Genomic DNA, 57,671 nt, shown 5'->3' with positions numbered 1-57,671 from the left:
TAGCAAAATTTTTACAGGTGAAATTACCAACTGGAAAGAAGTTGGTGGTAAGGATTTAGCTGTTTCTATTATCAACCGTGCTGCAAGCTCAGGTTCTCGTGCTACCTTTGACAGTGTGATTATGGATGGAAAATCAGCAATACAAAGTCAAGAGCAAGATTCAAACGGTATGGTGAAGTCCATCGTTTCCCAAACACCTGGAGCTATCTCATACCTAGCTTTCGCCTATGTTGATGACTCGGTTGGGACTATCAAACTCAATGGTTATGAGCCAACCTCAGAAAATGTTACAACTAACAATTGGCCTTTGTGGTCTTATGAACACATGTATACCCTTGGTGAGCCAAATGAATTGGTTGCCGAATTCCTAAACTTTGTCCTTTCAGATGAAGCTCAAAATGGCATTGTAAAAGGAATGGGCTATATTTCTGTCAAGGAAATGAAGGTTGAAAAAGATGCTGCAGGTACTGTAACAGCGCTAGAAGGGAGCCAATAATGAATCAAGAAGAATTATCTAAAAAATTGCTCTCTCCTTCAAAAAACTCTCGTCTTGAGAAATTAGGGAAAAGTCTGACTTTTGCCTGCCTATCTTTGATTGTTATCATTGTGGCTATGATTTTAATCTTTGTAGCCCAAAAAGGTTTGTCGACCTTCTTTGTCAATGGTGTGAATATCTTTGATTTCCTCTTTGGTGCAACTTGGAATCCATCAGGTAAGCAATTTGGTGCTCTTCCAATGATTTTAGGTTCCTTTATTGTTACCATCCTATCAGCTTTGATTGCTACACCATTTGCCATTGGGGCAGCAGTCTTTATGACAGAAGTATCACCAAAAGGAGCTAAGATTTTACAACCAGCTATCGAGCTCCTAGTTGGGATTCCTTCAGTAGTTTATGGATTTATCGGTTTGCAGGTCGTGGTACCTTTTGTACGTACTGTCTTTGGTGGTACTGGTTTTGGTATTTTATCAGGAATTTTCGTTCTCTTTGTTATGATTTTGCCGACTGTAACCTTCATGACAACAGATAGCTTACGTGCGGTTCCTCGTCACTACCGTGAAGCAAGTTTAGCCATGGGAGCGACTCGTTGGCAAACCATCTGGCGTGTAACCTTGAAGGCTGCTCGTTCAGGTATTTTTACGGCAGTAGTCTTCGGAATGGCGCGTGCCTTTGGTGAAGCCCTTGCGATTCAGATGGTTGTCGGTAACTCAGCAGTTGTTCCAACTTCATTGACGACACCAGCAGCGACTCTGACATCTGTTTTGACCATGGGAATCGGAAATACCGTTATGGGAACTGTTGATAATAATGTTCTTTGGTCACTGGCCTTAGTATTGCTCTTGATGAGTTTGGCCTTTAACAGTGTCATTAAATTGATTACGAAAGAAAGAGGAAAGAAAAACTATGCACGCTAAGAAATTAGATAAACTTGCAACAGCTGTCCTCTATACCATCGCAGGAATCATCGTGACCATTCTAGCTTCCTTGATTCTTTATATCTTGGTTCGAGGCTTGCCGCATGTTTCTTGGTCATTCTTGACTGGAAAATCATCCTCTTATCAAGCAGGTGGTGGTATTGGAATTCAACTTTATAATTCCTTCTTCCTTTTGGTCATTACCTTATTCATCTCAGTGCCTCTATCAATGGGAGCTGGAATTTTCCTAGCAGAGTATGCTAAAAAAGGTCGGATTACAAATTTTGTCCGTACCTGTATTGAAATCTTGTCTTCTCTACCATCCGTTGTTGTAGGTCTCTTTGGTTACCTCATCTTTGTAGTCCAGTTTGAGTATGGATTTTCTATTATTTCAGGTGCCTTAGCTTTAACAGTCTTTAATCTTCCACAGATGACTCGTAACGTTGAAGACAGTTTGAAACACGTTCACCATACGCAACGTGAAGCTGGTTTGGCGCTGGGACTTTCTCGTTGGGAAACAGTCCTTCATGTCGTGATTCCTGAAGCTCTTCCTGGAATTGTAACGGGGATCGTGCTTGCATCAGGTCGTATCTTTGGTGAAGCTGCAGCCCTTATCTACACAGCAGGTCAATCTGCGCCAGCTCTTGACTGGTCTAACTGGAATGTTCTAAGTGTATCTAGTCCAATCTCAATCTTCCGTCAAGCAGAAACCTTGGCTGTTCATATCTGGAAAGTCAATAGTGAAGGAACTATTCCTGATGGAACTTTGGTTTCAGCAGGTTCTGCTGCGGTGCTCCTTATCTTTATCTTAATCTTTAACTTTGGAGCACGTAAACTCGGAAGCTATCTACATAAGAAATTAACCGCTGCCTAAAGGAGAAGCCATGTCAAAATATAATTGGGATGAAAGGCATATCATTACTTTTCCAGAAGAAAAAGTGGCCCTCTCTACTAAGGATTTACACGTTTACTACGGTAAAAATGAATCCATCAAGGGCGTGGATATGCAATTCGAAAAAAATAAAATTACGGCCTTGATTGGACCGTCAGGTTCTGGGAAATCAACCTACCTACGCAGTCTCAACCGTATGAATGATACCATTGATATTGCAAAAGTTACAGGACAAATTCTCTATCAGGGAATTGACGTTAATCGTCCTGAAATCAATGTTTATGAAATGCGTAAACACATCGGAATGGTGTTCCAACGTCCAAATCCATTTGCTAAATCAATCTACCGCAACATCACATTTGCACATGAACGTGCAGGTATTAAGGACAAGAAAATCCTTGATGAAATTGTAGAAACCTCACTTCGCCAGGCTGCCCTCTGGGATCAGGTCAAAGATGACCTCCATAAGTCAGCCTTGATGCTTTCAGGTGGTCAGCAGCAACGTCTCTGTATCGCACGTGCTATTTCTGTAAAACCAGACATCCTCTTGATGGATGAGCCGGCATCAGCCTTGGATCCGATTGCGACAGCTCAGCTTGAGGAGACCATGTTGGAGTTGAAGAAGGATTTTACCATCATTATCGTGACCCACAGTATGCAACAGGCTGCGCGTGCAAGTGACTACACTGGATTTTTCTACTTGGGAGATTTGATTGAGTACGATAAAACGTCAAACATTTTCCAAAATGCCAAGCTACAGTCTACCAATGACTATGTAACTGGACACTTTGGTTAGAAAGGAAACAGTATGACAGAACCGATTTTACAGGTCAAAGACCTATCTGTTTATTACAACAAAAAGAAGGCCTTGAATAGTGTTTCCTTATCTTTCCAACCCAAGGAAATTACCGCCCTTATCGGTCCCTCTGGATCTGGGAAATCAACCCTGCTCAAGGCTATTAACCGAATGGGTGACCTTAATCCTGAAGTGACAACAACTGGATCAGTGGTTTATAATGGACACAATATCTATAGCCCTCGTACTGATACCGTTGAGTTACGTAAGGAAATTGGAATGGTTTTCCAACAACCCAATCCATTTCCAATGTCCATCTATGAAAATGTCGTCTATGGTCTCCGCATTAATGGGGAGAAAGATAAGCAAGTCTTGGACGAAGCTGTAGAGAAAGCCTTACAGCGTGCTTCAATCTGGGATGAGGTCAAGGATCGCTTGCATGATTCAGCAATTGGTCTATCAGGTGGACAACAACAACGTGTTTGTGTAGCCCGTGTATTGGCGACTAGTCCAAAGATTATCCTCTTGGATGAGCCGACCTCAGCCTTAGATCCTATCTCGGCTGGAAAAATCGAAGAAACCCTATATAGTCTTAAGGACAAGTACACCATGCTATTGGTTACTCGTTCCATGCAGCAAGCATCTCGAATCTCTGATAAAACAGGCTTTTTCCTCAATGGAGATTTGATTGAATTTAACGATACCAAGGAAATGTTCCTCTATCCACAACATAAGGAAACAGAAGATTACATTTCAGGTAAATTTGGATAAGGAGAAAAAGATGTTACGATCTCAATTTGAAGAAGATTTAGAGAAATTGCACAACCAATTCTACGCTATGGGACAAGAAGTTCTTTCCCAAATCAATCGTACTGTACGAGCTTTTGTCACTCATGACCGTGACTTGGCTAAAGAAGTCATCGAGCAAGACGCAGAAGTTAATGAATACGAATTGAAACTTGAAAAGAAATCATTTGAAATTATTGCCCTTCAACAGCCGGTATCACAAGATTTACGTACAGTTCTAACAGTTCTAAAGGCTGTTTCAGACTTGGAACGTATGGGAGACCATGCTGTATCCATTGCTGAGGCAACCATTCGTATGAAGGGTGAACAACGCATCCCAGAAGTTGAAGAAGAAATCAAAAAGATGGGACGTGATGTTAAAGATTTCGTGGAAACAACCCTTGAACTTTACCTAAACGGATCAGTTGACAAGGCCTACGAAGTTGCAACCATGGATGAAAAAATTAACCATTACTTTGAAAATATTCGTGATTTGGCAACTGAAGAAATCAGAAAGAAACCAGATGCTATCGTCACAGGTCGCGATTACTTCCAAGTGATTTCATACTTGGAGCGCATCGGTGACTATGCAAAAAATATCTGTGAATGGGTTGTTTACTTTGAAACAGGTAAGATTGTCGAATTGTAAAATATTTAGAAGATAAAAATTATTGTGAAAGCTTACTTTTTAATATAGTAAGCTTTCATTGTATCGATAGTTTACTTTGTCAGAGGTGAATAATGAACTATATACAGAGTATAAGAAAAAAAGTTGGAAAAGATAAAATTATTTTAAATTTTACTTGTGGAATTTTAAGTCAATCAGGAAAAATATTATTACAAAAACGAGCAGACAAAGGAACTTGGGGTTTACCAGGTGGTGCTATTGAATTAGGTGAATCGGCTGTAGAAGCATTAGTGAGAGAGTTTTATGAAGAAACTGGAGTGAAAGTAACAGTGAAAAAACTCTTAAATGTTTATACAAAATATTCAGATAGTTATCCAAATGGTGATGAGGCACAAGTTATTACAATGTTGTATTTAGTTACATCTGAAACTTCGATCTCTACAAATGTTTTTACGAGTGACGAAACTTTAGAATTAGGGTTGTTTGATCACAGAGATATGCAAAATATCACAATTGTAAACCAGCAACATCAAGATATGATAAATGATTTTTTTGAAAATTGTTTCCCAATAGATAGATAAACCAATCATTGAATTTGTATTTTTTATAAATATATTTTATGTAAAATGCAAGAAAATGTTGACAATTATTTTCAATTAAGTTATAATTATACAAAATCGATAGAGAGGTTGTTTATTTATGAAATTAAAAAAATGGATATTTGTCTTATGTAGTTTTCTTGCAAGTTTCTTTTTAGTTGCTTGCCAATCATCTAGCTCAAGCTCACAGTCTGCAGTAGAGGCAATCAAACAAAAAGGTAAATTAGTTGTCGCAACTAGCCCAGACTATGTACCATTTGAATTTCAAGCACTTGTAGATGGTAAGAACCAAGTCGTAGGTGCTGATATTGATATGGCCCAAGCAATCGCTGATGAACTTGGAGTGAAATTGGAAGTTTCAAGCATGAGTTTTGATAACGTCTTGACCAGTCTTCAAACAGGAAAAGCAGACTTGGCTATTGCGGGAATCAGTGCAACTGAAGAAAGAAAAGAAGTCTTTGATTTCTCAATTCCTTACTATGAAAACAAGATTAGCTTCCTAATCAGAAAAACTGATCTTGAAAAATACAAAGATTTGGACTCTCTAGCAAGTGCAAATATTGCAGCTCAAAAAGGAACTGTCCCTGAATCTATGGTCAAAGAGCAACTTCCTAAAGCGCAGTTGACTTCATTGACAAATATGGGTGAAGCTGTTAATGAACTTCAATCAGGTAAGGTTGATGCTGTTCATATGGACGAGCCAGTAGCCCTCAGCTATGCAACAAAAAATGCTGACTTGGCTGTCGCAACAGTAAGCTTAACTATGAAAGAAGGCGAAGAAAATGCAGTTGCTATCAAGAAAGGCAACTCAGATTTGAAGGAAGTAGTTGATAAGGTTATTCAAAAACTGAAAGATGACGGTACTTATCAAACATATCTTGAAAAAGCTGCCAAGCTAACAGAAGTAGAGCAATAAAAAATAACAGAGGCTGGGACAAAAGTCCTAGCCTCTCAATTGTCATTGGATTATCAAGCAAGACGCAGTGGTTGAGTGGGCTCTACTACGCTGATTTCATCAGCTTTTACAGCCTTACTCAACTGTGCGGAGGTGGGACGATGAAATCGAATTCTAACGAATTACCGATTTCTGTCCCACTCTCTGTTTTTAAGTAATTTAATGTTGTTTCAAGACTTTCTAAAGGAACCTTAGCAAATTGATAGGGGCAAGTCTCAATGTAGGACGATTCGAAAAAGTCTAGATTTAAAGAGCTGTGTTTGAGGCTTGCAATCTTAGGATAGTTTCTGAGATCAAGCAAAAGTCCATCATGGAGAGGATAGTTTGGCAGGGAAAGGGGATAAGATTTTAATAGCTTATGAATGAAGCCTTGACTTTTCTCTTGCAGTGCCAATCTTGCTACTCTATTTTTTTCAAAGAGTTGACTATCAATGTAGAGTGATAAAGCCTTTTGCATAATAAGGTTGTTATCATAGTCCAGAATGTTTTTATAGGCCACAAAAGGACCTTTAATAGGATTTGGAAGTATGAGAGCAGTGATTCGAAGTGCAGGGAAAATACTTGTAGAAAAAGACTTGATGTAGATGACCAAATCATTTTGGTCCAAATAATGAAAGGTTTGTCCCATTTTAGGATCTAGATCTCCCAGATAATCATCTTCAACGATATAAATTTGATATTTGGCTGCTAAATCAAGGATAGCGCGTTTCTCCTCTTCAGAATATGAATGACCTAGCGGATAGTGGAATCGAGGAATGGTGTAGAAAAATTTAATGTTACCACTTTGAAAATGTTTCTCAAGTTCTTTCAGGTCAATGCCATCCACGCGACGTTCAATGGTTCGATAGGGGATATTTTGAGCCAGCAGAAGTTGGTTCATTCGGTGATAGGTTGGTTGTTCGACCAGTATTTCTTGGCCCTTACCTGGAAAGTCAATTTGAGAAAGAATAAACAGTGCTTGCTGGGTTCCAGTTGTCATGACTAATTGATCGGGTTTACTATAGATAGCTTGGTCAAACAGTAGTTTATGAACAGACTTTCGTAATTCTTCTAAACCCTCTTGGTGTTCATAGTAGTTGTAGAGATAATTTTCTCGACCGATCAAGCTTTCATTGACACAAAGACGAAAATCATCATAGGCAGCAGCATGTTCGTCATTGACCGAGATAACGAGGTCTTCGTGGCTAGCTTGTTGTTCTAAAACATAATAGCCACTTTGAGGTTTGGAGTAAATGTATTTCTCGTATCGGAGTTCCAAAAGTGCACGCTGCACAGTATCTTTACTGCAGTGGAAGTCTTGACTGAGTTTTCGGATAGAAGGTAGACGACTTCCTGTTTGAAGTTTTCCTGATTCAATCTCTTCTTTTAGATAGTGAACAACTTGTTCGTACTTACTTTCTTGCTTCATTCCAGACCTCTCTTGATTTTGTTACATTGTACCCTTTTTTTAGTTGTTTGGCAATGTTATACTCTTCGAAAATCTCTTCAAACCACGTCAACGTCGCCTTGCCGTATGTATGTATGTTACTGACTTCGTCAGTTCTATCCACAACCTCAAAGCAGTGCTTTGAGCTGACTACGTCAGTTCCATCTACAACCTCAAAACAGTGTTTTGAGCAACCTTCGGCTAGTTTCCTAGTTTGCTCTTTGATTTTCATTGAGTATTAAAAGGCAGTCTAGCATTCAATTCTAATCAGAATTGTGATATACTTAGTAAGTAAATTTTCAAAGAAGAGTGAGATGATAAAGGTGCAAGAACCAGTTAAATTATTCCAATATAATACTTTGGGAGCCTTGATGGCAGGACTTTACGGCGGGACCATGACAGTTGGTGAGTTACTTGAACATGGAGATTTAGGGCTAGGAACCTTGGACTCTATTGATGGGGAGTTAATTGTCTTAGATGGAAAGGCTTATCAAGCTAAGGGGTCAGGTGATAAACCTGAAATCGTGGAAGTTTCACCAGATGCACTGATTCCCTATGCAGCAGTTGTACCCCACCAGGCAGAAGTTATTTTCCGCCAGCGTTTTGAAATGACTGATAAGGAACTAGAAAAACGTATTGAGTCCTACTATGATGGAGAAAATCTTTTCCGTTCGATTAAGATTCATGGTGATTTTAAACACATGCATGTTCGCATGATTCCAAAATCGACAAGCGAAACAAAATTTGCTGAGGTTGCGACTCATCAGCCTGAATATAGTTGCGAAAATGTCTCTGGGACTATCGTTGGATTCTGGACACCTGAAATTTTCCATGGTGTCAGTGTCGCAGGCTATCATTTGCACTTTATTTCAGATGACCTAACCTTTGGTGGTCACGTCATGGACTTTGTCATCAAGGAAGGAATCGTAGAGGTTGGAGCAGTCGATCAGTTGGATCAACGTTTCCCTGTTCAGGATCGTCAGTACCTCTTTGCTAAGTTCAATGTTGATGAGATGAAAAAAGATATCGATCAGGCTGAATAAAAGGAGAAAAGTATGAAAAATCATGTAATAATTACTATGATAGCTTTAGTTGTATTTCTTATAGCAGCCATTTGGTATGCAAAAAAGAAATACAAGATTAACCTTTCGGTACTAGGTCTTGGGGCAGTGGCATTCTTTGTTTCTTCTCAAGTCTTGGAGAAAATCGTTCACCTTTTGGTGCTTCATCCACAAAAAGATGGAACCATTTCGCTCATGCAGGAGCATCCTTTTTTATATGTCCTTTATGGAATTGCTATGGCAGCTATCTTTGAAGAAACGGCTCGCCTTGTCTTCTTTAAATGGTTAGAGAAGAAGAGAAGCTTAGAAGATTCAGATGCCTTAGCTTATGGGTTGGGGCATGGAGGTTTGGAGTTGCTCTACCTCGGAATGGGAAGTTTGATTAGTCTTTTGATCCTCCTTTCATTATTAGAGTCTCCAAATCCCGATGTAGCAAATCTCCTTCCCAAAACTACACTTGAAGCAGTTCAGTCCCTATCTGTATGGCAAGTTTATTTACTAGGTGTTGAGCGTGTGCTTTCTCTGGTGATGCAAATCGGACTCTCTTTCTGGGTTTATCAAGCAGTCCGTCGAAAGAATTGGATTTACCTAGTAGCTGCTTATGGTTTGCACGCCTTATTCGATCTAGCTCCTAGTCTTTCACAGGTTGGTTGGATTTCAAATCCGCTTCTTGTTGAAGGATTGTTAGCAGTGGAAGTTGTTTTATTTGTATACTTTACAAAAACTATCTTGTATAAAAAACAATAAACTAAAAGAGGCCTAGCCTCTTTTTCATTTGTATCTATAAAAAAGCTTTTCAAATCGTCGAAAAAAATCGCTAAAAATGGTATAATGGAATGAATTTTATAAAAGGATAAGAAAGATGACTGTATTAGAAAAATTAAAAGAAACATTAGAAGGAATTGATATTCGATTCGATGAGCCATTGAAAACTTATACCTATACCAAAGTCGGAGGGAAGGCAGATTACTTAGCTTTTCCTCGTAATCATTATGAGATGGCCCGTGTGGTTAAGTTCGCTAATCAAGAAAATATCCCATGGATGGTTCTTGGAAATGCCAGTAATATTATCGTCCGTGAAGGTGGCGTTCGTGGTTTTGTCATCATGTGTGACAAATTGAATAATGTCACAGTTGATGGTTATACGATTGAGGCAGAAGCTGGAGCTAACTTGATTGAAACCACTCGTATAGCTCTGCGTCATAGTTTGACGGGTTTTGAGTTTGCTTGTGGAATTCCAGGAAGCGTCGGTGGTGCTGTCTTTATGAACGCTGGTGCCTATGGTGGTGAGATTGCTCATATCTTGCAATCGTGTCAGGTTTTAACAAAAGATGGTGAAATCGAGACTTTATCTGCCAAAGACTTAGCCTTTGGTTATCGTCATTCAGCCATTCAAGAATCTGGAGCAGTCGTCTTATCAGCTAAATTCGCACTATCTCCAGGAAATTATGAGACTATCAAACAAGAAATGGAACGCTTGACCCACCTTCGTGAACTCAAACAACCATTGGAATATCCTTCTTGTGGTTCTGTCTTTAAACGTCCGGTTGGGCATTTTGCAGGGCAATTGATTTCAGAAGCTGGTTTGAAGGGCTACCGTATCGGTGGTGTCGAAGTCTCAGAAAAGCATGCAGGCTTTATGATAAATGTAGCTGATGGAACTGCTAGAGATTATGAAGACTTAATTGAGTCTGTCATTGAAAAAGTTAAAGAACATTCAGGCGTTACCCTCGAGCGAGAAGTTCGTATCCTGGGAGAACACGAATAACATTATTTTTGCACATCATTCAAAGATTGGGATTTTATCGCTAGATGAGATTTAGGCCATTTCATGTCCTAAGCTTGTTTCTAGCATTTAAAAAGGTCCCAATCTGTTAATTTACGAAGAAAAAGGAATTTAGAGGAATTGAAAAAACCAATTATCGAATTCAGAAACGTTTCTAAAGTTTTTGAAGATAGCGACACCAAGGTTCTCAAGGATATTAACTTTGAGTTGGAAGAAGGAAAATTTTACACATTGCTAGGAGCGTCTGGTTCAGGGAAATCAACTATTCTTAATATCATCGCAGGTTTGCTGGATGCAACGACTGGTGATATTTTGTTGGATGGTGTGCGAATCAATGATATCCCGACCAATAAGCGTGATGTTCATACGGTCTTTCAGTCTTATGCCTTGTTCCCACATATGAATGTTTTTGAAAATGTTGCCTTTCCATTGCGTTTGCGTAAGGTCGATAAGAAAGAAATCGAACGACGTGTAGTAGAAGTACTTAAGATGGTACAGTTGGAAGGTTTTGAAAAACGTTCTATTCGTAAGCTTTCTGGAGGACAACGTCAGCGTGTAGCTATTGCTCGTGCGATTATCAACCAGCCACGTGTGGTACTCTTGGATGAGCCCTTGTCAGCCCTTGACTTGAAGTTGCGGACAGACATGCAGTACGAACTACGTGAACTGCAACAACGCTTGGGGATTACCTTTGTCTTTGTTACTCACGATCAGGAAGAAGCTCTGGCCATGAGTGACTGGATTTTTGTCATGAATGACGGTGAGATTGTTCAGTCTGGTACACCAGTTGATATCTATGATGAGCCCATTAACCACTTTGTTGCCACCTTTATCGGTGAATCAAATATCTTGCCAGGGACTATGATTGAGGACTACTTGGTCGAGTTCAATGGCAAACGATTTGAAGCGGTTGACGGTGGGATGAAGCCAAATGAACCAGTCGAAGTCGTCATTCGTCCAGAGGACTTGCGTATTACTCTGCCAGAAGAAGGAAAACTTCAAGTGAAGGTCGATACTCAGCTCTTCCGTGGAGTGCACTATGAGATTATCGCCTATGATGAACTTGGGAATGAATGGATGATTCACTCAACTCGTAAGGCCATCGTTGGTGAGGAAATTGGTCTGGACTTTGAACCAGAAGACATCCACATCATGCGTCTCAATGAAACAGAAGAAGAGTTCGATGCTCGTATCGAAGAATATGTAGAAATCGAAGAGCATGAAGCAGGTTTGATTAACGCTATTGAGGAGGAAAGAGATGAAGAAAACAACCTCTAAACTCTTTGTAGTGCCCTACATGCTTTGGATTGCACTCTTTGTATTGGCACCCTTGGTCTTGATTTTTGGACAATCATTTTTCAACATCGAAGGTCAGTTTAGTTTAGAAAACTATAAATCCTATTTTGCGTCGCAAAACTTAACCTATCTCAAAATGAGCTTCAATTCTGTTCTCTATGCAGGAATTGTAACTCTAGTGACGCTTCTTATCAGTTATCCAACAGCCCTCTTTTTGACTCGTCTCAAACACCGTCAACTCTGGCTCATGCTAATCATTTTACCAACCTGGATCAACCTTCTCCTTAAGGCTTATGCCTTTATCGGGATTTTTGGTCAAAATGGCTCTATTAACCAATTCCTAGAATTTATCGGAATTGGTTCTCAGCAGTTGCTATTTACAGATTTCTCATTTATCTTTGTAGCAAGCTACATCGAGCTTCCATTTATGATTTTGCCCATCTTCAATGTTTTGGATGATATGGATAACAATCTCATCAATGCCAGCTATGACCTTGGTGCAACCAAGTGGGAAACCTTCCGACATGTCATCTTCCCTCTGTCTATGAACGGGGTGCGAAGCGGAGTTCAATCTGTCTTTATCCCAAGTTTGAGTCTCTTCATGTTGACCCGTTTGATTGGGGGGAACCGAGTGATTACTTTGGGGACTGCCATCGAGCAGAACTTCTTGACCAACGACAACTACGGTATGGGTTCAACAATCGGTGTTGTTCTTATCCTGACTATGTTTATCACTATGTGGGTGACTAAGGAAAGGAGAGAACGATGAAAAAATTATCAAATCTTTACCTAGCCTTTGTCTTTATCGTCCTTTATTTGCCAATCTTTTATTTGATTGGATATGCCTTCAATGCCGGGGATGATATGAATAGCTTTACAGGCTTTAGTTTGTCTCACTTTGAAACCATGTTTGGTGATGGAAGGCTCATGCTTATCTTGGTTCAAACCTTTTTACTAGCTTTTCTATCAGCCTTGATTGCGACAGTGATTGGTACCTTTGGTGCTATCTACATCTATCAATCACGTAAAAAGTACCAAGAAGCCTTTCTATCTCTCAATAACATTTTGATGGTTGCGCCCGACGTTATGATTGGTGCCAGCTTCTTGATTCTCTTTACCCAACTCAAGTTTTCACTTGGTTTTCTGACAGTCTTGTCCAGTCATGTGGCCTTCTCGATTCCTATCGTAGTGCTCATGGTCTTGCCACGATTGAAAGAGATGAATGGAGATATGATTCATGCGGCTTATGACCTTGGTGCTAGTCAGTTCCAAATGTTCAAGGAAATCATGCTTCCTTACCTAACGCCGTCTATCATCGCAGGCTACTTTATGGCTTTCACTTATTCACTAGATGACTTTGCCGTGACCTTCTTTGTAACGGGGAATGGTTTTTCAACCCTCTCAGTCGAGATTTACTCTCGGGCTCGTAAGGGAATTTCGCTAGAAATCAATGCTCTTTCAGCCTTGGTCTTTCTCTTTAGTATTATCCTGGTTGTAGGGTATTACTTCATTTCACGCGAGAAGGAGGAGAAAGCATGAAACGACTCTATTCATTTTTAGCAGGAATTTTAGCCATTATCCTTGTCTTATGGGGAATTTCCTATCATCTTGATAGTAAAATCAATAGTCGAGATAGCCAAAAACTAGTTATCTACAACTGGGGAGATTATATCGATCCTGAACTTTTGGAGAAATTTACAGAAGAAACAGGAATCCAAGTCCAGTACGAAACCTTTGACTCTAACGAAGCCATGTACACGAAAATCAAGCAGGGTGGGACAACCTATGATATTGCTATCCCAAGTGAGTACATGATTAACAAAATGAAGGATGAAGACCTCTTAGTTCCACTGGATTATAGTAAAATTGAGGGAATTGAGAATATTGGTCCAGAATTTCTCAATCAGTCTTTTGATCCAAATAACCAGTACTCTATCCCATACTTCTGGGGAACTTTGGGAATTGTCTACAATGAAACCATGGTGGAAGAAGCGCCTGAACATTGGGACGACCTCTGGAAACCAGAATACAAGGATTCGATCATGCTCTTTGATGGGGCGCGTGAAGTGCTTGGTTTAGGTCTTAACTCACTAGGCTATAGCCTCAACTCAAAAGATCCTCAACAACTATCACAAACGGTTGATAAACTGTATGAGCTAACTCCTAATATTAAGGCAATTGTGGCGGATGAGATGAAGGGTTACATGATTCAGAACAATGCTGCTATCGGTGTGACCTTCTCAGGGGAAGCTAGCCAGATGTTGGAAAAGAATCCTAACCTCAAATATGTCGTGCCGACAGAAGCAAGTAACCTCTGGTTTGATAACATGGTTATTCCTAAAACTGTCAAGAACCAAGATGCAGCTTATGCCTTTATCAACTTCATGTTGAAGCCTGAAAATGCTCTTAAGAATGCAGAGTATGTGGGCTATTCAACACCAAACAATGCTGCTAAGGAAATGCTCCCTGAAGAGACAAAAGAGGACAAGTCCTTCTATCCAGATGCAGATACAATGAAACACCTAGAAGTTTATGAAAAATTTGACCATAAATGGACAGGAATCTATAGCGACCTCTTCCTACAATTTAAGATGTATAGGAAGTAGGAGATTATCTGCTATCGGAAATAATTTCAATTAAATTAGAATAAAACCTGGCTATTAGTAACTAGTAAAGTTTCTATAGCTAGGTTTTATTATTGTTCCAAGTGCTAAGTAGTAATAATTTGTGAATCGTGTTATAATTTTTCTAATCATAAGGAATTTATCTTTTCATAAAAAAGTGATTTGGAAAGTATTTGTAGGAGTATTATGTCTATTTCGTTTACTTATTGTGGAGTTGCATGTGGAGTCATTTCCGTAGATGACAAATTTTATATCGGAATCGATCCAGATTTATCGCCAAAAGGTACTTTGGTCCAGTTCAAAGGTTTTCTATCTGAGAAAAAGACCGATGTTTATCATGATATGACTCTTTTTAACAAAGTTGATTTATGGTTAATAACTCATGGTCATAAAGATCATTTAGATGATGTAGGAAAGGGATACCTAAGGGATAAAACTGTAATTACTCCTAACAGAAAAATCACAGAAGGATTATCATGCTTAAATAATATAGTTTTAAATTGGGGAGAAGAGCAGTTGTTTTCAGTTGATGAATATCAAATTGCTATAAAAGCTGTACCAGCTTATCATGCGAGTAATTATATAATGCAAAAAATAGTTGGTAAGGTTAATGGATATCAAATAACAATCACAGCTCCTTTGCAAACTAAAATAATCTACTTTACAGGTGACACGATTTTATATCCAAGGGTAACAGATTTTGTTTCCCGAAAAATTGATGCTATTTTTGCAAACCTTGGAGCTGTTAAATCAGATTCATTTGGTGGTCCATTCACAATGAATTTAAAGATGTTACAGCAATTAGAATCTACACTTCAACCAAAAAATATTTATCCAATTCATATTGAGGATTATAGTCATTACCAGACGACAAAAAAAGAAGTAATAGATGCTAATTATAAAACTCTTTCTGTAGGAGAGACGATTAGTATCTAAGTTTCAGAATTTATTATTTGATGCAGTATCTTTAAGAGGATAAACCTTGACGAACTTCTCTAAAAACGATATAATACTAGAGTTGAGAATTGATTTTCTCTCCATCTTAGTTCAGAGAATTGGCGGTGCTGCGAGCCATCTAAGATAGAAAATCATGCTACTCAATCACACAATTGCATAAGAATAAGAGAATGACAAGTTCATTGAATGAAGGTGGTACCGCGGTTTTTCGCCCTTCGTGATATGGATTTGTCTTTTATTTTTGGAGGTGTTTATGAGAACATTTCATGTCAAACAAAAATTCCGCATAGGTGGTGAACGTTTTGATATCAAGGATGATAGGGGAGAAATCGCCTATCAGGTAGAAGGTTCTTTTTTTAATATTCCCAAAACATTTACTATCTATGATGCAGATAACCAAAAGGTCAGTGAGATTCGAAAAGAAGTCATGACCTTCTTGCCCCGTTTTGAAATTCAACTGAGTAACGGAGATAGCTTTTACATCCGCAAGTAATTTACTTTCTTTAGAGATAAGTATGAATTTGACAACCTGGGTCTTCGCATTGAAGGAGATATTTGGGATTGGGATTTCAAACTTTTGGATGACCGAGATCAAGTGATTGCAGAAATCTCGAAAGAATTCATTCGTCTGACCTCTACATACAATCTTACCGTTTATGAAGATTCTTATGCTGATCTAGTTGTTTCTCTCTGTGTCACTATCGACTACGTAGAGATGCTAGAAAGTCAATCAAACAATGATACAATAAGGAGATATCTATGAAACAATTATCTAGTGCACAAGTCCGCCAAATGTGGCTTGATTTCTGGGCTACAAAAGGCCACTCAGTAGAACCATCCGTTAGCTTGGTTCCAGTAAACGACCCAACCCTTTTGTGGATCAACTCAGGGGTTGCCACTCTTAAAAAATACTTCGATGGAACTATCAAACCTGAAAATCCACGTATTACCAATGCTCAAAAAGCCATCCGTACCAACGATATCGAAAACGTAGGGAAGACTGCCCGTCACCATACCATGTTTGAAATGTTGGGAAACTTCTCCATCGGGGATTACTTCCGTGACGAAGCAATTACATGGGCATATGAGCTTTTGACAAGTCCTGAGTGGTTTGACTTCCCTAAAGACAAACTCTACATGACTTACTATCCAGATGATAAAGATTCATACAATCGCTGGATCGAAGTGGGCGTGGATCCAAGTCACTTGATCCCAATCGAAGACAACTTCTGGGAAATCGGTGCTGGACCTTCTGGACCTGATACAGAAATTTTCTTTGACCGTGGGGAAGCCTTTGACCCAGAAAATATTGGTATTCGTCTTCTTGCAGAAGATATCGAAAACGATCGTTATATCGAAATCTGGAATATTGTCTTGTCACAATTTAACGCTGACCCAGCTGTCCCTCGTAGCGAGTACAAGGAATTGCCACACAAAAACATTGATACGGGCGCCGGTTTGGAACGTTTGGTAGCGGTGATTCAAGGGGCTAAGACTAACTTTGAAACAGATCTCTTCATGCCAATTATCCGTGAAGTTGAGAAATTGTCTGGTAAAGTTTACGACCAAGATGGAGACAACATGAGCTTCAAGGTTATTGCCGACCATATCCGTTCTCTTTCATTCGCTATCGGTGATGGTGCCCTTCCAGGAAATGAAGGTCGTGGTTATGTCCTTCGTCGTCTCCTCCGTCGTGCTTCAATGCACGGTCAAAAATTGGGTATCAACGAGCCTTTCCTTTTCAAACTGGTTCCAACTGTTGGAAAAATCATGGAAAGCTACTACCCAGAAGTTCTTGAAAAACGTGACTTTATTGAAAAGATCGTTAAGAGCGAGGAAGAGTCATTTGCCCGTACTCTTCACTCAGGTCAGCACTTTGCCCAGGGTATCGTAGCAGACTTGAAAGAAAAAGGCCAAACGGTTATCGCTGGACAAGATGTCTTCAAACTCTACGATACTTATGGATTCCCAGTAGAGTTGACAGAAGAAATCGCTGAAGAAGCAGGAATGACTGTAGACCGTGAAGGCTTTGAAGCAGCCATGAAAGAGCAGCAAGAACGTGCGCGTGCCTCTGCTGTCAAAGGCGGATCTATGGGGATGCAAAATGAAACCCTTCAAAACATTACTGTAGAAAGTGTCTTCAACTACAATGCTAGCCAATTGCCTTCTAAGTTGGTGGCTATCGTTGCTGATAATGCAGAAGTAGAAGCTGTATCTGAAGGAACTGTATCTCTTATCTTTGCAGAAACACCTTTCTACGCTGAAATGGGTGGACAGGTTGCGGACCATGGTCAAATCTTGGATGCTGCAGGTAACGTCGTAGCTACAGTGACAGACGTTCAAAAAGCACCGAATGGACAAGCTCTTCATACTGTTGAAGTTCTTGCACCGCTTGCTTTGAACCAAGAATACACGTTGGCCATCGATAGCAATCGTCGTCACCGTGTCATGAAGAACCACACATCGACTCACTTGCTCCATGCGGCCCTTCACAATATCCTTGGCCACCATGCAACTCAAGCAGGTTCACTTAATGAAGTAGAATTCCTTCGCTTTGACTTCACCCATTTCCAAGCCGTAACTCCTGAAGAATTACGCGCTATTGAGCAACAAGTCAATGAGAAGATCTGGGAAGCCATTGCAGTCAAGACTGTTGAGACTGATATTGATACAGCCAAAGAAATGGGAGCTATGGCCCTCTTTGGTGAGAAATACGGTAAGGAAGTCCGTGTTGTAACGATTGGTGACTACTCAGTTGAACTTTGTGGTGGTACTCACGTTGGTAACACTTCTGAAATCGGTCTCTTCAAGATTGTCAAAGAAGAAGGGATCGGATCAGGAACTCGTCGTATCTTGGCAGTGACTGGTAAGGAAGCCTTTGAAGTTTATCGTGATCAAGAAGATGCACTGAAAGCCGTCGCAACAACCTTGAAAGCTCCTCAACTCAAAGAAGTACCTCACAAGGTTGAAGGACTTCAAGAACAACTTCGTCAATTACAAAAAGAAAATGCAGAATTGAAGGAAAAAGCTGCAGCAGCAGCGGCAGGTGATGTCTTCAAGAATGTTCAAGAAGCAAACGGCCACCGTTACATTGCTAGTCAAGTTTCTGTATCAGATGCAGGTGCCCTTCGTACCTTTGCGGATAACTGGAAACAAAAAGACTATTCGGATGTGCTTGTTCTTGTCGCAGCCATCGGTGACAAGGTCAACCTTCTTGTAGCCAGCAAGACAAAAGATGTGCACGCAGGTAATGTCATCAAAGAATTGGCTCCAATCGTCTATGGACGTGGTGGTGGTAAACCAGACATGGCCATGGCAGGAGGAAGCAACCAAGCGAAAATCCAAGAATTATTGGATGCAGTAGCAGGTAAATTGTAATCAAGCAAATACCTATCCATTTGGATAGGTATTTTTTGCATCAGAAAAACTCCCCACGAATAGTGAGGAGCGCATTTTTAGAATTAAACAATACCTTGGGCAATCATAGCGTTTGCTACATTTTCAAAGGCTGCAATATTTGCACCTGCAAGGTAGTCAGTACCAAGACCGTATGTTTCTGCAGTTGTTTTAGCTGTGTTGAAGATGTTAGTCATGATGTCTTTGAGACGTCCGTCAACTTCTTCACGTGTCCATGAAAGGCGAAGGCTGTTTTGGCTCATTTCAAGAGCAGATACAGCTACCCCACCAGCATTGGCAGCTTTGGCAGGTCCATAAAGGATTCCGTTTTCCTTGTAGACTTTGATAGCTTCAAGGTCGCTAGGCATGTTAGCTCCTTCAGAGACACAGATAACGCCTTGAGCAACCAAGCGTTTCGCAGCTTCCCCGTTGATCTCGTTTTGAGTCGCACATGGAAGAGCGATATCGTAGTTACCAGTGTAAGTCCATACAGAACCTTCATAGTAAGTAGCAGTAGGTTTTTCTGCAGCGTACTCAGTTAAACGAGCACGACGTTTGTTTTTCACATCTGTAAGAAGGTCGAAGTCGATACCATTTTCATCAATGACATAACCATTTGAGTCAGATACAGAAATAACTGTAGCACCAAGTTCAGTTGCTTTTTGAAGGGCAAACTGAGCAACGTTACCAGAACCAGAAATAACCACTTTCTTACCTGCAAAACTGTTTCCATTAGCTTTGAGCATTTCTTCAGTGTAGTAAACCAAACCGTAACCAGTCGCTTCTGGACGAATCAGGCTACCACCAAATCCAAGAGGTTTACCAGTCAAGACACCAGCATCAAATTGGTTGAGGCGTTTGTATTGTCCGTAAAGGTAACCAATTTCACGTCCACCGACACCGATATCACCAGCGGGTACGTCAAGAGAAGGTCCGATGTATTTTTGCAATTCAGTCATGAAGCTTTGGCAGAAGCGCATCACTTCAGCATCAGTTTTGCCTTTAGGATCGAAGTCTGATCCACCTTTACCTCCACCGATTGGAAGCCCAGTCAAAACGTTTTTAAAGATTTGTTCGAAGCCGAGGAATTTCAAGATCCCTTGGTTTACAGTTGGGTGGAAACGAAGTCCGCCTTTATATGGTCCAACAGCAGAGTTAAATTGAACACGGTAACCACGGTTAACTTGAACTTTTCCATCACGGTCAACCCAAGGAACACGGAAAGAAATTACGCGCTCAGGTTCAGTGATACGTGCCAAGATATTTTCTTCAATATACTCAGGGTGTTTTTCAAAGACAGGTTCCAAAGTACTGAAGAATTCTTCGACCGCCTGGAGAAATTCAGCCTCATGCCCGTTACGAGCTTTTACAGTTTCAAACACGCTTTGGATATATTCTTTAGCAGATGTCATATCGTTCTCCTTTTTTTGTTGTCATATTTTATTACATGAGACATTATAGCAGAAAAAATTTTCAGTGTAAAGAAAAAGACATAAATTTTCTAAAAATTCTTTCAATTTGAATAAGCTAGTTTTATTAGTTGAATTAGAAAGCTTTTTATAGGGTTAGTTTTATTAAAAGGCTCCTGCCAAAGTATGGTATAATAGTAAAGAAATAATGGTTTTTGGAGGAATAGAATCATGGTATCAACGAAAACACAGATTGCTGGTTTTGAGTTCGATAATTGCTTGATGAATGCAGCAGGTGTTGCTTGTATGACAATTGAGGAATTGGAAGGTGTCAAAAATTCAGCAGCAGGAACCTTTGTCACTAAGACTGCAACCTTGGAATTTCGTCAGGGAAATCCTGAACCACGCTATCAAGATGTTCCACTTGGTTCTATTAACTCTATGGGACTCCCAAATAATGGTTTAGACTATTACTTGAACTACCTTTTGGAATTGCAAGAAAAGGAACCAAATCGTACCTTCTTTCTATCTTTAGTTGGAATGTCTCCAGAGGAGACTCATACCATCTTAAAAAAGGTGCAAGAAAGTGATTTCCGTGGTTTAACTGAACTCAATCTCTCATGCCCAAATGTTCCAGGTAAGCCTCAGATTGCCTATGATTTTGAAACAACAGATCGTATCTTGTCAGAAGTTTTTGATTATTTTACAAAACCTCTTGGAATTAAGCTTCCACCTTATTTTGATATTGTTCACTTTGACCAAGCAGCAGATATTTTTAACAAGTATCCACTCAAATTCGTCAACTGTGTCAACTCTATTGGAAATGGTCTTTATATTGAGGATGAAACAGTGGTTATTCGCCCTAAGAATGGCTTTGGTGGAATTGGTGGAGAATACATTAAACCAACTGCTCTTGCCAACGTCCATGCTTTTTATCAACGCTTAAATCCTCAAATTCAAATCATCGGAACTGGTGGAGTATTAACGGGGCGTGATGCCTTTGAACATATCCTATGTGGTGCCAGCATGGTACAAGTAGGAACTACTCTTCATAAAGAAGGTGTAGGTGCTTTTGAGCGAATCACAAAGGAACTCAAAGAGATTATGACGGAAAAAGGATACCAAAGCCTAGAGGATTTCCGTGGAAAATTGAATTATATGGATTAAACAGAAGCTAAATTAAAAAGAAAGGAGAATAAATGCTAGCCATAGAAGAAAGTCGAAAGCTATCCTTAGCGAACCTTCCTAGTTTGACCCTATTTACAGGGGCTGATCAAGGACAGTATGACGTCATGAAAGCACAAGTTCTAAAGCAAATCGGATATGATCCTGCAGATTTGAATTTTGCTTATTTTGACATGAAAGAAGTAGACTATAAAAGCTTGGAGCTAGAGTTGGTCAGTCTTCCTTTCTTTGCGGATGAAAAAATTGTGATTCTAGATCACTTTTTGGATATTACAACTGCTAAAAAACGCTATCTAACTGATGATGAGCTAAAGGCCTTTGAAGACTATCTGGAAAATCCTGTACCCTCAAGTAAATTAGTAATCTTTGCTGAAGGCAAGTTAGATAGCAAGAGACGTATGGTCAAATTACTTAAGCGTGATGCGACAGTATTTGAGGCTCTTGAACCTAAAGAGCAAGAGTTGCGAGCCTATTTTCAAAAGTGGACTCAGGAACAAGGACTTACTTTTGATGGAAATTCCTTTGAACAGTTGCTTATCAAATCTAGTTTTCAATTCAGTGAAATTCAGAAAAACCTGCTCTTCTTACTGTCTTATAAGGATAGTGGTCTGATAACAGAAGAAGATATTGTTGAAGCAATTCCAAAGACTTTGCAGGATAATATTTTTGATTTGACCCAATTAATATTAACTAAGAAAATTGATCAAGCACGAGATTTAGTTAAAGATTTGACCCTACAGGGTGAAGATGAGATTAAACTGATTGCCATTATGCTGGGGCAGTTTAGACTCTATACCCAGGTAAAAATATTGCAAGAGTCTGGTCAGACAGAATCTCAGATGGTCAGCAGTTTAGGTCACTATCTTGGTCGCAATCCGAACCCCTATCAAATCAAATTTGCCCTTCGTGACACGCGAGGATTGTCCCTGAATTTCCTACAAGATTCTATTCGTTATCTTATTCAGGCAGATTATCAAATTAAGACTGGTGTTTACGAAAAAGGGTACTTGTTTGAGAAGGCTTTATTGCAGATTGCGAGCCAGTCAAATTGAGCAAATAACTTGAAAAAAAAGGTTGTTTGCGTTATCATTTTTATATAGAAAGAAAAAGAGGTATTACAGATGGCTATTATCTTACCAGATCTTCCATACGCTTACGACGCCTTGGAACCATATATTGATGCTGAAACAATGCATTTACACCATGACAAACATCACCAAGCATATGTAAATAACGCAAATGCAGCTCTTGAAAAACACCCTGAAATCGGTGAAGATCTTGAAGCTTTGCTTGCAGATGTTGAATCTATCCCTGCAGATATTCGTCAAGCTCTTATCAATAATGGTGGTGGCCACTTGAACCATGCTCTTTTCTGGGAATTGATGACTCCTGAAAAGACAGCTCCTTCAGCAGAACTTGCAGCAGCAATTGATGCAACATTTGGTTCATTCGAAGAATTCCAAGCAGCATTTACTGTAGCAGCAACTACTCGTTTCGGTTCTGGATGGGCATGGTTGGTTGTTAACAAAGAAGGTAAACTTGAAGTGACTTCAACAGCAAACCAAGATACACCAATCTCAGAAGGTAAAAAACCAATCTTGGGCTTGGACGTTTGGGAACATGCCTACTACGTGAAATACCGCAACGTTCGTCCTGACTACATCAAAGCTTTCTTCTCAGTGATCAACTGGAACAAAGTAGACGAGCTTTACGCAGCAGCTAAATAATCGCATTTGATAACACCCCTTTTTAGTTGGATTTTGGGTCTAGCTTTAAAGGTGTTTTTTTGTTTCCTTTTTTAGAAGTAACTGTCTCATGATTTTCCTTTGTTGGATTGGCTTTATTTATGGTATAATGATAAGATAGAAAACGAAGGAGAAATCATGAATATTCAACAATTACGCTACGTTGTTGCTATTGCAAATAGTGGTACTTTTCGTGAAGCGGCTGAGAAAATGTACGTTAGCCAACCCAGTCTATCTATTTCTGTAAGAGATCTGGAGAAAGAGCTAGGATTCAAGATTTTCCGCAGAACTAGTTCGGGTACCTTTCTTACTCGTCGTGGAATGGAATTTTATGAAAAAGCCCAAGAGTTGGTTAAAGGATTTGATATTTTCCAGAACCAGTATGCCAATCCTGAAGAGGAAAAGGATGAGTTTTCAATAGCCAGCCAGCACTATGATTTCTTGCCACCAACTATCACAACTTTTTCTCAAAGGTATCCAGACTATAAAAATTTCCGTATTTTTGAATCTACAACTGTTCAGATTTTGGATGAAGTAGCCCAAGGTCATAGTGAGATTGGGATTATTTACCTCAACAATCAAAACCAAAAGGGTATCATGCAACGGGTTGAAAAGTTAGGGCTTGAAGTAATTGAGTTGATATCTTTCCAAACGCATATCTATCTGCGTGAAGGACATCCTTTAGCCAAGAAAAAAGAGTTGGTTATGGAGGATTTGGCAGATTTGCCAACAGTTCGTTTCACACAAGAAAAGGATGAATATCTCTATTACTCAGAAAACTTTGTGGATACAAGTGCCAGCTCTCAAATGTTTAACGTAACAGACCGCGCTACTTTAAATGGAATTCTTGAAAGAACAAATGCTTATGCGACTGGTTCTGGATTCTTAGATAGCGATAGTGTGAACGGAATTACCGTTATTCCATTAAATGATAATCTCAATAATCGTATGGTTTATGTCAAACGTGAAGAAGTAGAATTGAGCCAAGCAGGAACTTTATTTGTAGATGTCATGCAAGAGTATTTTGATCAGAAGAGGAAGGCATGAAAAAAAGAGGAATAGTAGCAGGAATCATAGCAGCCTTAATCGTGTTAGATCAATTGGTAAAAGCTTATGTCGTTCAGAATATTGCTCTAGGTGAAGTTAAATCATGGATCCCAAATCTAGTTAGTTTAACCTATCTGCAAAATAGAGGGGCTGCCTTTTCCATGCTTCAAGATCAACAGTGGTTTTTTGCAGTGATTACTCTAGTAGTTATGGCAGGGGCTATCTGGTATTTGCACAAGCATATAGAGGATTCCATCTGGACAGTCTTTGGATTGGTTCTGATTATTGCAGGTGGTCTGGGAAACTTCATTGATCGCGTTAGTCAAGGATTTGTCGTGGATATGTTCCACTTGGACTTTGTCAATTTTGCTATTTTCAACGTAGCCGATAGTTATCTGACAGTCGGTGTTATCGTACTGATGATTGCAATGCTAAAAGAGGAAATGAATGGAAATTAGAATTGAAACAGGTGGACTACGTTTAGATAAGGCTTTGTCAGATTTGACAGAATTGTCTCGTAGTCTTGCCAACGAACAAATCAAGTCAGGTCAAGTCTTGGTCAACGGCCAGGTCAAGAAAGCCAAGTATACTGTCCAAGAAGGAGATATGATCACTTATCAAGTTCCCGAACCAGAGGTTTTGGAGTATGTAGCTGAAGACATTCCTTTAGAAATTATTTATCAAGATGAGGATGTAGCAGTAGTCAATAAACCTCAAGGGATGGTCGTTCATCCAAGTGCTGGTCATACCAGTGGTACCTTGGTGAATGCCCTTATGTATCATATTAAGGACTTATCAGGAATTAATGGTGTGCTGCGCCCAGGGATTGTCCATCGTATCGATAAGGACACATCTGGGCTTCTCATGGTTGCTAAAAATGATGAAGCGCATTTAGCACTTGCTCAAGAATTGAAAGACAAGAAATCTCTTCGAAAATATTGGGCTATTGTTCATGGTAATCTTCCAAATGACCGAGGCGTTATTGAGGCACCGATTGGTCGAAGTGAAAAAGACCGTAAGAAACAAGCTGTCACTGCTAAAGGAAAACCAGCAGTGACACGTTTCCAAGTCTTAGAACGCTTTGGTGACTATTCTTTATTAGAGTTGCAACTGGAAACAGGACGGACCCATCAAATCCGTGTACACATGGCTTATATCGGTCATCCTGTAGCTGGTGATGAGGTTTATGGACCTCGTAAAACCCTAAAGGGACATGGACAATTTCTCCATGCCAAGACTCTTGGATTTACCCATCCAAGAACGGGTGAAACGCTGGAATTTACTGCTGATATTCCAGAAATATTCAAGCAAACCTTGGAGAAACTAAGAAATGAACAATAAAAAAGGACACAATTGAGTCCTTTTTATTTGCGTTTTTTCTTAGCTTTTTTCATTTTGTTAGCCATGCGTTTCATGGATTGCTTCATAGCAAATTCACCGATTTTACCTTTGAGACCTCCACCGAGCATCTGGCTCATATCAGGCATTCCGGCTCCTCCAAGAGCAGACATATCCGGCATACCACCTTGTCCCATCATACCTTCAAGGGCTGACATATCCATGCCACCAGGCATGTTTTTAGGAAGGTTGTTAGGGTTGATGCCCATTTGCTTCATCATCTTGTTCATGTCACCAGACATGACACCTTGCATGAGTTGTTTGGCTTGGTTAAAGTCTTTGATGAACTTGTTGACATCGATAAAGGTATTACCAGAACCAGCTGCGATACGACGACGACGGCTTGGAGTCAACAAATCTGGATTTTCACGTTCTTCAGGAGTCATAGATGAGACGATGGCACGTTTGCGAGCGATTTGTTTTTCATCTACCTTCATATTTTGAAGGGCAGGATTGTTAGCCATACCAGGAATCATCTTGAGCAAATCTTCCATTGGCCCCATATTTTGCACCTGATCCAACTGATCGATGAAATCATTGAAATCAAAGGTGTTTTCTCGCATCTTTTCAGCCATTTCAAGGGCTTTTTGCTCATCGTATTCTTGGGAAGCTTTCTCAATCAGAGTCAGCATATCTCCCATACCGAGAATACGGCTGGCCATACGGTCAGGGTGGAAGGTTTCAATATCAGTAATCTTTTCACCAGTACCGGTAAACTTGATTGGTTTTCCTGTGATATGACGAACAGAAAGGGCCGCACCACCACGAGTATCCCCGTCAATCTTGGTAAGGATGACACCGGTAACTTCTAATTGATCGTTAAATTCTCGCGCAACGTTAGCAGCTTCTTGACCGATCATAGCATCGATGACAAGAAGAATTTCATTTGGTTGAGCAAGAGCTTTAACATCACGGAGCTCGTTCATGAGAAGCTCGTCAATTTGTAAACGACCAGCAGTATCAATCAAAACATAGTCATTATGGTTGGCTTTAGCTTGCTCCAAACCTTGGCGGACAATCTCCACTGCAGGAACTTCAGTTCCAAGAGCAAAGACAGGAACATCAATTTGTTGTCCTAGTGTTTTAAGCTGGTCAATAGCTGCAGGACGATAGATGTCGGCCGCAATCATCAGAGGACGAGCATCCTCTTCCTTTTTGAGTTTGTTAGCAAGTTTTCCAGCGAAGGTTGTTTTACCAGCCCCTTGCAAACCGACCATCATGATAATGGTTGGGATTTTTGGAGACTTGATAATCTCAGCTGTATCAGAACCAAGAACTTCCGTCAACTCTTCATTAACAATCTTGATGATTTGTTGAGCTGGGTTGAGGGTATCAATGACTTCGTGCCCAATGGCACGTTCACGAACTTTCTTGATAAAGTCCTTAACCACTGGCAAAGCAACGTCGGCTTCTAAAAGAGCCAGACGAATTTCCTTGGTTGCTTCTTGGATATCGCTCTCGGTAATTTTTCCTTTTTTACGTAGATTTTTAAAGACGTTCTGCAAACGTTCTGTTAAATTTTCAAATGCCATATTTATTCCTCTTATTCTCTATTATCAATACTTGTTAAAATCTCAACTTGCTCTTGTAGAAAAGTATCCTCTGGATAGCGCTCAATGATCTGGTCAAAAATCTGACTGCGGACAATGTAATCAGAGTACATATGGAGTTTCATCTCATAATCTTCCAGAATTTTTTCCGTTCGTTTGATATTATCATAAACAGCCTGACGACTAACGCCGAACTCTTCTGCAATTTCAGCTAAACTATAGTCGTCTGCATAGTAGAGCTCGATATAGTTCATCTGCTTATCAGTCAAAAGGGCTGCATAAAATTCAAACAGAGCATTCATTCGATTGGTTTTTTCAATTTCCATAAGATTTATTATACCAAAAAATAGCCTGAACTGCTAGTAATGGATTGATTTTAAACACAAGTCAGAAAAAGGACTTTTAACGGTTATTTTCTGACTAAGAAACCTTTTTTTGGTATAATGGAGTGTATTATAATGTTTTAGAAAGAGGTTCTTATGAGAGAATTAGAATCAGTGTTAGAGCAACGTTTTGGGCTTGTTTTTTCAGATAAACAATTACTTGAAACAGCTTTTACTCACACTAGTTATGCCAATGAGCACCGCCTCTTAAAAATTTCACACAACGAACGCTTGGAATTTTTAGGAGACGCTGTTCTGCAATTATTAATTTCAGAATATCTGTACAAAAAATATCCTAAAAAACCAGAAGGTGACCTGTCTAAACTCCGTGCAATGATTGTACGTGAAGAGAGTTTGGCTGGTTTTGCCCGTGACTGCCAGTTTGACCAGTTTATCAAGCTAGGAAAGGGAGAGGAAAAATCTGGAGGCCGTAATCGAGATACCATCTTGGGAGATGCTTTCGAAGCCTTTTTGGGTGCCCTGCTTTTAGATAAGGATCTACTTACAGTAAAAGAGTTTATCTACCAGGTCATGATACCGAAGGTTGAGGCTGGTGATTTTGAGATGATTAAAGACTACAAGACTCACCTCCAAGAATTACTTCAAGTCAATGGTGATGTTGATATTCGTTATCAAGTGATTTCAGAAATCGGACCTGCCCATGATAAGATGTTTGAGGTTGAAGTCCTTGTCGAGGGTCAAAGTTTAGGTAGGGGTCAAGGACGATCTAAAAAATTGGCCGAACAAGAAGCCGCTAAAAATGCAGTTGAGGAAGGACTGGATTCATGTATTTAAAAGAAATTGAGATTCAGGGGTTTAAGTCCTTTGCTGATAAGACCAAGGTTGTTTTTGACCAGGGAGTTACAGCAGTTGTAGGACCTAATGGTTCTGGAAAATCTAACATCACAGAAAGTTTACGCTGGGCTCTTGGGGAATCAAGTGTCAAAAGTCTTCGTGGTGGGAAGATGCCTGATGTTATCTTTGCAGGAACAGAAAGTAGAAAACCATTAAACTATGCTTCTGTAGTTGTTACTCTAGATAACCAGGATGGTTTCATCAAGGATGCAGGCCAGGAAATCAAGGTGGAGCGTCATATCTATCGTACTGGGGATAGTGAATACAAGATTGATGGGAAAAAAGTCCGTCTTCGTGATATTCATGATCTTTTCTTAGATACCGGACTTGGACGTGATTCCTTCTCCATTATTTCCCAAGGGAAGGTCGAAGAAATCTTTAACTCCAAACCTGAGGAACGCCGCGCTATCTTTGAAGAAGCAGCTGGAGTTTTGAAATATAAAACTCGTCGCAAAGAGACGGAAAGTAAACTGCAACAAACTCAAGATAATTTAGACCGCTTGGAAGATATCATCTATGAGTTAGACAATCAAATCAAGCCCTTAGAGAAGCAAGCAGCAACAGCTCGTAAATTTATAGATTTGGACAGTCAGCGTAAAGGCATCTACTTAGATGTTTTAGTTGCACAAATTCAAGCCAATAAGACTGAATTGGATCTAACAGAAGAAGAATTAAACCAAGTCCAAGAACTGTTGACTAGTTATTATCAAAAACGCGAGTCACTAGAACTTGAAAATCAATCTCTTAAGAAGCAGAGACAAGATTTACAAGCAGAGATGTCTAAAGATCAAACTAGTTTGATGGATTTGACTGCTCTAATCAGTGATTTAGAACGGAAATTGGCCTTGTCTAAACTGGAGACAGAGCAGGTTGCTCTCAATCAACAAGAGGCTCAAGCTCGTTTAGCTAGTTTGGATGAAAAGAGAAATGCTCTTATTCAAGAGAAGGAAGAAAAAGAAGCAAATCTCAGTCAGTTAAAAGCAAATCTAGCAGTCAATATCAAGGAGCTCAATCGTTTAGAAGCTGATTTAGTAGCATTTTCTGATGATCCAGATCAGATGATTGAGCAACTGCGTGAGCGCTTTGTTGCTTTCTTGCAGGAAGAAGCGGATGTCTCTAACCATTTGACACGAATTGAAAATGATCTTGAAAATAGTCGCCAACAGACTCAAAAGCAAGAAGAACAATTGGAGTCCTTGAAGGAACAATTAGCTTCTGCTAAATCTAAGGCTAGTGAGCAAGAAAGTGCTCTTAAATCAGCAAAAGAAAAAGTACAGACCTTGCTTGCTGACTATCAGACGCATGCTAAACAGGAAGAGGAACAAAAGCAGGCTTATCAAATTCAGCAAAATCAACTTTTTGACCGTTTGGATAGTCTGAAAAACAAGCAGGCCAAGGCGCAAAGTCTGGAAAACATTCTTAAAAACCATAGTAATTTCTATGCGGGTGTTAAGAGTGTTCTACAAGAAAAAGATCGCCTGGGCGGTATTGTCGGAGCGGTCAGTGAACATTTAACTTTTGATGTTCGTTATCAAACAGCTCTTGAAATTGCCCTCGGGGCAAGTAGCCAACATATCATCGTTGAAGATGAACAGGCAGCTACCAAAGCTATTGATTTCCTTAAGCGAAACCGAGCTGGTCGTGCGACTTTTCTACCTGTGACAACGATTAAGGCTCGTAGCATTTCTAGTCAGAACCAAGATGTGATTGCCTCAAGTCCAGGTTTTCTTGGAATGGCAGATGAACTGGTTACCTTTGATGCCAAGCATGAAGCTATATTTAAAAACTTGCTAGCTACAACAGCAATCTTTGATACGGTAGAGCATGCGCGTGATGCGGCTTGCAAGGTGCGCTATCAAGTTCGGATGGTAACTCTTGATGGTACAGAATTGCGAACAGGTGGTTCTTATGCTGGTGGTGCCAATCGTCAAAATAACAGTATTTTCATCAAGCCTGAATTGGAGCAATTGCAAAAAGAGATTGCTCAAGAAGAAAATCTTCTGCGTCAAGAGGAAGATAATCTGAAGTCAGTTCAGGAAGCCTTGACTGCCCTCAGTCAAACTTTGGAAACTATTAAGTCTCAAGGGGAGCAAGCTCGAATAGAGGAGCAAGGCTTATATCTGGCTTATCAACAAACTTGCCAACAAGTCGAAGAACTCGAAACACTTTTAGAACTTCAGGAAAAAGAATTAAACAATCTCAGAGGTGGAGATTGGCAAGCTGAAAAAGAAAAATGCCAAGAACGTCTTGCAGTTATTTCAACTGAAAAGCAAAAGCTGGAGTCTGAGATTGAAGAAATTAAGTCCAATAAAAATGCGATTCAGGAACGCTACCAAAACTTGCAGGAAAAACTTTCTCGAGAGCGGCTTCGCAAGACAGAAATGTTAGGGCAAAAGCGTTATGAAGTTGCAGATATTGAACGGATTAACAAAGAGCTTGAATACCTTGATATGGAGCAAGATGAAATCGAACGCCTTCTCCAAGAAAAGGTAGACAATCTTGAAAAGGTTGATACGGAACTTTTGGCCAAGCAGGAAGCAGAAGCCAAGAGTCAGAAGGAAGAAATTCAACAAGGACTCATTCGTAAGCAGTTTGAACTGGATGATATTGAAGGCCAACTGGATGATATTGCCAGTCATTTGGATCAAGCTCGTCAGCAAAATGAAGAATGGATTCGTAAGCAAACACGTGCAGAAGCGACCAAAGAGAAGATTACGGACCGCCTTCGCTATCTTCAAGGTCAACTGACTGAAGAATACCAGATTAGTTATACAGAAGCTTTAGAACAAGCCAATCCAATAGAAGATTTGGCTGTCGCTGAACAAGAGGTCAAGGATCTAGAAAAAGCCATTCGTTCACTTGGTCCAGTCAATTTGGATGCTATTGAACAGTTTGACGAAGTTCACGAACGCTTGGAATTCTTGAATAGTCAACGTGATGACATTCTTTCTGCCAAAAATCTTCTTCTTGAAACCATTACAGAGATGAACGATGAAGTGAAGGAACGATTCAAATCAACCTTTGAAGCGATTCGTGAATCCTTCAAAGTGACCTTCAAGCAGATGTTTGGTGGTGGTCAAGCGGACCTAATTCTAACAGAAGGTGATTTATTGACAGCAGGTGTTGAAATCTCTGTTCAACCGCCTGGTAAGAAAATCCAATCTCTCAACCTCATGAGTGGTGGAGAGAAGGCATTGTCAGCTCTTGCTTTGCTTTTCTCAATTATTCGTGTCAAGACCATTCCATTTGTTATTTTGGATGAAGTAGAGGCTGCACTCGATGAAGCTAACGTTAAACGCTTTGGGGATTATCTCAATCGATTTGACAAGGATAGCCAGTTTATCGTTGTTACCCACCGTAAGGGAACCATGGCAGCCGCAGACTCTATTTATGGGGTAACCATGCAAGAATCTGGTGTTTCTAAGATTGTCTCTGTTAAACTAAAAGATTTAGAAAATATGGATGCTTAGTTTGTTTTCAATATAACATTTCAAGCTAGAGCAGGTAGAATGACCTTCAAGAAGTCGGAAAGGTTACAAAAATAAATTGAGGAGCTTACATGGATTTTGACCTATTCCTAATGATTTGTAATTATATTGGGACTATAGCCTTTGCGGCGTCAGGAGCCATCAAAGGATTTGGTAAACGTTTAGATATTTTTGGCATTAGTTTATTGGCAATTGTAACGGCAGTAGGCGGAGGTATTTTAAGAGATTCTATTATCAGTCGTTTTCCCTCCGCTCTCGCAGATCCTGGGCCGATTTATGTCTCTATCCTTGTAGCTGTTATTATGTATGCCTTTGTGACATCAAAACAAGCCAATGCTAGTCAAGAAAAAAAATTCTATAAGTGGCTGAGAGAAGCTTATCTTATCTTTGATTCAATTGGCTTAATCATCTTTTCCTTGATTGGAGCTACCGCCTTAGCTGATAGTAAATTGAACTTGATGTCTGCTGGGATTTTGGCCTGTTTAACAGGTGCTGGTGGTGGTATTATCCGAGATCTCTTGATTAATGAAGTTCCAAGTGTTCTAAAAGAGGACATCTATGCCCTTCTATCTTTTGTAATTGGCGTTATTTATTACTGGTTGGCCTTTGTCCTTCACTTTCCAAGAATCACTGCTTTTATCATTCTCTCAATTGTCGGTTTTGTGATTCGACTCTGTATTATTAAGTTTAAGCTCTCTTTGCCAAATATGGATAAAAAGACTTGGAATTGAATGATGGTAGGAGAGTTCAATCTCTCGATTGATAAATATTTTATAAATTACAAGTTTAATCGGGCGTCTAATCTCATATGGATTAGGCGCTATTTACTTTTTCTATGGTATAATAGAAGATAGATTTACAACTGGAGAATAGAAGGATTTATGATTAAACTAGTCGCAACTGATATGGACGGGACTTTTTTGGATGAAGCTGGCCAATTTGATATGGAGCGGTTAAAAGCTCTTCTCTCATCCTACAAAGAGAGAGGAATCTATTTTGCTGTAGCTTCTGGCCGCGGTCTTTTGTCGCTTGAAAAGCATTTTGCGGATGTCAAAGATGAGATTATTTTTATCGCCGAAAATGGGAGTCTGGTTCGTTTTCATGGACAAGACCTCTATGAAGCAACCATGCCTAGAGATTTTTACCTATCAACATTTGAAAAGCTAAAGACTTCACCTTATTTTGATGAAAAGAAGATGCTCTTGACAGGTAAGAAAGCTTGTTATGTTTTAGATACTGTTGATGAAACCTATCTCATGTTTAGTCATCATTACAATGAGAATATTCAAAAAGTAGCTAGTCTAGAAGATATTACCGATGAGATTTTTAAATTCACAACCAACTTTACAGAAGAGACAGTAGAAGCTGGCGAAACTTGGGTTAATGAACATGTTCCTGGTGTTAAGGCAATGACGACAGGTTTTGAATCCATTGATATTGTTCTTGATTATGTGGACAAGGGAGTTGCGATTGTCGAATTGGCTAAGAAGTTAAATCTGGATATGGATCAAGTGATGGCCTTCGGTGACAATCTCAATGACCTTCACATGATGCAAGTTGTAGGGCACCCAGTCGCACCTGAAAATGCTCGCCCAGAGATTTTGGAACTTGCCGAAACAGTTATCGGTCACCATAAGGACCAATCAGTTATCGCCTATATGGAGGGATTATAATGGCAGATATTAAATTAATTGCCCTAGACTTGGATGGAACCTTGCTGACGACAGACAAGAAATTAACTGATCGTACCAAGGCAACTTTAAAGGCTGCGCGTGAACAAGGGGTCAAGGTAGTCCTAACAACTGGACGTCCCCTCAAGGCTATGGATTTCTTCCTTAAAGAGCTTGGAACAGACGGCCATGATGACGAATATACTATCACATTCAACGGTGGATTGGTTCAGAAAAATACAGGTGAGATTCTTGATAAGACAGTCTTTTCAATTGATGATGTGACACGTATTTATGAAGAAACTGAAAAATTAGGAATCCCCTTAGATGCAATTTCAGAAGGAACAGTATACCAGATTCAGTCTGACCAAGAAAGTTTATATGCTCAGTTTAACCCGGCTCTAACTTTTGTTCCAACTGCTTTTGAAGATTTGTCTAGTCAGGTAACGTACAATAAATGTGTGTCTGCCTTTCCTCAGGAACCTTTGGATGCGGCTATTCAAAAGATTTCACCAGAATTATACGACCAGTATGAGATTTTTAAATCACGTGAACTCTTGCTAGAATGGTCACCAAAGAATGTTCATAAGGCGACAGGATTATCTAAACTGATTGAACACCTGGGAATTGACCGAAGTCAAGTTATGGCTTGCGGAGATGAGGCTAATGACCTTTCGATGATTGAGTGGGCAGGTCTCGGTGTCGCTATGCAAAATGCTGTGCCGGCAGTTAAGGCAGTGGCAAATGTGGTAACACCAATGACTAATGACGAAGAAGCTGTCGCCTGGGCAATTGAAAAATATGTACTGAAGGAGAACTAAAGAATGGGATTATTTGACCGTTTATTTGGAAAAATAGAAGAACCTAAAATTGAAGATGTTGTCAAAGAAGCTCTAGAAAACATTGATTTATCGGATGATAGCCAGCAAACTGAGACGCTAGAATCTGAAAATATCGAAGTCAAAGAGCAAGATGGGACTGTCGTAGCGGAAGAAAATGATGAAGACTTATTTGAAGCAGAGGATGACGAAGAAACTATTGTCGAATCAGTTGACGAAGTTGAGGTTTCTCGAGAAGAGTTAAATCAAGTCCAAGAGGCAGATAGTCCTCAAGAGGAAGCGACTCATGTTGAAGAAGAGGCAGTAAACCAAGCAATCGAAGAAACTCCTCAAGTCCAAGAGACTGAACAAGAAAAATATGACCGTAGTCTTAAGAAAACGCGTACTGGATTTGGTGCCCGTTTAAATGCTTTCTTTGCAAACTTCCGATCAGTTGATGAAGATTTTTTTGAAGAACTTGAAGAACTACTCATCATGAGTGACGTTGGTGTCCAGGTGGCCTCAAATCTTACGGAAGAATTGCGTTATGAAGCCAAGCTTGAGAATGCTAAGAAACCTGATGCCCTTCGTCGTGTTATCATTGAAAAATTGGTGGAGTTGTATGAGAAGGATGGCATTTATAATGAAACCATTAACTTCCAAGATGGTTTGACAGTCATGCTTTTTGTTGGAGTTAATGGGGTCGGGAAAACAACTTCAATTGGTAAATTAGCTAATCGATACAAACAAGCTGGTAAAAAGGTTATGCTTGTTGCTGCTGATACCTTCCGTGCGGGTGCGGTTGCTCAGTTAGCAGAATGGGGACGTCGTGTGGATGTTCCTGTCGTTACTGGTCCTGAGAAAGCAGATCCAGCTAGTGTTGTCTTTGATGGGATGGAACGAGCAGTAGCAGAAGGTATTGATATTCTCATGATTGATACAGCTGGCCGTCTGCAAAACAAAGAAAACTTAATGGCAGAATTGGAAAAGATTGGTCGTATCATCAAACGCGTTGTGCCAGAAGCACCTCATGAAACCTTCCTAGCCCTTGATGCCTCAACTGGGCAAAATGCTCTTGTACAAGCTAAAGAATTCTCAAAAATTACTCCTGTTACAGGGATTGTCTTAACCAAGATTGATGGAACTGCTCGAGGTGGGGTTGTTCTTGCTATCCGTGAGGAACTCAATATCCCTGTTAAGCTAATTGGTTTTGGTGAAAAAATCGATGATATCGGTGAGTTTAACTCTGAAAACTTTATGAAGGGCCTTCTAGAAGGTTTGATATAAAAGAAAATCCTGCAAGAATTCTTGCAGGATTGTTTTTTGATTATTCTAAACGACCATCCTCACGATAGGCGATATCTGGTTGCCATGTCCATTTGGCACCGTATTTTTCAAGGAGATCAAAGCTAGCTTGAGGGCCCATGCTACCAGCCTTGTAGTCATGAAGTGGAGCACCGTTTTCAGCCCAAAGCTTCTCGATACGGTCAATCAATTTCCATGATGCACTCACTTCATCCCAGTGGCTAAAGTTAGTTGAATCGTTATTCAATACATCGTAGATTAGCTTTTCATAAGGATCTGGTGAAGCACCTGTTGCAGTCGCATCTGTTCGATAGTCAAGCGAGTTATGTGCAAGTTTGAACTCTTCTCCAACTTCTTTACCGTTAAGGCTGAGAGAGAAACCTTCTGTTGGTTGGATATAGATGGTCAAAATATTTGGTGCTAGAGGCTCTCCAAAAATTGAATCCATTTGCTTAAAGACAATGTTTACGTGTGTTCCTTTTTCAGTTAGGCGTTTACCTGTACGGAAGAAGAAAGGTACGTCACGGAAGCGATCAGTATCTACAAAGAAGGCACCTGAAGCAAAGGTTTCTGTCATTGATTCTGGGTTGACATTTGGTTCGCTACGGTATGAAATATATTTCATGCCATCAACTTTACCAGAACGATATTGACCACGGATGAAGTGCTCTTTAAGTTCCTCATCTGTAGGGTGGTAAAGGTTCTTGAAGACCTTGATTTTCTCTGCGCGAATGTCATCCTTTGTAAAGCTTGCAGGCTTGTCCATAGCAAGGAGTGACAGAAGCTGAAGTGTGTGGTTTTGAACCATATCACGAAGGGCACCAGACTCATCATAGTAGCCACCACGCTCTTCAACACCTAGACGTTCTGCAAAGGTAATTTGCACATTATCAATATGTTCTCGATTCCAAACATTTTCAAAGATCATATTGGCAAAACGAATGGCAAAGATACTCTGAATCATCTCTTTACCAAGATAATGGTCGATACGATAGATTTGCTCTTCGTTAAAAGTAGCTAGAAGCTCTTCGTTTAGTTTGCTTGCGGTTTCATAATCCGTACCGAAAGGCTTCTCAACAATCAAACGTTCAAAGCCTTTACCGTCAACGATTTGCTCAGACTTGAGGTGTTTGGCGATGGTACCGAAGAATTGTGGTGCCATTGAGAGGAAGAAGAGCTTGTTGTGTTCAGTTTGATACTTTTCATTTAACTCAGCCTGAAGCTTACGTAATTCGATATAGTGTTCGGTATCATTAACATCGTGGCTTTGATAGTAAAAATGACTAGCAAAAGCTTGAGCCTCTTCTGCGCTATCTGCCAAGTCTAAAATAGATTCGACAACAACAGATTCGAAATATTCCTTACTCCAAGGTCTACGAGCAGTTCCAATAACAGCAAAATGATCAGATAAATTACCTGATTTGTAAAGTCTAAAAAGTGAAGGGTAGAGCTTGCGTTTAGCCAAATCTCCACTAGCACCAAAAATTGTAACAATAACTTTAGATGACATCCAGCTACCTAATTTCTATTTACTTTCCTAGATATCCTAGGCATGAGGAATCCCCATTTTCATACCCTTTATTTTATCATAATTTTCTAAAAAATCCAAAATTCCAATACAAGTGAGAAAAAAACTGCAAGGTAAACCTTGCAGTTTTTTAAGCATTGAGAACCTTGTCCAAAAATTCTTTTAGACGAGGGTGTTGTGGGTTGTCAAAGATTTGATCAGGTGTACCATCTTCTATGAATTCACCGTCTGCTGTAAAGATAACTCGATTGGCAACCTTACGAGCAAATCCCATTTCGTGGGTTACGATAATCATGGTCATGCCTTGTTCAGCCAACTCTTTCATAACGTTTAGAACATCACCAACCATCTCAGGGTCAAGGGCAGAAGTTGGCTCGTCAAAGAGCATAATATCAGGGTTCATTGCTAAACCGCGGGCAATAGCCACACGTTGTTTTTGACCACCGGATAGACTTTCAGGATTGGCATTGACCTTGTCAGCAAGCCCAACTTTTTCAAGAAGTTCCATTCCTAATTTTTCAGCTTCAGCCTTGGTCATTAACTTGTGCTCTACAGGAGCGAAAGTGATATTTTCCAATACGGTCATATGTGGAAAGAGATTGAAGTGCTGGAACACCATTCCGATATTTTCACGAACGTGGTCTACATTGGTCGCTTTATCCGTCAAATCATAGCCGTTAACTGTGATGCTTCCTTTTGTTCCTTCTTCGAGGAGATTTAAGCTACGCAAGAAAGTTGACTTACCTGAACCAGAAGGTCCAATGATACAAACAACATCTCCTTCATAGAATTTCGCTGAAATTCCTTTAAGGACTTTGTTTTTACCATATTGTTTATGTAAGTTATGAACGTCAATTTTTAATTTTGCCATTATTGAATCCTCTTTTCTAAGCGTTTCGCTAATCTAGTTAGAAGAGTGATAATCACAAGGTAAAAGACTGCGAGAATTGCATACATTTTGAAACTTTGGTAGTTACGAGCAATGATAATCTTACCAGTTTGGAAGAGTTCTACCAGACCGATTGCAGATACGATTGTTGTATCTTTAAGAGCGATAACAAATTGGTTGACGAAGTTTGGAAGCATGAGCTTGGTTGCTTGTGGCAAGACAATCTTACGCATGGTTTTTCCATATGAAATACCTAGGCTTCGACTGGCTTCCATTTGTCCAACAGGCACGGCCTTGATACCACCACGAACAATCTCAGCGATGTAGGCAGCTGAGTTTAGGGAAAGTGCGATAGTACCAGCGACAAAGTCGTTGATTGGACTTTGTTGACCTGTAAGAGATTCGATAAAGTTAGGAATGCCCCAGAAAATAAATGCTGCGAGAATCATGAGTGGAATACCACGGATAACGTCAACGAAAATCTCTGAAATCAAACGGAGTGATTTATAAAGGCTGACACTAAAAATACCGAAGATAATTCCGATGAAAATCGCAATTACAAATGAAATAAGTGCTAATGAGAGGGTAATTCCAAGTCCGCTGAGAAGTTGTTTGTAGTTGTTTTTCAACAATCCCCAAATAGTTGTTTCATCAGCTGATGAACTTGTAGTAGTAGAATCGCTAGCTAGATACTTATCAAGGATTTTTTGGAATTCTCCATTTGCCTTAAGGTTTGCAAGCCCTTTGTTGAATTTCTCTAGCAATTCTGGATTGCTTCCTTTTTTAACAGCAAAGGCAGTTTCACCGATTGGTGTACCTGCGATTGGTGTTTTTAACTTTTGTCCTTGACTAATAGAGTATTTAATAACAGGTTCGTCATCCATAACGGCATCAATTGAACCAGTGTTTAAGCTATCATACATAGATGCAGCATCTGAAAAAGTTTTGATCTTGTAACCGTACTTACTTTGATTTTCTGTTAGGAAGGTTTGTGAAGCAGTACCATTTTTCACACCTACAGTCTTACCGTTCAAATCTTCATAAGAAGAAATGGTACTTGATTCTTTAACACCAAGAATAGTATTTGCTGTATAGTAAGAATCAGAGAAATCAAAGGTTTCTTTACGAGCATCAGTAACTGACATACCTGCAATGATACCGTCTGCTTGTCCAGATTGGACTGCGTTAATAGCAGCATCAAAACCTGGATTAGTAATCTCGATTTCAAAACCTTGGTCTTCAGCGATTGCCTTGATTAGATCCATATCGATACCAGTGTATTGATTGCTTGAGTCCTGGAAAACAAATGGTGCAAAAGATGAGTCACTGGCGATAACATACTTCGTTTTTTCTGTGTCAGCTTTTGCTATTCCTAGTGAAAGAATAGGAAATAAAATTAGCAAACAAGCTAGAATTTTCTTCTTCATGTGATGTCTCCTTTCAAGATATTTTTAAATTATATCAAAAAAGTTGAAGAACGGCAAACATTTTATATTTTGATGGCAGAAGATATAACATAGAACAAGGTAGGGTAGTCTGTTGAGAAACAGAAACTCTTTCCTTTTTATGGTAAAATAGAAGGATAGAAAATGTGTATGAGGCTATTATGATAAATCGAATAACAGACAACAAATTTAAACTTGTATCCAAATACCAACCGTCTGGGGATCAACCGCAGGCCATCGAGCAGTTAGTGGATAATATTGAGGGTGGAGAAAAGGCTCAAATCTTGATGGGGGCGACTGGTACAGGAAAGACCTACACTATGAGTCAAGTCATTGCCCAGGTCAATAAACCAACTCTTGTCATTGCCCACAATAAAACCCTAGCGGGACAGCTCTATGGGGAGTTCAAGGAATTTTTCCCTGAAAATGCTGTTGAGTATTTCGTATCTTACTATGATTATTACCAGCCAGAAGCCTATGTACCTTCAAGCGATACTTATATAGAAAAAGACAGTTCAGTCAATGATGAAATTGATAAGCTTCGTCACTCTGCGACTTCAGCACTCTTGGAGCGTAATGATGTGATCATTGTTGCATCTGTGTCTTGTATCTATGGTTTGGGATCTCCTAAAGAATACGCTGATAGCGTGGTTAGTTTGCGTCCAGGTCTTGAAATCTCTCGAGATAAACTGCTCAATGATTTGGTGGACATTCAGTTTGAGCGCAATGACATTGACTTCCAACGGGGAAGATTTCGTGTACGTGGGGATGTGGTGGAAATTTTCCCAGCCTCTCGTGATGAGCATGCCTTTCGTGTTGAGTTTTTCGGGGATGAGATTGACCGTATCCGTGAAGTTGAAGCTCTAACTGGTCAAGTTCTGGGTGAAGTGGATCATTTGGCGATTTTCCCAGCCACTCACTTTGTGACCAATGATGACCATATGGAAGTAGCTATTGCTAAGATCGAGGCTGAGTTGGAGGAGCAGTTAGCTGTCTTTGAGAAGGAAGGTAAACTCCTCGAAGCGCAACGCTTGAAACAACGAACAGAATACGATATCGAGATGCTTCGTGAGATGGGCTATACAAACGGGGTTGAAAACTACTCCCGCCACATGGATGGACGAAGCGAAGGAGAGCCACCGTACACCCTTCTTGATTTCTTCCCTGATGATTTTTTGATTATGATTGATGAGAGCCACATGACCATGGGACAGATCAAGGGCATGTATAATGGAGACCGTTCACGTAAGGAAATGTTGGTTAATTACGGTTTCCGTTTGCCATCTGCCTTGGATAATCGTCCCCTTCGTCGTGAAGAGTTTGAAAGTCATGTTCACCAGATCGTCTATGTTTCAGCGACACCTGGTGATTATGAACACGAGCAGACTGCCACCGTTATTGAGCAAATCATTCGTCCGACTGGTCTTTTGGATCCAGAAGTGGAAGTACGTCCGACTATGGGACAAATTGATGACCTCTTAGGTGAAATCAATGCCCGTGTTGAAAAGAACGAACGGACCTTTATTACAACCTTGACCAAGAAAATGGCTGAAGACTTGACCGATTATTTCAAAGAAATGGGGATTAAGGTCAAGTACATGCACTCGGATATCAAAACTTTAGAACGAACAGAGATTATCCGTGACCTGCGTTTGGGTGTTTTTGATGTCTTGGTCGGAATTAACCTCCTTCGTGAAGGGATTGATGTTCCAGAAGTAAGTTTAGTTGCTATTCTCGATGCCGACAAGGAAGGTTTCCTTCGTAATGAGCGTGGACTCATTCAGACCATCGGTCGTTCTGCCCGAAATAGTGAGGGGCATGTTATCATGTATGCTGACACTATGACTCAGTCTATGCAACGTGCCATTGATGAAACGGCCCGTCGTCGTAAAATCCAGATGGCCTATAATGAAGAGCACGGCATTGTCCCACAAACTATTAAGAAGGAAATCCGTGACCTGATTTCTGTAACCAAGGTAGTTGCTAAGGAAGAGGACAAGGAAGTCGATATCAATAGCCTTAACAAACAAGAACGTAAAGAACTGGTAAAGAAACTGGAAAAACAAATGCAAGAAGCCGTCGAAGTGCTTGACTTTGAACTAGCAGCTCAGATTCGTGATATGATGCTGGAAGTCAAGGCCTTGGATTAGATAGGAGAGAACTTTTGAAAATTCTAGTCATCAATGGACACCCTGATAAGGAAAGTTACTGTCAGGCTATTTTTCAAACCATTGTAGAAAATATTGACTCAGCTCGTCATGAACTTGAAGTCATCAACCTTAATGAAGAGGACTTTGATCCTGTTTTACGTTATGGCTATCGAAAACGTATGGACGAAGATTCTTTTATCCTTCGTTCCCAAGAATTAATCCAGTGGGCGGATCACCTGATCTTTGTTTATCCCATCTGGTGGAGTAGTATGCCTAGCCTTATGAAGGGCTGGATCGATCGGGTCTTTACACCGGGGATTGCCTACTCGGCCAATGATCAAGGAAGCTTCATCTGGAATTACCTTAGAGGCAAGCAGTTTAAAAAGTTATTAAAAGGGAAAACAGCCAGTATTTACGCAACCTCCATGGCGCCTACTTGGTGGTACAAGATCTTTTCGGGCCCTCTCAACATTCCTGATAGTTATGGTATCTCTGTTTTGAAGAATGCCGTCTTGAACCATTGTGGAATCAAAACCAAGCGCGTGTGTATCTTAGGAGAAGTCGGCCGGGATGTGAATACCGCTAGTATGCGGGAACAGCATCTCAAAAAGGTCGCAGCAGAAGTGAAGAAAATATCATGAAACAAGAAAATAAGAGTCAGAAAAAATCAAAAAAGTCCCATAAGCCACATCAAAAAATGAGCTGGCTAGATAAAGTAAAATTGTGGTTGTTACAACATTCAAAAATAGCTTTTCTATTAGATAGTAGTATATTTTTTTTATCAGCTTTTGGGGTATTCTATTTGTTGTTTGGAACAACTCTTATTCCAAAACCCTATCAAAACTTCAATTATGTCTTTCCGCTCTTTCTGAATCTTATATTCTTAGTGAACATCCTTTATCAAGGTGTTTTTAGAGATAATTTCGGTGGAATGCTGACAATACAAGATTTTGCAGATCCATTCTTGTACCTAAATGGAGTAGGTTTGTTGTTTCACTCATTTTTCGGAATAATGGGTAGAAATAGAAAGTCTATTCCTCCCTTGCTAACCTTAGATCACCGCTACATCTGGTTTCCAATTCTTACTTATATAACTTTCTTCTTAGTGGCTGCTTTGATCATTTTAATTTCCAAGTATATTGAAAAGAAAAAGGGAAAAGAAGAAAATAAGGAAATCCACTCAAATGAGAAAGAATAAAAGAAATTCAAATACAAAAAAGAATCTCTCAATGAAAGAAAGTTTTCATCTTTGGCTAGATTCTCATAAATTTTTAGGATTCTTCTTGATCCTCGGTCTTATCCTAGCAATAGGACTAAGTTTGAATCTAATTTTTGAATGTCTCCCTATTCCTTCGCCATACAGAGATATCAACTATAGTTTTCCGATATATATAAATCTTTTTTGTCTGGTATATCGATTATTTGACTATTGGTTCTTAGACTTGTCTGGGGCAAGGATGACAATAAAAAGATTTGCAGATTTATTTATCTATCTTAATAGTATCGGTTTAATAGTCCATCTCTTTATTGGGATTGGTGGGAAAAATAGTAAAGGAATTTTACCTTCTCTCTTATCCCTAGATCACCGCTATATTTGGTTCCCTATAGCAACCTATCTGGTCTTTTTTACTGTAGCTGCTTTAATGATTCTATTTATGAGATATATTGAAAAGAAAAGGAGTTAATCATGAGAAAACATCTAACAATATTTAGGATTCTTTACCTACTGTTCTTGGTATTTGCCTTAATTCATTTTGTCCTAGGTTTATTTGGTTTAGCTTTTACCCCAGTTTTGTGGAATGTCTGGTTTTTTGGTCTCTGCTTAACCCTATTTATCCATCCATGGACAATCTTTTATAAAAAGAGAATCTTTCAATGGCATCATTTGATTTTTCAAGCTCTCAGCGGATTCTTTGCTCTCATAATCTGGTTCGTAATATTTTTCTTTTTCTCCATGGTTCCAGATTCATCTATGCCTATCAATATAGATTATCAGGTGAATAGTAAAGATAAGGAAATTAGAATCATCAGAGGTTCCTTACTCCATGAAATTCATGAATATCATGACTTAGTTAATCCTTTGATTATGAAATCTAAAGTTAAGTATAAGATAGAAAATTAAAGATTAGAAAGTGAGTCCTATGTCTCGAGCACAATTAACCATTCTTACCAATATTTGTATGATTGAAGATCTAGAAAAGCAGCGCGTGGTTATGCAGTATCGTTCACCCGAAAGCAATCGCTGGTCTGGCTATGCCTTTCCAGGAGGTCATGTCGAAGACGGAGAGGCTTTTGCAGAGTCAGTTATTCGCGAAATATACGAGGAAACAGGTCTGACGATTCAAAATCCTCAACTTGTCGGCATAAAAAATTGGCCCTTAGATACAGGTGAGCGTTATATTGTCTTTTGTTACAAGGCGACTGAGTTTACTGGTACTCTACAATCATCTGAAGAAGGAGAAGTGTCCTGGGTACAAAAAGACCAGATTCCAAATTTGGATCTGGCTTATGATATGTTACCTTTGATGGAGATGATGGAAGCTCCAGACAAGTCTGAATTTTTCTACCGTCACCGTACAGAGGACGGGTGGGAAAAGAAAATCTTTTAATCTTTTACTAAATAACCAAGCTGGTCCAAGGCCTTCTCAATATAGAGGAGGTCTTGTTCGTTTTCAGCTTCGACTAGGTGATAATGGACGCCATCTGTTAATTCAGAAAGTGGTCTAAAGTCAGACCGTTCGACTTGCTCTAAAAAATGCTGAACGTCACGGCGACAAGAGAGTTTAAGCAAGGTTTCAATTTCCCCGTAGACAGGATGATCAATTAAGGTATTCTGAACACGCCCCCCATTATCGACGATAGCTAGAAGTTCTTGACCGATTTCTTCCATCTCGTGCTTTACTTTAAACAGCTTGTGAACATACGGGTTGGTTTTGCTTTCTTTATAAATATAGCCACGATTGGTTGATAAGATAGGAGCACCGTCTGCACGAAGAACTGCAATGTCCTGAACGATAATCTGGCGAGTGACATGAAAATGTTCTGCTAAGCTTTTTCCGTTTTGAGGTTTTTGAGCTTCTTTTAAGAGTTGTAGAAGTGCTTCTTTTCGATTTTTTGTCATATTCTTCTTTCTTAACGCTTAACGACGTTTTTTCAATGCTTTATAAACAGCTAATGCTAAGTAATAGTCTACCATACTATGAATAATTGTACCAATACCAACCAGTACAAATAAGACATAGAACATATTCTCTACATTTGTTCCAGTTCCTGCATAAAAGATAATACAAGCAAAGACTTCGGCAATAGCGTGTACTAAACCAAGTACAAAGTTAAAAATCAAAGAAGATTTTGGATTATCTAAGGTTTGAGGATGTTTTTGCAGATAGAAGGCGCCCAAAGTGCCAAAAAAGATATGGGAGAAAGCTCGAAGTACAATGACAATTGGATAACCAGCCATGAGGAATCCTAGGCTAGAAGCTATAATGACAAAGATTGCCATCCAAGGAGAAAGAAACATAGCGATAAAGATTGCAACGTGGCTTCCTAGAGTGTAAGAAGCGGGCGGAATAACAATCTTGAAGGGCATCGCCAAGGGAATCAAAATAGCGATAGCAGTTAGCAATGCGGTTACAGTCATGAATTGGGTTTTCTTTTGTGTATTCATAATAACTCCTTTTTGTGTGTATATACAGTTGTATAGTACACTAAATAATATTATCCGTCAAGATAGAAATTGAATTTTGAAGGAAAAATAGTTAAAATAAAGTAAAGTAAAGTATCTTAGTAAGAATAGAGAGTCAAGATGGTAGATATTCTTTATCCAATTTTTATCATTCATTACATATCTAAGCAGAAAAAATTAGGATTCCAAGTATCTAAATTTACTACATTTACAGCCTATAGTTTCTTAATGATTTCGATAATAAGAATCGCATTTGGTTCCTTAGCTCTGATTGTTTTCTCGATACCCATTTTCGGTTTCCTCTATTTCAGTATCATAGGGCTCATTCTTTATCACCTTAGCATTATTTATGGCATAATCCTACTTTTCTTGTCATTAACTTTTTTCTTAGACAGTCAAAAATCTAATCAGGACATTCAGGTCACGGGAAATACTCCATTCATATTTCATGTGTTAATGTTGTTCTTTCATGCGCTCTTAATCTATAATACCTTGATACCAGTATTTTCCATTTACTGAGAAAATATTTAAATATTCTTCTCTAAGTGGCAGTAGGATTGAGAAAAAACTCAATTTTTTTTAAAAAATACTTGCTTTGATAGAATTCTTGTGATATACTTATAAACGGTTTGAAAAAACTGCCTAAGACAGTAGGGGAGCGAGACTCATAAATATCCTACCGAGGACAAAACGTATCATGTAAAAAGAAGCGTATTGTACTTTCGTGTCTAGGTTTGGGCGCGTTTTTCTTTTGGAAAAATTCCCCAAGCAAAATAATTACGGAGGTGAACACACTAATGAGTGAAGCAATTATTGCTAAGAAAGCGGAACTAGTTGACGTAGTAGCTGAGAAAATGAAAGCTGCTGCATCAATCGTCGTTGTAGACGCTCGTGGTTTGACAGTTGAACAAGATACAGTTCTTCGTCGTGAGCTTCGTGGAAGCGAAGTTGAGTATAAAGTTATCAAAAACTCAATCTTACGTCGTGCAGCTGAAAAAGCTGGTCTTGAAGATCTTGCATCTGTTTTTGTTGGACCATCTGCAGTAGCATTTTCTAACGAAGATGTTATCGCACCAGCGAAAATCTTGAACGACTTTGCTAAAAACGCTGAAGCACTTGAAATCAAAGGTGGTGCAATCGAAGGCGCTGTCGCATCAAAAGAAGAAATCGTTGCTCTTGCAACTCTTCCAAGTCGCGAAGGACTTCTTTCTATGCTCCTTTCTGTACTTCAAGCGCCAGTGCGCAACGTTGCTCTTGCAGTCAAAGCGGTTGCAGACAACAAAGAAGACGCAGCTTAATCATAAGCTACGCAGCGTAGCCTAGCTACAAAAAAATAACAAAATTAAATTTAAACTTATTTGGAGGAAATAACAATGGCATTGAACATTGAAAACATTATTGCTGAAATTAAAGAAGCTTCAATCCTTGAATTGAACGACCTTGTAAAAGCTATCGAAGAAGAATTTGGTGTAACTGCAGCTGCTCCTGTAGCTGTTGCTGCAGCTGGTGCTGCTGACGCTGGTGCTGCTAAAGACTCATTTGACGTTGAATTGACAGCTGCTGGTGACAAAAAAGTTGGCGTTATCAAAGTTGTACGTGAAATCACTGGTCTTGGACTTAAAGAAGCTAAAGAACTTGTTGATGGTGCACCAGGTGTCATCAAAGAAGGCGTTCCAACTGCAGAAGCTGAAGAAATCAAAGCTAAATTGGAAGAAGCTGGAGCTTCAGTTACTCTTAAATAATAGAGCGACTACATTTGTAGCTTAAAAACATGATTAAACCGCTATTCTTAGGAGTAGTGGTTTTTCTTTTTGTTCAAAAAGGGGCAAGAAAGAGAATGGCGTTAAATTAGTATTTCTATTTTAGGTGAATTATTGGAGATTCCTTATGAAAATAATTTTACTTTTTAATTGCATTTTGTTATAATAGACGCAAGAAAGAATATCTTATCGGTAAATCCTAAGCGAGCCTGAGATAGTGGGAGTCAGGTGGTTAAGAGATAAGTGTGGCGCTTTTGGTATTTTAATAAAAAATAATGAAGTAATAAATTAGGGTGGAACCGCGTTTTTGACGCCCCTAGGTCACTTGACTTAGGAGCAAAGACACGGTTCTTTTTGTATCCAAAGTCGTTAGAATTTAAAAAAGGAGTTAATAATGTCTAAAAAACTAACCTTCCAAGAGATTATCTTGACTTTGCAACAATACTGGAATGACCAGGGTTGTATGCTGATGCAGGCTTATGATAACGAAAAAGGTGCGGGAACCATGAGTCCTTACACTTTCCTTCGTGCCATTGGTCCTGAGCCATGGAATGCGGCTTATGTAGAACCATCTCGTCGTCCTGCTGACGGTCGTTACGGAGAAAACCCAAATCGTCTCTACCAACACCACCAATTCCAAGTAGTTATGAAACCATCTCCATCAAATATCCAAGAACTCTACCTTGAGTCTTTGGAAAAATTGGGAATCAACCCATTGGAACACGATATTCGTTTCGTTGAAGATAACTGGGAAAATCCATCAACTGGTTCAGCTGGTCTTGGATGGGAAGTGTGGCTTGATGGTATGGAAATCACCCAGTTCACTTACTTCCAACAAGTCGGTGGTTTAGCAACAGGTCCTGTTACCGCCGAGGTCACTTATGGATTGGAACGCTTAGCTTCTTATATCCAAGAAGTAGACTCAGTTTACGATATTGAGTGGGCTCCAGGTGTTAAATATGGAGAAATCTTCCTTCAGCCAGAATATGAGCATTCAAAATACAGCTTTGAAGTTTCTGACCAAGATATGCTTCTTGAAAACTTTGAAAAGTTTGAAAAAGAAGCTGGACGTGCTTTGGAATTAGGCCTTGTGCACCCAGCCTATGACTACGTTTTGAAATGTTCACATACCTTCAACTTGCTTGACGCTCGTGGAGCGGTATCAGTTACAGAACGTGCCGGTTACATTGCCCGCATCCGTAACTTGGCCCGTGTCGTTGCTAAAACCTTCGTCGCAGAACGTAAGAAACTCGGTTACCCACTGCTAGACGAAGCCACCCGCGCAAAACTCCTAGCAGAAGAGGAAGAATAGACAGAATTACAGGAATAAATGACTGAAAGTCGACCGTAGGTCGCTAAATAAAACAAGACCTCTGTAGTGAAAGTCGGATAAGAAGTTTCTTATCCGACTGGGGAACTGACGAGACTTAAGGCTTGACAGTTAGCAATGAAACTGAAGGTTTGCTTGCGTCCCCCACTACTAAAGGTCTTGTTGAAGAAAATTAATTGATTGTGTAAAGGAAAAAACATGACAAAAAACTTATTAGTAGAACTAGGACTCGAAGAGTTACCAGCCTACGTTGTCACACCAAGTGAAAAACAACTCGGCGAAAAAATGGCAGCCTTCTTGGATGACAACCGCCTTTCATATGAAGGGATTCAAACATTTTCAACTCCACGTCGTTTAGCTGTTCGTGTACTTGGTTTAGCAGACCAACAAACAGATTTGACTGAAGATTTTAAAGGACCTTCTAAGAAAATTGCTTTGGATGCAGAAGGAAATTTCTCTAAAGCAGCACAAGGGTTTGTCCGTGGAAAAGGCTTGACTGTAGATGACATTGAATTCCGTGAAATCAAAGGTGAAGAATACGTCTATGTAACTAAGCATGAAGCTGGAAAACCAGCGGAAGAAGTTCTGACTGGAATTCCAGAAGTCTTGGCTAGCTTAAATTTCCCTGTTAGCATGCGTTGGGCAAACAATACTTTTGAATATATCCGTCCAGTCCACACTTTGACAGTGCTTTTGGATGATGAAGCTCTTGACCTAGATTTCTTAGATATTCATTCAGGCAGAGTCAGCCGCGGACATCGCTTCCTTGGACATGAAGTTGAAATCCGTCATGCTGATAGTTACGAAGAAGACTTACGCAAAGTCTATGTCATTGCTGATAGCATTGAACGTGAAAATATGATTCGTGAACAAATTAAGGAAATTGAAGCAGAACATGGCGTTCAAGTACAGATTGATGAAGGACTTTTAAACGAAGTCTTAAACTTGGTTGAATATCCAACCGCTTTTATGGGTAATTTTGAGCCTAAATACCTAGAAGTTCCAGAAGAAGTTTTGGTTACTTCAATGGAAACTCATCAACGTTATTTTGTTGTCCGTGATCTTGATGGAAACCTAAGACCAAACTTCATTTCAGTTCGTAACGGAAATGCTGAACACTTGGAAAATGTCATTCGAGGAAATGAGAAAGTTTTGGTTGCTCGTTTGGAAGATGGAGAATTCTTCTGGCGTGAAGACCAAAAACTCAAGATTGAAGATTTAGTTGCTAAACTTTCACACGTTACCTTCCATGAAAAGATTGGATCACTTCGTGAACACATGATTCGTACAGGGCAAATTGCTATCCTGCTAGCAGAAAAAGCTGGTCTATCAGTTGATGAATCTATTGATCTTGCTCGTGCTGCAGCCATTTATAAATTTGACCTCTTAACCGGTATGGTTGGTGAATTTGATGAGCTTCAAGGGATCATGGGTGAGAAGTATGCGATTCTTGCAGGTGAAAATGCTGCAGTGGCACAAGCAATCCGTGAACACTACCTTCCAGACTCAGCAGACGGAGCTCTTCCTGAATCTAAAGTTGGAGCAATACTTGCACTAGCCGATAAATTAGATACTCTCTTATCTTTCTTCTCTGTTGGTTTGATTCCATCTGGTTCTAACGACCCTTATGCCCTTCGTCGTGCAACACAAGGGATTGTTCGAATCTTAGAAGACTTTGGATGGAATATTCCGATGGACGAGTTGATTGCCAGTCTTTATGCTTTATCGTTTGATAGTTTAACTTACGATAACCAAGAAGAAGTGCTTAACTTCATCAAAGCTCGTGTTGATAAGATGATGGATTCTACAGCAAAAGATATTAAAGAAGCTGTTCTAGCAAGCTCAAACTTTGTTGTCTCTGATATGATTGAAGCGGCAGAAGCTCTTTCAGAAGCTGCTAAAACTGAAGATTACAAATCATCAGTTGAGTCATTATCTCGTGCCTTTAACCTAGCAGAAAAGGCAGAAGGTTCAGTCAAAGTTGATGCAAATCTCTTTGAAAATGAGCAGGAAAAAGAACTAGCTCAAGCTGTAGAAAGCTTAGAATTGAAAGGTTCAGCTAGTGATAAATTAGAGCAATTATTTGCTCTTAGTCCAGTTATTGATGCATTCTTTGACAATACCATGGTTATGGCAGAGGATATTGATGTTAAGAATAATCGTTTGGCTATTCTAGCTGAACTTGTCAATAAAGCAAAAACAGTGGCTGCTTTTAACCTTCTTAATACAAAATAGTAATTGAAAAATAGATTGGAGGTCCAAATATGACACCAGAAAAAATCGCTCGTATTAATGAACTTGCTAAAAAGAAAAAAACAGAAGGCTTGACTGCGGAAGAAAAAGTAGAACAAGCCAAACTTCGTGAGGAATATATCGAAGGCTATCGTCGTTCAGTACGTCATCACGTTGAAGGAATCAAAATCGTCGATGAAGATGGTAATGATGTGACTCCTGAAAAACTTCGTCAAGTGCAACGAGAAAAAGGTTTACACGGCCGTAGTCTTGATGATCCGAATTCATAAATAAAAAAATTCTCGGTTTGTGTGTGCGAACCGAGATTTCTATTATAAAAAAGGAACCATTTTGGGTTCCTTTTTGTTAGTTATTAGTTACTTGCACCAGAAGTAGCATCAGCAGCTCCGTGGGCACCATCACCATGTCCTCCAGCATCAGATGCACCAGAAGTAGCATCGGCATCTCCGTGACCTCCAGCAGCAGGAGCAAAAGGTCCGCTACCGCCTACCAAACGTTGACCAGTTTCTTTCAAGTACCAGTCAAGCCATGGTTGGAAGTTAAAGACAATTTCATTGATACCAGCATATGATCCATCAGGATAGTACATAGCTTGGTAGTTGTGAGTATTGATAACACCTGCAGGTGAACCAGGAACAATTGTACGTACGTATTCTTGGTTGCCATTGCGAAGCGTACCAATAACCCACTCAACATTTTTCATACGTGCAGGTGGAAGTGATCCGTGAACTGTTGACATACGGCTACCAGATTGAGGTGGCACACGTTTCGCAAACATTGTTTCTGGATCTTGATGAGCGTTGTTGTAGTATAGGAATTGGTTGTTGTCATCAGCATATGTCAATTCAAAAGGCATAGCTTTCAAGAACATATCGATTTGGTTAACTGTAAGGATACCATGGTCAAGTTTAACGTATGTATCACCTGAAACAGCACCTGTGATTTCTGCAACTTTTTCTACCCATTCTGGATCATCAGGGTCAACTTCTGTAATAGTTGTGGCAATTGGTTTTCCACAATCCAAGTCTTCTGGTTCAATTGGTTTTGGTTTTTTCAAATTAGAAACGACTCCTACGTATTTGACAAAGTTATCTAAGCAAGTTTCAAGGAATTTAACAGTTCCTTCGTTAATAATATTTCCTTTTGCATCAAAAGCTTCTTTGGCTTTTCCAAGAAGGAACTCATTACCTGGTAATGTGTAGGCATTTACTCCTGGCGCATCAAGAATTTTACGAAGGTGAACTTGAGCACGTGAAGTTCCTTGATCGTAGTATGAAGCACCCACAATCATAACTGGTTTGTTTTCAAATGGATGAACTTCGTATGAAAGCCATTCAAGGACTGACTTAAGTGAAGCAGAAATAGTGTGGTTGTGCTCTGGAGTAGCAATAATCACACCATCAGCTCGAGTGATTTTGTTATAAAGAAGGCGCAACTGGAAGCTCTCGTCCCATTTTTCGTCTTGGTTAAACATTGGAACTTCATCGATTTCCAAAACTTCTAGTTCAAATTTAAATTTAAACTGACGGCGGATGAACTCCAAGAGTTTGCGGTTATATGATTGATCGTAGTTTGATCCAACAAGTCCAACAAATTTCATTCTTTCGATCTCCTATCTTACAAATTTTCCCAATCAAAATCTTCAGCATCTTTGCGAAGAAGCTCTTGTGCGTTACGCAATTTCTCAGTAACTTTAACAAAGATACGGAAGTCATCAAAGATGGCATCCAATTTCTTGATGACATCAAGATCTACCAAGTCACCATTTTGATCAAATGCTTGAAGAGAATGTGAAAGCAAGAATTCATCTGGGAGAACATTTGCTTTGATTTCAGGAGCATTAAGAATTTGACGAAGTTGCAATTGAGCACGTGATGAACCGAGTGTACCATATGAAGCACCTGTAATCATGACAGGTTTGTTCAAAAGCGGGAATACACCATATGAAATCCAAGCAAGAGCGCTCATAAGAACAGCTGGGATTGAGTGGTCGTATTCTGGAGTACCGATAATAACTCCATCAGCAGCTTCGATTTTAGCAGCGATTTCCGTAGCTTCAGCTGGGATTTGTTTGTCAGCTGGTTTGTTAAATACAGGTAGATCCTTAATTTCTACCAATTCGATTTCTGCTTTATCAGCAAAGTGTTTCTGCATATATTGAAGCAGTTGGCGGTTTGTGGAACGTTTTGAGTTAGTTCCTACAATAGCAATAAGTTTAAGCATGGGCTTTCCTTTCTCTTTTTGCATTATTAATGATTTATCGTTGGATACCAGATGAACAAGCTAAGCGTCCATCTTTGTCAATGAGGATGGCTTCGATACCATCAATATTTTCGACTTGCCACATAATAGAGGCGCTACGTTCGCCAAATAATCGTGTGGTCCATATCTCGCCGTCAACAGAGCGGTCAGATATAATGGTTAAACTAGCTAAATCCGTTTTAATAGGATAGCCTGTTTCACTATCGAAAATATGGTGATAATCCTTGCCATTGATTTCAAGATGCCGTTCATAAATCCCAGATGTAACCACTGTTTTTCCAGTAATAGACAAGGTCATCAGGTGATTACCGCGTGGATTATTTGGATCTTGAATGCCGATTTGCCACGGACGTCCATCTTTTGCTTGGTTGTTCCCAATTGTGAGGATGTTTCCTCCAAGATTGATAAGAGCAGAAGTGACGCCGTTTTCTTTTAAGAAAGCTGCAACCTTATCTGCACTGTACCCCTTTGCTAAACACCCTAAGTCAATTTTCATTCCCTTTTTTTCTAGGAAAACTGTAGAATTGACTGAATCGAGTTTAATAAAATGAGGGTCTATTAGTGCTAAGGCTGAAGCAATTTCTTCAGGGCTTGCAACCTTTGCATCGGAAAAACCGATACGCCAGGTTTGAACCAAAGGCCCTATACCAATATTGAGATGACTTTTAGGTGCTAGACTGTGTTCTAGACCTAATGAAATCAGCTCAAACAAATCAGGGTGGACTTTAACTGGGGCAATACCTGCCTGATAGTTAATTTCCATTAATTCAGATTCAGTACTGTTAGCATTGAAGCGGAATTCAAGTTTCTTGAGCAAATCAAAAGCTTGACGGAGAAGATTATCGGCTTGTTCATGCACTAAGGAAATAGTAATCATAGTTCCCATTAATCGCTCAGATGATGAACTAAGAGGCAAAGAATCAACTCCCTTCAAATCACTGGGAAATAGCTACAAATCTTAATTTAAAAAGAGATTAAGAATTTATAATTTATTTCCATATAAATAGAATATCATAAAGTCAGCGTTTTCACAAATCATTTTTTACAAAAAGTCAAGAAATATGCTTAAAAAATTAAAAACAGCTCTAAATCAATGAGGACTCTTTGAAAATAAGTTGATATATCTTTCAAAAACTTTCTTAAATAACATCAAACGGGTCAAAAGTCTTGAAAACGTTCACAGATAATGGTATACTTGAGAGGTAAATAAAAAAATAAAGGTAGGATTTATCTTATGAGTAAAATCGTAGTCGTGGGTGCTAACCACGCTGGTACTGCATGTATCAATACTATGTTGGACAATTTTGGAAACGAAAACGAAATCGTTGTATTTGACCAAAACTCAAATATCTCATTCCTTGGATGTGGAATGGCGCTTTGGATCGGGGAACAAATCGACGGAGCTGAAGGCTTGTTCTACTCTGATAAAGAAAAATTGGAAGCTAAGGGTGCAAAAGTTTACATGAACTCACCAGTTCTTTCAATTGACTATGACAATAAAGTTGTTACTGCAGAAGTTGACGGTAAAGAGCACAAAGAATCATATGAAAAATTGATTTTTGCTACTGGTTCAACTCCAATCTTGCCACCAATCGAAGGCGTTGAAATCGTTAAAGGTAACCGTGAGTTCAAAGCAACTCTTGAAAACGTACAATTCGTTAAATTGTACCAAAACGCAGAAGAAGTTATTGAAAAACTTGCTGACAAGAGCAAACACCTTGAGCGTATCGCTGTTGTAGGTGGTGGTTACATCGGTGTTGAACTTGCCGAAGCTTTCGAACGTCTTGGAAAAGAAGTTGTCCTTGTTGATATCGTTGACACTGTATTGAACGGATACTATGACAAAGACTTCACACAAATGATGGCTAAAAACTTGGAAGACCACAACATCCGTTTGGCACTTGGTCAAACTGTTAAAGCTATCGAAGGTGACGGTAAAGTTGAACGCTTGATCACTGACAAAGAAACATTTGATGTGGATATGGTTGTCCTTGCGGTTGGTTTCCGTCCAAACACAGCTCTTGCTGATGGTAAGATTGAACTCTTCCGTAATGGTGCCTTCCTTGTAGACAAGAAACAAGAAACTTCAATCCCAGGTGTATACGCTGTTGGTGACTGTGCGACTGTTTATGACAACGCTCGTAAAGATACTAGCTACATCGCTCTTGCATCAAATGCGGTACGTACTGGTATCGTAGGTGCTTACAACGCTTGTGGACATGAGCTTGAAGGAATTGGTGTTCAAGGATCAAATGGTATCTCAATCTATGGTCTTCACATGGTTTCAACTGGTTTGACACTTGAAAAAGCAAAAGTTGCTGGTTACAACGCAACTGAAACTGGATTCAACGATCTTCAAAAACCAGAATTTATGAAGCATGACAACTATGAAGTAGCTATCAAGATCGTCTTTGATAAAGACAGCCGTGAAATCCTTGGTGCTCAAATGGTATCTCGTGATTCAGCAATTAGCATGGGAATTCACATGTTCTCACTTGCTATTCAAGAACACGTTACCATTGACAAATTAGCATTGACAGACCTATTCTTCTTGCCACACTTCAATAAACCATACAACTACATCACAATGGCTGCACTTACAGCAGAAAAATAATTGATGATATGACAAAAAAAGTAACTTCATCTTTGAAGTTACTTTTTTTATTTTAAGGTTAAGAAACCTCGTCTTTTGCTGGGAAAGTAAACCCTTCTCCAAGGATTTCGTGAGCTTCCGTGATAGTGATAAAGGCCATCGGATCAACTGTATGAATCATTTCTTTCATCTTGACAATTTCATTTCTTGCGACAATACAGTAAATAATCTTTAAGTCCTTTTTGCTATAGTAGCCTTGTCCTGAGATAAAGGTAACACCACGACCGAGTTCTTCATTGATTTTATCAGCTAATTCCATCGGTTTTTGAGTGATAATCATAAATCCTTTTCCAGCATATCCACCCTCACCGATTAAGTCAATAACTCTTGAAACGATGAAGTCAAATAAGAGAGTATAGGTTACAAGACGTAGGTCTTGGAAGATGATTAAAATCAACATTAGAATCAGAAAATCAAGTCCAAAAAGCAATTTTCCAACAGAGATATGGGTGTATTTATTAAGGATACGAGCGACGATATCAGTACCACCAGTTGTTCCACCCGCGTTGAAAATAACACCAAGTCCAACACCTAGGAGGACACCAGCTACTAAAGAAACCACAACGAGATCTCCTTCAAGGTTAAACTGAAGAGGAATCTTCTCAAAGGTAGCTAACCAGACGGAGACGGCAATGGTTCCAAGTAGACTGGAATATAGTGATCTCAGTCCAAATATTTTCCAAGCTAGTAAGAAGAGAGGGATATTAATCAAGATATTCATCAGCGAAATAGGGATGTTAAAGAGATAATAGGTAATCAAGGTTATCCCTGTTGCTCCACCTTCGAACAAGTGATGTGGAACAACAAAATAAGTAAGTCCGAAGGCGAAGATAGCAGCTCCGAATATAATAGTTATAGTTGATTTAATATGCCGAAGCATTGAGCTCCCCTCCTTTATATAAAAGTGTAGTAAGAGTTTCACTACAAATTTTTATCTTATAATTTCATGGATTGAATTTTTTCAGAATCAGGTGTCACACGTAGCGTCTTTTGACCTGTATAAGTCACGAATCCTGGTTTGCCACCAGTTGGTTTATTAAGCTTTTTAACCTCAATCATGTCCACTTGAACGAGATTAGAAAGACGTCCTTTCGAATAGTAGGCTGCGAGTTCTGCAGCATCCGTCTTGACTTCGTCAGAAGGATTGAGGTTTCCTGAGATGACAACGTGGCTTCCTGGGATATCCTTAGCATGGAACCAAAGTTCCTCTTTGCGTGCTATTTTAAAGGTCAACTCTTCATTTTGAAGATTGTTTCGTCCAACGAGAATAATGGTTTTACCATCGCTAGCCAGATATTTTTCTGGCTTTTTACGCTTTTGAATTTTCTCCCGTTGACGTCTTCTGATGAAGCCGGTTTGGATTAATTCCTCACGAATTTCAGCAATTTCATCTAACCCAGCTTGGTTGAGGACTGTTTCGACGCTTTCCAGATAAAGAATGGTTGCCTTGGTTTCTTCAATTAGTTCAGTCAGATATTTGACAGCCTCTTTTAATTTCTGATAACGTTTGAAGTATTTTTGAGCGTTTTGGTTTGGTGTTAAAGCCTTATCTAGTGCAATTGTGATAGGCTGATTGGTGTAATAATTATCTAAGACGACTTGGTCTTGATCATTTGGAACCTGATGAAGGAAAGTTGTTAGCAACTCTCCTTTTTGTCTGAATTCCTCCGCGTTTTCGGTAGCAAGCAGTTCTTTTTCTTGTTTCTTCAGTTTTTGGCGATTTTTTTGTAGTTCATTTTCAACACGACGAATGAGTTCACTAGCCTGTTGTTTGACACGATCACGTTCTGCCTTATCTTTGTAATAGACATCAAGTAATTGAGAAAGGTTGTCAAAACACTCCGTTGTTTTGCTAGAAAAAGGCACACAAGAGAAAGACTTGTCTGTTAAGCAAGGTTTGGTTTCTTGCTTAAAAAAGCTTCGGAAATTGGAAAGTCTATCATCAGTTAGTAAATTTTCTAATTCAGATGCCGTATCACGGCCTAAACCTTGGAAGAGGCTTTGAATATTTTTAGCTGTCAATTCCTGTGTTTGTAGGATTTCAAAAAGTTTTTCATCCTTAATGGTAAAAGGATTCAGAGCCTTTGTACTCGGAGGAGCTATATAGGTAGCACCAGGTAGGAGTGTACGGTAACTATTTTGTGAAAAGCCAATATGCTTTATAACTTCAAGAATCTTGTGACTACTTTTATCTACAAGGAGGATATTACTATGTTTACCCATAATCTCAATGATGAGGGTGGCTTGG

55 protein-coding genes, 1 pseudogene and 1 other annotated feature (2 of these 57 only partly in view) are annotated in these 57,671 nt (G+C 39.5%); of the genes and pseudogenes, 42 read left to right on the top strand and 14 right to left on the bottom strand.

What is annotated here, in order from left to right:
* From K1I61_RS03330 to K1I61_RS03295, 8 genes are all read left to right on the top strand, one after another.
* Positions 1 to 496, top strand: the 3' portion of a protein-coding gene (locus tag K1I61_RS03330) for a phosphate ABC transporter substrate-binding protein PstS (RefSeq protein WP_036753858.1). 383 nt of this gene lie to the left of the window's left edge; only the last 496 of its 879 coding nucleotides appear in the window; the start codon falls outside the window, past its left edge; it ends in the stop codon at positions 494 to 496.
* Positions 496 to 1,413, top strand: coding sequence for a phosphate ABC transporter permease subunit PstC (gene pstC / locus K1I61_RS03325; RefSeq protein ID WP_223334186.1), 918 nt, complete (start codon positions 496 to 498; stop codon positions 1,411 to 1,413). The genes K1I61_RS03330 and pstC overlap by 1 nt, the downstream gene beginning before the upstream one ends.
* Positions 1,403 to 2,287, top strand: coding sequence for a phosphate ABC transporter permease PstA (gene pstA, locus K1I61_RS03320; protein ID WP_004252556.1), 885 nt, complete (start codon positions 1,403 to 1,405; stop codon positions 2,285 to 2,287). Before pstC ends, pstA begins: the two co-directional genes overlap by 11 nt.
* Before the next feature lie 10 nt (positions 2,288 to 2,297).
* The gene (gene pstB / locus K1I61_RS03315; protein WP_223334188.1) at positions 2,298 to 3,101 is read left to right on the top strand and encodes a phosphate ABC transporter ATP-binding protein PstB; all 804 of its coding nucleotides are present in this window, start codon (positions 2,298 to 2,300) and stop codon (positions 3,099 to 3,101) included.
* 12 nt (positions 3,102 to 3,113) lie between these two features.
* Positions 3,114 to 3,872 (top strand): phosphate ABC transporter ATP-binding protein PstB, encoded by a 759-nt coding sequence (gene pstB, locus K1I61_RS03310; protein ID WP_006148225.1) that lies wholly within the window; start codon positions 3,114 to 3,116, stop codon positions 3,870 to 3,872.
* Positions 3,873 to 3,882: 10 nt separating this feature from the next.
* Complete coding sequence (gene phoU / locus K1I61_RS03305) at positions 3,883 to 4,536, top strand: phosphate signaling complex protein PhoU (protein WP_223334190.1); 654 nt, start codon at positions 3,883 to 3,885, stop codon at positions 4,534 to 4,536.
* 92 nt (positions 4,537 to 4,628) lie between these two features.
* On the top strand, positions 4,629 to 5,096 hold the full coding sequence (locus tag K1I61_RS03300; RefSeq protein ID WP_223334192.1) for an NUDIX hydrolase: 468 nt from the start codon (positions 4,629 to 4,631) through the stop codon (positions 5,094 to 5,096).
* Between the two features lie 118 nt (positions 5,097 to 5,214).
* The gene (locus K1I61_RS03295) at positions 5,215 to 6,030 is read left to right on the top strand and encodes an ABC transporter substrate-binding protein (RefSeq protein ID WP_223334194.1); all 816 of its coding nucleotides are present in this window, start codon (positions 5,215 to 5,217) and stop codon (positions 6,028 to 6,030) included.
* A gap of 118 nt (positions 6,031 to 6,148) precedes the next feature.
* Here K1I61_RS03295 and K1I61_RS03290 read toward each other — a convergent pair whose 3' ends face one another.
* Positions 6,149 to 7,477: an aminotransferase-like domain-containing protein gene (locus K1I61_RS03290; protein WP_223334197.1), complete on the bottom strand. Its 1,329-nt coding sequence runs from the start codon at positions 7,475 to 7,477 to the stop codon at positions 6,149 to 6,151.
* A gap of 332 nt (positions 7,478 to 7,809) precedes the next feature.
* Here K1I61_RS03290 and budA point away from each other — a divergent pair, with 332 nt between their 5' ends.
* From budA to alaS, 10 genes and pseudogenes are all read left to right on the top strand, one after another.
* A complete protein-coding gene (gene budA / locus K1I61_RS03285; protein ID WP_214262084.1) occupies positions 7,810 to 8,538 on the top strand; it encodes an acetolactate decarboxylase in 729 nt (242 codons plus the stop codon).
* A gap of 12 nt (positions 8,539 to 8,550) precedes the next feature.
* Complete coding sequence (locus K1I61_RS03280; RefSeq protein WP_223334201.1) at positions 8,551 to 9,303, top strand: YhfC family intramembrane metalloprotease; 753 nt, start codon at positions 8,551 to 8,553, stop codon at positions 9,301 to 9,303.
* Between the two features lie 115 nt (positions 9,304 to 9,418).
* Positions 9,419 to 10,324: a UDP-N-acetylmuramate dehydrogenase gene (gene murB / locus K1I61_RS03275; RefSeq protein WP_223334204.1), complete on the top strand. Its 906-nt coding sequence runs from the start codon at positions 9,419 to 9,421 to the stop codon at positions 10,322 to 10,324.
* Positions 10,325 to 10,462: 138 nt separating this feature from the next.
* A complete protein-coding gene (locus K1I61_RS03270) occupies positions 10,463 to 11,620 on the top strand; it encodes an ABC transporter ATP-binding protein (protein WP_223334206.1) in 1,158 nt (385 codons plus the stop codon).
* On the top strand, positions 11,601 to 12,407 hold the full coding sequence (locus K1I61_RS03265) for an ABC transporter permease (protein WP_000754116.1): 807 nt from the start codon (positions 11,601 to 11,603) through the stop codon (positions 12,405 to 12,407). The genes K1I61_RS03270 and K1I61_RS03265 overlap by 20 nt, the downstream gene beginning before the upstream one ends.
* The gene (locus tag K1I61_RS03260; protein WP_006150756.1) at positions 12,404 to 13,177 is read left to right on the top strand and encodes an ABC transporter permease; all 774 of its coding nucleotides are present in this window, start codon (positions 12,404 to 12,406) and stop codon (positions 13,175 to 13,177) included. Before K1I61_RS03265 ends, K1I61_RS03260 begins: the two co-directional genes overlap by 4 nt.
* A complete protein-coding gene (locus K1I61_RS03255) occupies positions 13,174 to 14,244 on the top strand; it encodes an ABC transporter substrate-binding protein (RefSeq protein WP_006153433.1) in 1,071 nt (356 codons plus the stop codon). Before K1I61_RS03260 ends, K1I61_RS03255 begins: the two co-directional genes overlap by 4 nt.
* A gap of 204 nt (positions 14,245 to 14,448) precedes the next feature.
* The gene (locus K1I61_RS03250) at positions 14,449 to 15,198 is read left to right on the top strand and encodes an MBL fold metallo-hydrolase (RefSeq protein WP_223334208.1); all 750 of its coding nucleotides are present in this window, start codon (positions 14,449 to 14,451) and stop codon (positions 15,196 to 15,198) included.
* A 274-nt stretch (positions 15,199 to 15,472) separates the two neighbouring features.
* Positions 15,473 to 15,982, top strand: a pseudogene (locus K1I61_RS03245) (LURP-one-related/scramblase family protein).
* Positions 15,979 to 18,597, top strand: a complete 2,619-nt coding sequence (gene alaS / locus K1I61_RS03240) for an alanine--tRNA ligase (protein ID WP_223334210.1) — start codon at positions 15,979 to 15,981, stop codon at positions 18,595 to 18,597. Before K1I61_RS03245 ends, alaS begins: the two are co-directional and overlap by 4 nt.
* Positions 18,598 to 18,680: 83 nt before the next feature.
* On the opposite strand, the gene gdhA is transcribed toward alaS, so the two are convergent.
* A complete protein-coding gene (gene gdhA / locus K1I61_RS03235) occupies positions 18,681 to 20,027 on the bottom strand; it encodes an NADP-specific glutamate dehydrogenase (RefSeq protein WP_223334213.1) in 1,347 nt (448 codons plus the stop codon).
* 228 nt (positions 20,028 to 20,255) lie between these two features.
* On the opposite strand from gdhA, the gene K1I61_RS03230 reads away from it, so the two are divergent.
* From K1I61_RS03230 to K1I61_RS03205, 6 genes are all read left to right on the top strand, one after another.
* The gene (locus K1I61_RS03230) at positions 20,256 to 21,191 is read left to right on the top strand and encodes a dihydroorotate oxidase (protein ID WP_223334215.1); all 936 of its coding nucleotides are present in this window, start codon (positions 20,256 to 20,258) and stop codon (positions 21,189 to 21,191) included.
* Positions 21,192 to 21,223: 32 nt separating this feature from the next.
* Positions 21,224 to 22,261: a DNA polymerase III subunit delta gene (holA, locus tag K1I61_RS03225; RefSeq protein WP_223334218.1), complete on the top strand. Its 1,038-nt coding sequence runs from the start codon at positions 21,224 to 21,226 to the stop codon at positions 22,259 to 22,261.
* A 69-nt stretch (positions 22,262 to 22,330) separates the two neighbouring features.
* Positions 22,331 to 22,936 carry a superoxide dismutase SodA gene (gene sodA, locus K1I61_RS03220; RefSeq protein ID WP_075230693.1) on the top strand — a complete coding sequence of 202 codons (606 nt, stop codon included), beginning with the start codon at positions 22,331 to 22,333 and terminating at the stop codon, positions 22,934 to 22,936.
* 156 nt (positions 22,937 to 23,092) lie between these two features.
* Complete coding sequence (locus K1I61_RS03215; protein WP_223334220.1) at positions 23,093 to 24,001, top strand: LysR family transcriptional regulator; 909 nt, start codon at positions 23,093 to 23,095, stop codon at positions 23,999 to 24,001.
* Positions 23,998 to 24,459 (top strand): signal peptidase II, encoded by a 462-nt coding sequence (gene lspA, locus K1I61_RS03210; protein ID WP_006151927.1) that lies wholly within the window; start codon positions 23,998 to 24,000, stop codon positions 24,457 to 24,459. Before K1I61_RS03215 ends, lspA begins: the two co-directional genes overlap by 4 nt.
* Entirely contained in the window at positions 24,449 to 25,342 is an 894-nt protein-coding gene (locus tag K1I61_RS03205; protein ID WP_223334222.1) for an RluA family pseudouridine synthase, read from the top strand. The genes lspA and K1I61_RS03205 overlap by 11 nt, the downstream gene beginning before the upstream one ends.
* A gap of 23 nt (positions 25,343 to 25,365) precedes the next feature.
* Here K1I61_RS03205 and ffh read toward each other — a convergent pair whose 3' ends face one another.
* Positions 25,366 to 26,931 carry a signal recognition particle protein gene (ffh, locus tag K1I61_RS03200; RefSeq protein WP_223334223.1) on the bottom strand — a complete coding sequence of 522 codons (1,566 nt, stop codon included), beginning with the start codon at positions 26,929 to 26,931 and terminating at the stop codon, positions 25,366 to 25,368.
* Positions 26,932 to 26,942: 11 nt separating this feature from the next.
* Positions 26,943 to 27,275 (bottom strand): putative DNA-binding protein, encoded by a 333-nt coding sequence (locus K1I61_RS03195; protein ID WP_070678085.1) that lies wholly within the window; start codon positions 27,273 to 27,275, stop codon positions 26,943 to 26,945.
* A gap of 153 nt (positions 27,276 to 27,428) precedes the next feature.
* Between K1I61_RS03195 and rnc the strand changes: the two genes are divergently transcribed.
* From rnc to ftsY, 6 genes are all read left to right on the top strand, one after another.
* On the top strand, positions 27,429 to 28,127 hold the full coding sequence (rnc, locus tag K1I61_RS03190) for a ribonuclease III (protein ID WP_223334226.1): 699 nt from the start codon (positions 27,429 to 27,431) through the stop codon (positions 28,125 to 28,127).
* The gene (gene smc / locus K1I61_RS03185; RefSeq protein ID WP_223334228.1) at positions 28,118 to 31,657 is read left to right on the top strand and encodes a chromosome segregation protein SMC; all 3,540 of its coding nucleotides are present in this window, start codon (positions 28,118 to 28,120) and stop codon (positions 31,655 to 31,657) included. Before rnc ends, smc begins: the two co-directional genes overlap by 10 nt.
* A gap of 89 nt (positions 31,658 to 31,746) precedes the next feature.
* Entirely contained in the window at positions 31,747 to 32,406 is a 660-nt protein-coding gene (locus tag K1I61_RS03180) for a trimeric intracellular cation channel family protein (RefSeq protein WP_006148259.1), read from the top strand.
* 150 nt (positions 32,407 to 32,556) lie between these two features.
* The gene (locus tag K1I61_RS03175) at positions 32,557 to 33,348 is read left to right on the top strand and encodes a Cof-type HAD-IIB family hydrolase (RefSeq protein ID WP_223334230.1); all 792 of its coding nucleotides are present in this window, start codon (positions 32,557 to 32,559) and stop codon (positions 33,346 to 33,348) included.
* Entirely contained in the window at positions 33,348 to 34,166 is an 819-nt protein-coding gene (locus K1I61_RS03170; RefSeq protein WP_223334233.1) for a Cof-type HAD-IIB family hydrolase, read from the top strand. The genes K1I61_RS03175 and K1I61_RS03170 overlap by 1 nt, the downstream gene beginning before the upstream one ends.
* Positions 34,167 to 34,169: 3 nt before the next feature.
* Positions 34,170 to 35,450, top strand: a complete 1,281-nt coding sequence (ftsY, locus tag K1I61_RS03165; protein WP_223334235.1) for a signal recognition particle-docking protein FtsY — start codon at positions 34,170 to 34,172, stop codon at positions 35,448 to 35,450.
* 40 nt (positions 35,451 to 35,490) lie between these two features.
* Here ftsY and zwf read toward each other — a convergent pair whose 3' ends face one another.
* The 3 genes from zwf to K1I61_RS03150 form a co-directional block, all read right to left on the bottom strand.
* Positions 35,491 to 36,978 (bottom strand): glucose-6-phosphate dehydrogenase, encoded by a 1,488-nt coding sequence (zwf, locus tag K1I61_RS03160; protein WP_223334237.1) that lies wholly within the window; start codon positions 36,976 to 36,978, stop codon positions 35,491 to 35,493.
* Positions 36,979 to 37,126: 148 nt separating this feature from the next.
* On the bottom strand, positions 37,127 to 37,867 hold the full coding sequence (locus K1I61_RS03155) for an amino acid ABC transporter ATP-binding protein (RefSeq protein ID WP_223334239.1): 741 nt from the start codon (positions 37,865 to 37,867) through the stop codon (positions 37,127 to 37,129).
* A complete protein-coding gene (locus K1I61_RS03150) occupies positions 37,867 to 39,312 on the bottom strand; it encodes an amino acid ABC transporter substrate-binding protein/permease (RefSeq protein ID WP_223334242.1) in 1,446 nt (481 codons plus the stop codon). The genes K1I61_RS03155 and K1I61_RS03150 overlap by 1 nt, the downstream gene beginning before the upstream one ends.
* Before the next feature lie 179 nt (positions 39,313 to 39,491).
* Between K1I61_RS03150 and uvrB the strand changes: the two genes are divergently transcribed.
* From uvrB to K1I61_RS03120, 6 genes are read left to right on the top strand one after another with little or no spacing between them, the layout of a single operon-like run.
* Positions 39,492 to 41,480: an excinuclease ABC subunit UvrB gene (gene uvrB, locus K1I61_RS03145; protein WP_223334244.1), complete on the top strand. Its 1,989-nt coding sequence runs from the start codon at positions 39,492 to 39,494 to the stop codon at positions 41,478 to 41,480.
* A gap of 14 nt (positions 41,481 to 41,494) precedes the next feature.
* Positions 41,495 to 42,121 (top strand): NAD(P)H-dependent oxidoreductase, encoded by a 627-nt coding sequence (locus K1I61_RS03140; RefSeq protein WP_223334246.1) that lies wholly within the window; start codon positions 41,495 to 41,497, stop codon positions 42,119 to 42,121.
* On the top strand, positions 42,118 to 42,678 hold the full coding sequence (locus K1I61_RS03135) for a hypothetical protein (protein ID WP_223334248.1): 561 nt from the start codon (positions 42,118 to 42,120) through the stop codon (positions 42,676 to 42,678). Before K1I61_RS03140 ends, K1I61_RS03135 begins: the two co-directional genes overlap by 4 nt.
* Complete coding sequence (locus K1I61_RS03130) at positions 42,665 to 43,165, top strand: hypothetical protein (RefSeq protein ID WP_223334250.1); 501 nt, start codon at positions 42,665 to 42,667, stop codon at positions 43,163 to 43,165. The genes K1I61_RS03135 and K1I61_RS03130 overlap by 14 nt, the downstream gene beginning before the upstream one ends.
* A gap of 2 nt (positions 43,166 to 43,167) precedes the next feature.
* Positions 43,168 to 43,602, top strand: coding sequence for a hypothetical protein (locus K1I61_RS03125; protein WP_223334252.1), 435 nt, complete (start codon positions 43,168 to 43,170; stop codon positions 43,600 to 43,602).
* Positions 43,603 to 43,621: 19 nt separating this feature from the next.
* Complete coding sequence (locus K1I61_RS03120) at positions 43,622 to 44,089, top strand: 8-oxo-dGTP diphosphatase (protein ID WP_070678109.1); 468 nt, start codon at positions 43,622 to 43,624, stop codon at positions 44,087 to 44,089.
* Here the strand turns inward: K1I61_RS03120 and K1I61_RS03115 are convergent.
* Both K1I61_RS03115 and K1I61_RS03110 read right to left on the bottom strand, forming a co-directional pair.
* Positions 44,086 to 44,601 (bottom strand): transcription repressor NadR, encoded by a 516-nt coding sequence (locus tag K1I61_RS03115; RefSeq protein ID WP_006148386.1) that lies wholly within the window; start codon positions 44,599 to 44,601, stop codon positions 44,086 to 44,088. The genes K1I61_RS03120 and K1I61_RS03115 overlap by 4 nt on opposite strands.
* Positions 44,602 to 44,619: 18 nt before the next feature.
* Complete coding sequence (locus K1I61_RS03110; protein WP_223334254.1) at positions 44,620 to 45,147, bottom strand: ECF transporter S component; 528 nt, start codon at positions 45,145 to 45,147, stop codon at positions 44,620 to 44,622.
* A gap of 641 nt (positions 45,148 to 45,788) precedes the next feature.
* Positions 45,789 to 45,924 (top strand) — a sequence feature (ribosomal protein L10 leader region).
* Positions 45,925 to 45,962: 38 nt separating this feature from the next.
* Between K1I61_RS03110 and rplJ the strand changes: the two genes are divergently transcribed.
* The 5 genes from rplJ to K1I61_RS03085 all read left to right on the top strand — a co-directional run bounded on the left by rplJ (position 45,963) and on the right by K1I61_RS03085 (position 50,777).
* Complete coding sequence (rplJ, locus tag K1I61_RS03105; protein ID WP_074324875.1) at positions 45,963 to 46,463, top strand: 50S ribosomal protein L10; 501 nt, start codon at positions 45,963 to 45,965, stop codon at positions 46,461 to 46,463.
* A gap of 75 nt (positions 46,464 to 46,538) precedes the next feature.
* The gene (gene rplL, locus K1I61_RS03100) at positions 46,539 to 46,907 is read left to right on the top strand and encodes a 50S ribosomal protein L7/L12 (RefSeq protein ID WP_001196964.1); all 369 of its coding nucleotides are present in this window, start codon (positions 46,539 to 46,541) and stop codon (positions 46,905 to 46,907) included.
* A 412-nt stretch (positions 46,908 to 47,319) separates the two neighbouring features.
* Positions 47,320 to 48,237: a glycine--tRNA ligase subunit alpha gene (gene glyQ / locus K1I61_RS03095; RefSeq protein WP_000038760.1), complete on the top strand. Its 918-nt coding sequence runs from the start codon at positions 47,320 to 47,322 to the stop codon at positions 48,235 to 48,237.
* Positions 48,238 to 48,453: 216 nt separating this feature from the next.
* Complete coding sequence (gene glyS, locus K1I61_RS03090; protein ID WP_223334256.1) at positions 48,454 to 50,490, top strand: glycine--tRNA ligase subunit beta; 2,037 nt, start codon at positions 48,454 to 48,456, stop codon at positions 50,488 to 50,490.
* A gap of 29 nt (positions 50,491 to 50,519) precedes the next feature.
* The gene (locus K1I61_RS03085) at positions 50,520 to 50,777 is read left to right on the top strand and encodes a DUF896 family protein (protein ID WP_070678121.1); all 258 of its coding nucleotides are present in this window, start codon (positions 50,520 to 50,522) and stop codon (positions 50,775 to 50,777) included.
* Between the two features lie 83 nt (positions 50,778 to 50,860).
* Here K1I61_RS03085 and K1I61_RS03080 read toward each other — a convergent pair whose 3' ends face one another.
* The 3 genes from K1I61_RS03080 to K1I61_RS03070 are packed head-to-tail and all read right to left on the bottom strand — an operon-like array spanning position 50,861 to position 53,686.
* The gene (locus K1I61_RS03080) at positions 50,861 to 52,108 is read right to left on the bottom strand and encodes an NAD(P)H-dependent oxidoreductase (RefSeq protein WP_223334258.1); all 1,248 of its coding nucleotides are present in this window, start codon (positions 52,106 to 52,108) and stop codon (positions 50,861 to 50,863) included.
* 17 nt (positions 52,109 to 52,125) lie between these two features.
* Positions 52,126 to 52,731, bottom strand: coding sequence for an NADPH-dependent FMN reductase (locus K1I61_RS03075; protein ID WP_004252640.1), 606 nt, complete (start codon positions 52,729 to 52,731; stop codon positions 52,126 to 52,128).
* A 34-nt stretch (positions 52,732 to 52,765) separates the two neighbouring features.
* The gene (locus K1I61_RS03070; protein ID WP_223334260.1) at positions 52,766 to 53,686 is read right to left on the bottom strand and encodes an FAD:protein FMN transferase; all 921 of its coding nucleotides are present in this window, start codon (positions 53,684 to 53,686) and stop codon (positions 52,766 to 52,768) included.
* A gap of 318 nt (positions 53,687 to 54,004) precedes the next feature.
* On the opposite strand from K1I61_RS03070, the gene nox reads away from it, so the two are divergent.
* Positions 54,005 to 55,384 (top strand): H2O-forming NADH oxidase, encoded by a 1,380-nt coding sequence (gene nox, locus K1I61_RS03065; RefSeq protein WP_223334262.1) that lies wholly within the window; start codon positions 54,005 to 54,007, stop codon positions 55,382 to 55,384.
* Between the two features lie 58 nt (positions 55,385 to 55,442).
* On the opposite strand, the gene K1I61_RS03060 is transcribed toward nox, so the two are convergent.
* Both K1I61_RS03060 and K1I61_RS03055 read right to left on the bottom strand, forming a co-directional pair.
* Positions 55,443 to 56,303, bottom strand: coding sequence for a YitT family protein (locus tag K1I61_RS03060; RefSeq protein WP_223334264.1), 861 nt, complete (start codon positions 56,301 to 56,303; stop codon positions 55,443 to 55,445).
* 56 nt (positions 56,304 to 56,359) lie between these two features.
* Positions 56,360 to 57,671, bottom strand: partial view of an Rqc2 family fibronectin-binding protein gene (locus K1I61_RS03055; protein ID WP_223334266.1) — the 3' portion only. The gene runs 341 nt beyond the window's last position; only the last 1,312 of its 1,653 coding nucleotides appear in the window; its start codon lies off the right edge, out of view — the gene reads right to left on this strand; it ends in the stop codon at positions 56,360 to 56,362.

The sequence above is a fragment of the Streptococcus infantis genome (assembly GCF_019929665.1).
Lineage (GTDB): Bacteria > Bacillota > Bacilli > Lactobacillales > Streptococcaceae > Streptococcus > Streptococcus infantis_H.
Note: the sequence above shows the minus strand (reverse complement) of the source record. Positions and strands in the feature narration are given on the sequence as shown.

What these genes read in the sequence shown, in the direction of transcription:
- pstC (WP_223334186.1), top strand. Translation starts at nt 496, where the DNA reads ATGAATCAAGAAGAATTATCTAAAAAATTGCTCTCTCCTTCAAAAAAC.
- pstA (WP_004252556.1), top strand. Translation starts at nt 1,403, where the DNA reads ATGCACGCTAAGAAATTAGATAAACTTGCAACAGCTGTCCTCTATACC.
- pstB (WP_223334188.1), top strand. Translation starts at nt 2,298, where the DNA reads ATGTCAAAATATAATTGGGATGAAAGGCATATCATTACTTTTCCAGAA.
- pstB (WP_006148225.1), top strand. Translation starts at nt 3,114, where the DNA reads ATGACAGAACCGATTTTACAGGTCAAAGACCTATCTGTTTATTACAAC.
- phoU (WP_223334190.1), top strand. Translation starts at nt 3,883, where the DNA reads ATGTTACGATCTCAATTTGAAGAAGATTTAGAGAAATTGCACAACCAA.
- K1I61_RS03300 (WP_223334192.1), top strand. Translation starts at nt 4,629, where the DNA reads ATGAACTATATACAGAGTATAAGAAAAAAAGTTGGAAAAGATAAAATT.
- K1I61_RS03295 (WP_223334194.1), top strand. Translation starts at nt 5,215, where the DNA reads ATGAAATTAAAAAAATGGATATTTGTCTTATGTAGTTTTCTTGCAAGT.
- K1I61_RS03290 (WP_223334197.1), bottom strand. Translation starts at nt 7,477, where the DNA reads ATGAAGCAAGAAAGTAAGTACGAACAAGTTGTTCACTATCTAAAAGAA.
- budA (WP_214262084.1), top strand. Translation starts at nt 7,810, where the DNA reads ATGATAAAGGTGCAAGAACCAGTTAAATTATTCCAATATAATACTTTG.
- K1I61_RS03280 (WP_223334201.1), top strand. Translation starts at nt 8,551, where the DNA reads ATGAAAAATCATGTAATAATTACTATGATAGCTTTAGTTGTATTTCTT.
- murB (WP_223334204.1), top strand. Translation starts at nt 9,419, where the DNA reads ATGACTGTATTAGAAAAATTAAAAGAAACATTAGAAGGAATTGATATT.
- K1I61_RS03265 (WP_000754116.1), top strand. Translation starts at nt 11,601, where the DNA reads ATGAAGAAAACAACCTCTAAACTCTTTGTAGTGCCCTACATGCTTTGG.
- K1I61_RS03260 (WP_006150756.1), top strand. Translation starts at nt 12,404, where the DNA reads ATGAAAAAATTATCAAATCTTTACCTAGCCTTTGTCTTTATCGTCCTT.
- K1I61_RS03255 (WP_006153433.1), top strand. Translation starts at nt 13,174, where the DNA reads ATGAAACGACTCTATTCATTTTTAGCAGGAATTTTAGCCATTATCCTT.
- K1I61_RS03250 (WP_223334208.1), top strand. Translation starts at nt 14,449, where the DNA reads ATGTCTATTTCGTTTACTTATTGTGGAGTTGCATGTGGAGTCATTTCC.
- alaS (WP_223334210.1), top strand. Translation starts at nt 15,979, where the DNA reads ATGAAACAATTATCTAGTGCACAAGTCCGCCAAATGTGGCTTGATTTC.
- gdhA (WP_223334213.1), bottom strand. Translation starts at nt 20,027, where the DNA reads ATGACATCTGCTAAAGAATATATCCAAAGCGTGTTTGAAACTGTAAAA.
- K1I61_RS03230 (WP_223334215.1), top strand. Translation starts at nt 20,256, where the DNA reads ATGGTATCAACGAAAACACAGATTGCTGGTTTTGAGTTCGATAATTGC.
- holA (WP_223334218.1), top strand. Translation starts at nt 21,224, where the DNA reads ATGCTAGCCATAGAAGAAAGTCGAAAGCTATCCTTAGCGAACCTTCCT.
- sodA (WP_075230693.1), top strand. Translation starts at nt 22,331, where the DNA reads ATGGCTATTATCTTACCAGATCTTCCATACGCTTACGACGCCTTGGAA.
- K1I61_RS03215 (WP_223334220.1), top strand. Translation starts at nt 23,093, where the DNA reads ATGAATATTCAACAATTACGCTACGTTGTTGCTATTGCAAATAGTGGT.
- lspA (WP_006151927.1), top strand. Translation starts at nt 23,998, where the DNA reads ATGAAAAAAAGAGGAATAGTAGCAGGAATCATAGCAGCCTTAATCGTG.
- K1I61_RS03205 (WP_223334222.1), top strand. Translation starts at nt 24,449, where the DNA reads ATGGAAATTAGAATTGAAACAGGTGGACTACGTTTAGATAAGGCTTTG.
- ffh (WP_223334223.1), bottom strand. Translation starts at nt 26,931, where the DNA reads ATGGCATTTGAAAATTTAACAGAACGTTTGCAGAACGTCTTTAAAAAT.
- K1I61_RS03195 (WP_070678085.1), bottom strand. Translation starts at nt 27,275, where the DNA reads ATGGAAATTGAAAAAACCAATCGAATGAATGCTCTGTTTGAATTTTAT.
- rnc (WP_223334226.1), top strand. Translation starts at nt 27,429, where the DNA reads ATGAGAGAATTAGAATCAGTGTTAGAGCAACGTTTTGGGCTTGTTTTT.
- smc (WP_223334228.1), top strand. Translation starts at nt 28,118, where the DNA reads ATGTATTTAAAAGAAATTGAGATTCAGGGGTTTAAGTCCTTTGCTGAT.
- K1I61_RS03180 (WP_006148259.1), top strand. Translation starts at nt 31,747, where the DNA reads ATGGATTTTGACCTATTCCTAATGATTTGTAATTATATTGGGACTATA.
- K1I61_RS03175 (WP_223334230.1), top strand. Translation starts at nt 32,557, where the DNA reads ATGATTAAACTAGTCGCAACTGATATGGACGGGACTTTTTTGGATGAA.
- K1I61_RS03170 (WP_223334233.1), top strand. Translation starts at nt 33,348, where the DNA reads ATGGCAGATATTAAATTAATTGCCCTAGACTTGGATGGAACCTTGCTG.
- ftsY (WP_223334235.1), top strand. Translation starts at nt 34,170, where the DNA reads ATGGGATTATTTGACCGTTTATTTGGAAAAATAGAAGAACCTAAAATT.
- zwf (WP_223334237.1), bottom strand. Translation starts at nt 36,978, where the DNA reads ATGTCATCTAAAGTTATTGTTACAATTTTTGGTGCTAGTGGAGATTTG.
- K1I61_RS03155 (WP_223334239.1), bottom strand. Translation starts at nt 37,867, where the DNA reads ATGGCAAAATTAAAAATTGACGTTCATAACTTACATAAACAATATGGT.
- K1I61_RS03150 (WP_223334242.1), bottom strand. Translation starts at nt 39,312, where the DNA reads ATGAAGAAGAAAATTCTAGCTTGTTTGCTAATTTTATTTCCTATTCTT.
- uvrB (WP_223334244.1), top strand. Translation starts at nt 39,492, where the DNA reads ATGATAAATCGAATAACAGACAACAAATTTAAACTTGTATCCAAATAC.
- K1I61_RS03135 (WP_223334248.1), top strand. Translation starts at nt 42,118, where the DNA reads ATGAAACAAGAAAATAAGAGTCAGAAAAAATCAAAAAAGTCCCATAAG.
- K1I61_RS03130 (WP_223334250.1), top strand. Translation starts at nt 42,665, where the DNA reads ATGAGAAAGAATAAAAGAAATTCAAATACAAAAAAGAATCTCTCAATG.
- K1I61_RS03125 (WP_223334252.1), top strand. Translation starts at nt 43,168, where the DNA reads ATGAGAAAACATCTAACAATATTTAGGATTCTTTACCTACTGTTCTTG.
- K1I61_RS03120 (WP_070678109.1), top strand. Translation starts at nt 43,622, where the DNA reads ATGTCTCGAGCACAATTAACCATTCTTACCAATATTTGTATGATTGAA.
- K1I61_RS03115 (WP_006148386.1), bottom strand. Translation starts at nt 44,601, where the DNA reads ATGACAAAAAATCGAAAAGAAGCACTTCTACAACTCTTAAAAGAAGCT.
- K1I61_RS03110 (WP_223334254.1), bottom strand. Translation starts at nt 45,147, where the DNA reads ATGAATACACAAAAGAAAACCCAATTCATGACTGTAACCGCATTGCTA.
- rplJ (WP_074324875.1), top strand. Translation starts at nt 45,963, where the DNA reads ATGAGTGAAGCAATTATTGCTAAGAAAGCGGAACTAGTTGACGTAGTA.
- rplL (WP_001196964.1), top strand. Translation starts at nt 46,539, where the DNA reads ATGGCATTGAACATTGAAAACATTATTGCTGAAATTAAAGAAGCTTCA.
- glyQ (WP_000038760.1), top strand. Translation starts at nt 47,320, where the DNA reads ATGTCTAAAAAACTAACCTTCCAAGAGATTATCTTGACTTTGCAACAA.
- glyS (WP_223334256.1), top strand. Translation starts at nt 48,454, where the DNA reads ATGACAAAAAACTTATTAGTAGAACTAGGACTCGAAGAGTTACCAGCC.
- K1I61_RS03085 (WP_070678121.1), top strand. Translation starts at nt 50,520, where the DNA reads ATGACACCAGAAAAAATCGCTCGTATTAATGAACTTGCTAAAAAGAAA.
- K1I61_RS03080 (WP_223334258.1), bottom strand. Translation starts at nt 52,108, where the DNA reads ATGAAATTTGTTGGACTTGTTGGATCAAACTACGATCAATCATATAAC.
- K1I61_RS03075 (WP_004252640.1), bottom strand. Translation starts at nt 52,731, where the DNA reads ATGCTTAAACTTATTGCTATTGTAGGAACTAACTCAAAACGTTCCACA.
- nox (WP_223334262.1), top strand. Translation starts at nt 54,005, where the DNA reads ATGAGTAAAATCGTAGTCGTGGGTGCTAACCACGCTGGTACTGCATGT.
- K1I61_RS03060 (WP_223334264.1), bottom strand. Translation starts at nt 56,303, where the DNA reads ATGCTTCGGCATATTAAATCAACTATAACTATTATATTCGGAGCTGCT.